Annotated in this window: 50 protein-coding genes and 2 pseudogenes (1 of these 52 running past the window's edge); 17 read left to right on the top strand and 35 right to left on the bottom strand. The window is 72.2% G+C overall.

Annotated elements, in window-relative coordinates; all coding sequences use genetic code 11:
* The 17 genes and pseudogenes from ACZ3KJ_RS30100 to ACZ3KJ_RS30020 form a co-directional block, all read right to left on the bottom strand.
* A protein-coding gene (locus tag ACZ3KJ_RS30100) for a pectinesterase family protein (protein WP_467531579.1) crosses the window boundary here: on the bottom strand, positions 1 to 205 show its start. The gene continues 926 nt to the left of window position 1, outside the view; 205 of the gene's 1,131 nt are visible here — the first part of the coding sequence; the start codon lies at positions 203 to 205; its stop codon lies off the left edge, out of view.
* A 99-nt stretch (positions 206 to 304) separates the two neighbouring features.
* Positions 305 to 1,618, bottom strand: coding sequence for a pectate lyase family protein (locus tag ACZ3KJ_RS30095; RefSeq protein ID WP_467531577.1), 1,314 nt, complete (start codon positions 1,616 to 1,618; stop codon positions 305 to 307).
* Between the two features lie 33 nt (positions 1,619 to 1,651).
* On the bottom strand, positions 1,652 to 2,449 hold the full coding sequence (locus tag ACZ3KJ_RS30090) for a rhamnogalacturonan acetylesterase (protein ID WP_467531576.1): 798 nt from the start codon (positions 2,447 to 2,449) through the stop codon (positions 1,652 to 1,654).
* A 152-nt stretch (positions 2,450 to 2,601) separates the two neighbouring features.
* A complete protein-coding gene (locus ACZ3KJ_RS30085) occupies positions 2,602 to 3,945 on the bottom strand; it encodes an ABC transporter substrate-binding protein (RefSeq protein WP_467531574.1) in 1,344 nt (447 codons plus the stop codon).
* Positions 3,946 to 3,996: 51 nt separating this feature from the next.
* A complete protein-coding gene (locus ACZ3KJ_RS30080; RefSeq protein WP_467531572.1) occupies positions 3,997 to 5,982 on the bottom strand; it encodes a pectinesterase family protein in 1,986 nt (661 codons plus the stop codon).
* 34 nt (positions 5,983 to 6,016) lie between these two features.
* Positions 6,017 to 7,543 (bottom strand): glycoside hydrolase family 43 protein, encoded by a 1,527-nt coding sequence (locus tag ACZ3KJ_RS30075; RefSeq protein WP_467531571.1) that lies wholly within the window; start codon positions 7,541 to 7,543, stop codon positions 6,017 to 6,019.
* Positions 7,540 to 8,424: a DUF6807 domain-containing protein gene (locus ACZ3KJ_RS30070; protein WP_467531570.1), complete on the bottom strand. Its 885-nt coding sequence runs from the start codon at positions 8,422 to 8,424 to the stop codon at positions 7,540 to 7,542. The genes ACZ3KJ_RS30075 and ACZ3KJ_RS30070 overlap by 4 nt, the downstream gene beginning before the upstream one ends.
* Positions 8,424 to 9,602, bottom strand: a complete 1,179-nt coding sequence (locus ACZ3KJ_RS30065) for a Gfo/Idh/MocA family protein (protein ID WP_467531569.1) — start codon at positions 9,600 to 9,602, stop codon at positions 8,424 to 8,426. Before ACZ3KJ_RS30065 ends, ACZ3KJ_RS30070 begins: the two co-directional genes overlap by 1 nt.
* Positions 9,599 to 10,882: a pectate lyase family protein gene (locus ACZ3KJ_RS30060; protein ID WP_467531567.1), complete on the bottom strand. Its 1,284-nt coding sequence runs from the start codon at positions 10,880 to 10,882 to the stop codon at positions 9,599 to 9,601. The genes ACZ3KJ_RS30065 and ACZ3KJ_RS30060 overlap by 4 nt, the downstream gene beginning before the upstream one ends.
* Positions 10,879 to 11,778 (bottom strand): carbohydrate ABC transporter permease, encoded by a 900-nt coding sequence (locus tag ACZ3KJ_RS30055; RefSeq protein ID WP_467531566.1) that lies wholly within the window; start codon positions 11,776 to 11,778, stop codon positions 10,879 to 10,881. The genes ACZ3KJ_RS30060 and ACZ3KJ_RS30055 overlap by 4 nt, the downstream gene beginning before the upstream one ends.
* Positions 11,775 to 12,710 (bottom strand): carbohydrate ABC transporter permease, encoded by a 936-nt coding sequence (locus tag ACZ3KJ_RS30050; protein ID WP_467531564.1) that lies wholly within the window; start codon positions 12,708 to 12,710, stop codon positions 11,775 to 11,777. Before ACZ3KJ_RS30050 ends, ACZ3KJ_RS30055 begins: the two co-directional genes overlap by 4 nt.
* 207 nt (positions 12,711 to 12,917) lie before the next feature.
* Positions 12,918 to 14,654: an L-arabinonate dehydratase gene (gene araD, locus ACZ3KJ_RS30045; RefSeq protein WP_467531563.1), complete on the bottom strand. Its 1,737-nt coding sequence runs from the start codon at positions 14,652 to 14,654 to the stop codon at positions 12,918 to 12,920.
* The gene (locus tag ACZ3KJ_RS30040) at positions 14,651 to 15,562 is read right to left on the bottom strand and encodes a dihydrodipicolinate synthase family protein (protein WP_467531561.1); all 912 of its coding nucleotides are present in this window, start codon (positions 15,560 to 15,562) and stop codon (positions 14,651 to 14,653) included. Before ACZ3KJ_RS30040 ends, araD begins: the two co-directional genes overlap by 4 nt.
* Entirely contained in the window at positions 15,559 to 16,227 is a 669-nt protein-coding gene (locus ACZ3KJ_RS30035) for a GntR family transcriptional regulator (RefSeq protein WP_389524503.1), read from the bottom strand. The genes ACZ3KJ_RS30040 and ACZ3KJ_RS30035 overlap by 4 nt, the downstream gene beginning before the upstream one ends.
* A 181-nt stretch (positions 16,228 to 16,408) precedes the next feature.
* Positions 16,409 to 17,187 (bottom strand): annotated as a pseudogene (locus ACZ3KJ_RS30030) (MBL fold metallo-hydrolase); the annotation flags it as partial.
* Between the two features lie 225 nt (positions 17,188 to 17,412).
* Positions 17,413 to 18,606 carry a hypothetical protein gene (locus ACZ3KJ_RS30025; protein ID WP_467531559.1) on the bottom strand — a complete coding sequence of 398 codons (1,194 nt, stop codon included), beginning with the start codon at positions 18,604 to 18,606 and terminating at the stop codon, positions 17,413 to 17,415.
* Positions 18,607 to 19,557 (bottom strand): 5-dehydro-4-deoxyglucarate dehydratase, encoded by a 951-nt coding sequence (locus ACZ3KJ_RS30020; protein ID WP_467531558.1) that lies wholly within the window; start codon positions 19,555 to 19,557, stop codon positions 18,607 to 18,609.
* A 251-nt stretch (positions 19,558 to 19,808) separates the two neighbouring features.
* Between ACZ3KJ_RS30020 and ACZ3KJ_RS30015 the strand changes: the two genes are divergently transcribed.
* The 7 genes from ACZ3KJ_RS30015 to ACZ3KJ_RS29985 all read left to right on the top strand — a co-directional run bounded on the left by ACZ3KJ_RS30015 (position 19,809) and on the right by ACZ3KJ_RS29985 (position 27,380).
* Entirely contained in the window at positions 19,809 to 20,618 is an 810-nt protein-coding gene (locus ACZ3KJ_RS30015; protein WP_467531556.1) for an NAD-dependent epimerase/dehydratase family protein, read from the top strand.
* A 314-nt stretch (positions 20,619 to 20,932) separates the two neighbouring features.
* Positions 20,933 to 21,703, top strand: a complete 771-nt coding sequence (locus tag ACZ3KJ_RS30010) for a DeoR/GlpR family DNA-binding transcription regulator (protein ID WP_467531554.1) — start codon at positions 20,933 to 20,935, stop codon at positions 21,701 to 21,703.
* A gap of 141 nt (positions 21,704 to 21,844) precedes the next feature.
* Positions 21,845 to 23,218 carry an ABC transporter substrate-binding protein gene (locus ACZ3KJ_RS30005; protein WP_467531553.1) on the top strand — a complete coding sequence of 458 codons (1,374 nt, stop codon included), beginning with the start codon at positions 21,845 to 21,847 and terminating at the stop codon, positions 23,216 to 23,218.
* Positions 23,215 to 24,153, top strand: a complete 939-nt coding sequence (locus ACZ3KJ_RS30000; RefSeq protein ID WP_467531552.1) for a carbohydrate ABC transporter permease — start codon at positions 23,215 to 23,217, stop codon at positions 24,151 to 24,153. Before ACZ3KJ_RS30005 ends, ACZ3KJ_RS30000 begins: the two co-directional genes overlap by 4 nt.
* On the top strand, positions 24,150 to 24,992 hold the full coding sequence (locus tag ACZ3KJ_RS29995) for a carbohydrate ABC transporter permease (protein ID WP_389524483.1): 843 nt from the start codon (positions 24,150 to 24,152) through the stop codon (positions 24,990 to 24,992). The genes ACZ3KJ_RS30000 and ACZ3KJ_RS29995 overlap by 4 nt, the downstream gene beginning before the upstream one ends.
* Positions 24,989 to 25,978 (top strand): zinc-dependent alcohol dehydrogenase family protein, encoded by a 990-nt coding sequence (locus ACZ3KJ_RS29990; protein WP_467531550.1) that lies wholly within the window; start codon positions 24,989 to 24,991, stop codon positions 25,976 to 25,978. Before ACZ3KJ_RS29995 ends, ACZ3KJ_RS29990 begins: the two co-directional genes overlap by 4 nt.
* A 202-nt stretch (positions 25,979 to 26,180) precedes the next feature.
* The gene (locus tag ACZ3KJ_RS29985) at positions 26,181 to 27,380 is read left to right on the top strand and encodes a TerD family protein (RefSeq protein WP_467531715.1); all 1,200 of its coding nucleotides are present in this window, start codon (positions 26,181 to 26,183) and stop codon (positions 27,378 to 27,380) included.
* A gap of 72 nt (positions 27,381 to 27,452) precedes the next feature.
* On the opposite strand, the gene ACZ3KJ_RS29980 is transcribed toward ACZ3KJ_RS29985, so the two are convergent.
* Both ACZ3KJ_RS29980 and ACZ3KJ_RS29975 read right to left on the bottom strand, forming a co-directional pair.
* Positions 27,453 to 28,904, bottom strand: a complete 1,452-nt coding sequence (locus ACZ3KJ_RS29980) for an alkaline phosphatase PhoX (RefSeq protein WP_467531549.1) — start codon at positions 28,902 to 28,904, stop codon at positions 27,453 to 27,455.
* Between the two features lie 183 nt (positions 28,905 to 29,087).
* Entirely contained in the window at positions 29,088 to 30,515 is a 1,428-nt protein-coding gene (locus ACZ3KJ_RS29975; RefSeq protein ID WP_467531547.1) for a hypothetical protein, read from the bottom strand.
* A 252-nt stretch (positions 30,516 to 30,767) separates the two neighbouring features.
* Between ACZ3KJ_RS29975 and ACZ3KJ_RS29970 the strand changes: the two genes are divergently transcribed.
* The gene (locus ACZ3KJ_RS29970) at positions 30,768 to 32,591 is read left to right on the top strand and encodes an endonuclease/exonuclease/phosphatase family protein (protein WP_467531545.1); all 1,824 of its coding nucleotides are present in this window, start codon (positions 30,768 to 30,770) and stop codon (positions 32,589 to 32,591) included.
* Between the two features lie 153 nt (positions 32,592 to 32,744).
* On the opposite strand, the gene ACZ3KJ_RS29965 is transcribed toward ACZ3KJ_RS29970, so the two are convergent.
* Together ACZ3KJ_RS29965 and ACZ3KJ_RS29960 are read right to left on the bottom strand one after the other, a co-directional pair.
* On the bottom strand, positions 32,745 to 33,374 hold the full coding sequence (locus ACZ3KJ_RS29965) for a DUF3618 domain-containing protein (RefSeq protein ID WP_467531543.1): 630 nt from the start codon (positions 33,372 to 33,374) through the stop codon (positions 32,745 to 32,747).
* Entirely contained in the window at positions 33,371 to 33,790 is a 420-nt protein-coding gene (locus tag ACZ3KJ_RS29960) for a phage holin family protein (RefSeq protein WP_389524467.1), read from the bottom strand. The genes ACZ3KJ_RS29965 and ACZ3KJ_RS29960 overlap by 4 nt, the downstream gene beginning before the upstream one ends.
* Before the next feature lie 262 nt (positions 33,791 to 34,052).
* On the opposite strand from ACZ3KJ_RS29960, the gene ACZ3KJ_RS29955 reads away from it, so the two are divergent.
* On the top strand, positions 34,053 to 34,559 hold the full coding sequence (locus tag ACZ3KJ_RS29955) for an HAD domain-containing protein (protein WP_467531541.1): 507 nt from the start codon (positions 34,053 to 34,055) through the stop codon (positions 34,557 to 34,559).
* 58 nt (positions 34,560 to 34,617) lie between these two features.
* Here the strand turns inward: ACZ3KJ_RS29955 and dapD are convergent, their stop codons facing one another.
* The 10 genes from dapD to ACZ3KJ_RS29905 form a co-directional block, all read right to left on the bottom strand.
* On the bottom strand, positions 34,618 to 35,607 hold the full coding sequence (gene dapD / locus ACZ3KJ_RS29950) for a 2,3,4,5-tetrahydropyridine-2,6-dicarboxylate N-succinyltransferase (RefSeq protein ID WP_467531540.1): 990 nt from the start codon (positions 35,605 to 35,607) through the stop codon (positions 34,618 to 34,620).
* A gap of 89 nt (positions 35,608 to 35,696) precedes the next feature.
* Positions 35,697 to 36,017, bottom strand: a complete 321-nt coding sequence (locus tag ACZ3KJ_RS29945; RefSeq protein WP_467531539.1) for a DMT family transporter — start codon at positions 36,015 to 36,017, stop codon at positions 35,697 to 35,699.
* Positions 36,018 to 36,115: 98 nt separating this feature from the next.
* Complete coding sequence (locus tag ACZ3KJ_RS29940) at positions 36,116 to 36,448, bottom strand: metal-sulfur cluster assembly factor (protein ID WP_004989638.1); 333 nt, start codon at positions 36,446 to 36,448, stop codon at positions 36,116 to 36,118.
* On the bottom strand, positions 36,445 to 36,909 hold the full coding sequence (gene sufU, locus ACZ3KJ_RS29935; RefSeq protein ID WP_389524451.1) for a Fe-S cluster assembly sulfur transfer protein SufU: 465 nt from the start codon (positions 36,907 to 36,909) through the stop codon (positions 36,445 to 36,447). The genes ACZ3KJ_RS29940 and sufU overlap by 4 nt, the downstream gene beginning before the upstream one ends.
* A 16-nt stretch (positions 36,910 to 36,925) precedes the next feature.
* Complete coding sequence (locus ACZ3KJ_RS29930) at positions 36,926 to 38,182, bottom strand: cysteine desulfurase (protein ID WP_389524448.1); 1,257 nt, start codon at positions 38,180 to 38,182, stop codon at positions 36,926 to 36,928.
* The gene (gene sufC / locus ACZ3KJ_RS29925) at positions 38,179 to 38,943 is read right to left on the bottom strand and encodes a Fe-S cluster assembly ATPase SufC (protein WP_467531537.1); all 765 of its coding nucleotides are present in this window, start codon (positions 38,941 to 38,943) and stop codon (positions 38,179 to 38,181) included. Before sufC ends, ACZ3KJ_RS29930 begins: the two co-directional genes overlap by 4 nt.
* Before the next feature lie 7 nt (positions 38,944 to 38,950).
* Positions 38,951 to 39,271, bottom strand: a complete 321-nt coding sequence (locus ACZ3KJ_RS29920; RefSeq protein ID WP_250403840.1) for a non-heme iron oxygenase ferredoxin subunit — start codon at positions 39,269 to 39,271, stop codon at positions 38,951 to 38,953.
* Complete coding sequence (gene sufD / locus ACZ3KJ_RS29915; protein ID WP_467531535.1) at positions 39,268 to 40,488, bottom strand: Fe-S cluster assembly protein SufD; 1,221 nt, start codon at positions 40,486 to 40,488, stop codon at positions 39,268 to 39,270. Before sufD ends, ACZ3KJ_RS29920 begins: the two co-directional genes overlap by 4 nt.
* Positions 40,489 to 40,581: 93 nt before the next feature.
* Positions 40,582 to 42,003, bottom strand: coding sequence for a Fe-S cluster assembly protein SufB (gene sufB, locus ACZ3KJ_RS29910; RefSeq protein ID WP_467531534.1), 1,422 nt, complete (start codon positions 42,001 to 42,003; stop codon positions 40,582 to 40,584).
* Complete coding sequence (locus ACZ3KJ_RS29905; RefSeq protein ID WP_467531532.1) at positions 42,000 to 42,743, bottom strand: helix-turn-helix transcriptional regulator; 744 nt, start codon at positions 42,741 to 42,743, stop codon at positions 42,000 to 42,002. Before ACZ3KJ_RS29905 ends, sufB begins: the two co-directional genes overlap by 4 nt.
* A 363-nt stretch (positions 42,744 to 43,106) precedes the next feature.
* Between ACZ3KJ_RS29905 and ACZ3KJ_RS29900 the strand changes: the two genes are divergently transcribed.
* From ACZ3KJ_RS29900 to ACZ3KJ_RS29890, 3 genes are all read left to right on the top strand, one after another.
* Entirely contained in the window at positions 43,107 to 44,030 is a 924-nt protein-coding gene (locus ACZ3KJ_RS29900; RefSeq protein ID WP_467531530.1) for an ABC transporter ATP-binding protein, read from the top strand.
* A gap of 50 nt (positions 44,031 to 44,080) precedes the next feature.
* Positions 44,081 to 44,797 (top strand): ABC transporter permease, encoded by a 717-nt coding sequence (locus ACZ3KJ_RS29895; RefSeq protein ID WP_467531713.1) that lies wholly within the window; start codon positions 44,081 to 44,083, stop codon positions 44,795 to 44,797.
* A gap of 94 nt (positions 44,798 to 44,891) precedes the next feature.
* Positions 44,892 to 45,887, top strand: coding sequence for a COX15/CtaA family protein (locus ACZ3KJ_RS29890; RefSeq protein WP_467531528.1), 996 nt, complete (start codon positions 44,892 to 44,894; stop codon positions 45,885 to 45,887).
* A 117-nt stretch (positions 45,888 to 46,004) separates the two neighbouring features.
* On the opposite strand, the gene ACZ3KJ_RS29885 is transcribed toward ACZ3KJ_RS29890, so the two are convergent.
* The 3 genes from ACZ3KJ_RS29885 to ACZ3KJ_RS29875 form a co-directional block, all read right to left on the bottom strand.
* A complete protein-coding gene (locus ACZ3KJ_RS29885; RefSeq protein ID WP_467531526.1) occupies positions 46,005 to 47,114 on the bottom strand; it encodes an amidohydrolase family protein in 1,110 nt (369 codons plus the stop codon).
* A gap of 92 nt (positions 47,115 to 47,206) precedes the next feature.
* On the bottom strand, positions 47,207 to 47,539 hold the full coding sequence (locus ACZ3KJ_RS29880; RefSeq protein ID WP_385079145.1) for a hypothetical protein: 333 nt from the start codon (positions 47,537 to 47,539) through the stop codon (positions 47,207 to 47,209).
* A 99-nt stretch (positions 47,540 to 47,638) separates the two neighbouring features.
* Positions 47,639 to 48,592: a heme o synthase gene (locus ACZ3KJ_RS29875; RefSeq protein ID WP_467531712.1), complete on the bottom strand. Its 954-nt coding sequence runs from the start codon at positions 48,590 to 48,592 to the stop codon at positions 47,639 to 47,641.
* Between the two features lie 592 nt (positions 48,593 to 49,184).
* On the opposite strand from ACZ3KJ_RS29875, the gene tkt reads away from it, so the two are divergent.
* Genes tkt through pgl form a run of 5 tightly spaced genes read left to right on the top strand, consistent with a single transcriptional unit; the run spans position 49,185 to position 55,909 of the window.
* Complete coding sequence (gene tkt, locus ACZ3KJ_RS29870) at positions 49,185 to 51,272, top strand: transketolase (protein WP_467531524.1); 2,088 nt, start codon at positions 49,185 to 49,187, stop codon at positions 51,270 to 51,272.
* A 33-nt stretch (positions 51,273 to 51,305) separates the two neighbouring features.
* Entirely contained in the window at positions 51,306 to 52,424 is a 1,119-nt protein-coding gene (tal, locus tag ACZ3KJ_RS29865; protein WP_467531522.1) for a transaldolase, read from the top strand.
* Positions 52,425 to 52,428: 4 nt separating this feature from the next.
* Complete coding sequence (gene zwf, locus ACZ3KJ_RS29860) at positions 52,429 to 53,967, top strand: glucose-6-phosphate dehydrogenase (RefSeq protein ID WP_467531520.1); 1,539 nt, start codon at positions 52,429 to 52,431, stop codon at positions 53,965 to 53,967.
* Complete coding sequence (gene opcA, locus ACZ3KJ_RS29855) at positions 53,964 to 55,130, top strand: glucose-6-phosphate dehydrogenase assembly protein OpcA (RefSeq protein WP_467531518.1); 1,167 nt, start codon at positions 53,964 to 53,966, stop codon at positions 55,128 to 55,130. The genes zwf and opcA overlap by 4 nt, the downstream gene beginning before the upstream one ends.
* Entirely contained in the window at positions 55,127 to 55,909 is a 783-nt protein-coding gene (pgl, locus tag ACZ3KJ_RS29850) for a 6-phosphogluconolactonase (RefSeq protein WP_467531517.1), read from the top strand. The genes opcA and pgl overlap by 4 nt, the downstream gene beginning before the upstream one ends.
* 218 nt (positions 55,910 to 56,127) lie before the next feature.
* Here the strand turns inward: pgl and ACZ3KJ_RS29845 are convergent.
* Positions 56,128 to 56,372, bottom strand: a pseudogene (locus tag ACZ3KJ_RS29845) (glucose-6-phosphate isomerase); the annotation flags it as partial.

Below are 56,372 nucleotides of genomic sequence, written 5' to 3'. Positions count from 1 at the left end.
CGGTGGTGTGGTCGCCGCGTCCCCGCGGGTCGACGTAGAGCGTCTGCGGGGTGAGGCGGGCGGCCGGGGAGCCGAAGCGGCCGAAGGGCCGGCGGGCGGCCGCGCGGGCGGGGTCCGCCGGGAGTGCGAGGGCGGCTCCCGCGCCCGCGCTCGCCAGGAGGAAGCCCCTGCGGTGCAGAGGGAGTCGGTTGTGGGGCGAGGACATGTCGGTGCTCCTTGCGATGCGGCTCGTGAGATGGGGGTCCTCGGGGTGGGGGTCGACGGGCCGGGGCGGCGGGCCCCGGCCCGTCGTGCACCGGGGGTGTCAGCAGATGTCGCCGGCGCCGGCGTGGGCGCGGACGAGGCCGGGGACGGCCTTGGCCGGGTCGACGTCGGCGCGCAGGGTGGGCGTCCAGCCCGCGCCGGACTGGAGGGTCTCGGCGGGGATCTCCGCGTTGTGCACGGCGATCAGGTCGACGGCCGTGCCGTTGACGAGGTTGCCGTCGGCGGTGACCGGCGCCTCGCTCCACTTCTTGAGCACCTTGGCCGCGCTGATGCCCGTCGGCAGCGTGAACGCGTTGTCCTCGGCGACGAGCTGGGACTCCTTGCCGACGCCGAGGCTGTAGGAGTAGGAGTCGTCGGCGACGAAGTGGTTGTTGTAGACGTCGACCTGGCCGAAGCGGACCCGGGGCGCGCGCTCGACCAGGTTCGAGAACAGGTTGTGGTGGAAGGTCACCTTGAGCTTGCCGCGGTCGCCGACGGCGGTGGACTCGCTGTCGCTGTTGCCGATCAGGATCGTCTTGTCGTGCTCGGTGAAGACGTTCCAGGAGGCGGTGACGTAGTTCGCGCCGCGGACGATGTCCAGCTCGCCGTCGTGCTGCTGGTACAGCATGCCGAAGTAGGTGGGCGCCGCGCTGTCGGGGTGGCTGCCGTCGGTGAAGGTGTTGTGGTCCAGCCAGACGTGGGTGGAGCCGTAGACGACGGCGGTGTCGTACTCGGAGTTCCAGTTGCCCGTGTCCCCGTCGGTGGGGTCCCACTGCGGGAAGCAGTCGACGGGGCTCTCGAAGGCCAGGTTGCGGATGATCACGTTGTCGACGGCCTTGATCTGGAGGCTGGCGCCCTTGAAGCCGGCGTTCTTCCCCACCCCGACGACGGTGGTGTTGGCGGGGATGTTCGCCTTGATGGCCTGGTCCTGGTTGGCGGCGGAGAGGCGGCGCAGCCCTTCGGGGCTGTCGTCGGGCTCGGCACTGAGGTCGGTGTCGAGCCCCCAGGTCTCCGGCGCGTACGCCGCGAGGTAGGCGTCGAAGTCGTAGCCGGGCGCGGCGAGGGCGTCGCACCCGTCGGCGACGGCGTCGATGACCCCCTTCACCTTGATGATCTTCGGTGCGTCGCCCCCGGCGGCGAGGGCGGCCTTGAACTCGGCCCAGGTGGTGACGGTGTACACGTGCTCGGCGTCGGCGGCGGCCCCGCCGGTGGTGCCGGTCCCGTAGGAGGCCCAGCCGTCGTTCGCCGGGAGGGTCTGCCGGGCGGCGTCCCGCGGCTGGGCCTGGGCCGTGGTGCCGGTGACCGTCAGCGCGAGGGCGGTGCAGCCCACCACCACGGCACTTGTGACGTGCCCATGCCATTTCTGTGCGTGCATTGTGCGGCTCTCTTCCGGTTGCCGAAGGGGTGGTTACGCGGTGGCCGGCGGCCAGGTGATCCAGGAGTCGGGGATCTCCTCGTCGAGCCGGCGCACGTCCCGGGGCCGCAGCACCCGGCGGTGCAGCAGCCCGGAGGCGACGAGCCGGGCCACGGCGATCGCGCCCGGCGGGTTGAAGTGCGTGTTGTCCTGCTCGGTCTCGGTCCAGTTGAAGTACGTCTTCGTCCCCTCGACCCCGAGCTCCTGCCACAGCGCGAGCGACAGCGCCTGGACGTCGATCAGCGCGACGCCCTCCTCCTCGGCCAGCGCGCGCATCGCCGCCGGGTACTCGCCGTGGCTCGGCACGGCGTTCCCCTCCGCGTCGAACCGCCGCCGCTCGACCGGCGTCAGCAGCACGGGCCGCGCCCCGCGGGCACGGGCCCCGTCCACGTACAGCCGCAGGTACTCCTGGTACGTCGTCCAGGGCTCGGTGTACCGCGTGGGGTCGGTGGTCTTCTCGTCGTTGTGCGCGAACTGCACGAGCAGGAAGTCACCCGGCCGGATCGACCCGAGGACGACATCGAGCCGTCCCTCGTCCACGAAACTCTTCGAACTGCGCCCGTTGACCGCGTGGTTGGCGACGGGCAGGTCCTCGTGGAGGAAGAAGGGCAGCGCCATGCCCCACCCGGTCTCGGGCGCGGCATCGGCGAACTTCTGCGCGGCGGTGGAGTCACCGGCGATGTAGAGCGTGCGCGGCCGCCGCCCGGAGGCGTGCGCGGGGGCAGCCACGGCAGCACCGAGAGGGAGGGCGGCAAGAGCGGCGGAGGCTACCTGCCTACGGGTAAGGGACACGGACGTGCACCTCTCAACGGGGGGGTGAGTGTCTCGACCTGAGGGGCGCGGGGCCATATCGATATGCGGCTTCCGCCGCGTGGGCGCGCCCAGCCGGGGACGGCCCGCAGCCCGCGGCGAAACGGACCGCCCCACGGCGAAACCCGGCACTGTCAGCCGGCCTGCTTGCTCCACTCGGCCTGAGCCGCGTTCAACTGCTCGGCCAACGTGTCCAGGAACTCCTTGGCACTGAGCTTGCCCAGCAGCACCTTCTGGAAGTTCGGCTCGTTGTCGGCCTTGGAGATCGTGTTCCAGTCCGGCAGGTAGTACGGCAGCTGCACGATCGTCGTCGACCCGTCCGACAGCGCCTGCGCCGCCAGCTTCGTCGGCTCCGACTCGGTCACCCAGGTGTCCGACGCGGCCTCGGTGTTGGCCGGCACCTGCCCGGCGGACTCGTTGAACTTGGAGTTCTCCGCCTTCGAGACGGCGAACTCGATGAACTTCCAGGCGGCTTCCTTGTTCTTGGAGCTCTTGAACAGCCCGAGCCCGTCGACCGGGTTGGACACCTGGACGCGCTTGCCGTCGGCGCCCGTCGGCTGCGGGATGCCGCGGAACTTGTCGGCGCCGAGCGCCTTCACGTGGTCCTGGTAGGAGCCCAGGTTGTGGTTGAGCATGCCGATGGTGCCCGAGTCCCACTGGGCGACCATCTTGGTGAAGTCGTTGTTGAGGTCGGCCGCCGGGGTGACCTTCTTGTAGAGGGCGGCGTACTTCTCCAGCGCCGCGACGTTCTTCGGGTCGTTGACCGTGGTCGTGTCGCCGTTCCAGAACGAGGTGATCCCGCTCTGCCCGTACATCGCGTCCAGCGCCTGCGCGATGGAGCCGGCGCCGCCGCGGATGGTGTAGCCGAACTCGTTCTTCTTGGAGTCCGTGAGCTTCTCCGCCGCCGCGTAGAACGCGTCCCAGGTGGCCGGCTCCGCCAGGCCCGCGGCCTCGAACAGGTCGGTGCGGTAGTACAGGACGCCGTTGTTGGCGGAGGTCGGGACCGAGTAGAGGGTGCCGTCGCCGCCGCCGGCCGCCTTCAGCGACTCCACCATGTCCTCGTTCAGCTTGCCCTTGAGGGAGGACGAGCCGAGCCGGTCGTCGAGCGGGTCGAGCGCGCCCTGCGCGGCGAACCCGGCGAGCATCGCCGCGCCGACACCGCCGACGTCGGGCAGGCCGCCGCCCTGGATGGCGGTGTCGACCTTGGACTGGTACTCGGTGGAGGCGATGCCGACGTACTCGACGTCGATGTCGGGGTTGGCCTTCTCGAAGTCGGCGATGATCTCCTTCCAGATGTCGGTGCGCACACCGCCGTTGTTGTCCCAGAAGACGATCTTGCCCTTGCCGCTGCCCTCGGAGCCCTTGTCGCCGCCGGCGCCGCTGCCGTCGTCACCGCAGGCGGTGGCGGTCAGGGCGAGCACGGCACCCAGGGCGACGGCCGTGGCGGCGCGCCTGCTTCTGCGGATGCTGATCTTCATTGGTCGGCTCTCTTCTTCTGGATCCAACGAACTTCTGTGAGGTTGTGGGGGTCAGTGGTGGCGGGCGTACGGAGCCCAGTCGTCCGTGCCCGCGAGGTAGCGCGCGACGGTGCGGGTCCGCGCCTCCTCGTCGCTCAGCTGCGGCCGGTCCGCGGTCACGGCCGCCCCCGGTCCGGTGTTGCGGTACTCGGCGAACCGGGCGTCCCGCCAGGAGAAGCCGCTCATGTCGGTCCAGGGGGCGGACTTGACCGCGGCGGGCAGTTCGGTGTCCCGGATCAGCACCTGGGCGACCGCCGCCGGCTCCCCGCCCGGGTGCCAGGGCCGGCCGAGGTGGAAGGTGCCGTCCGGCGCGTCGCTCACGATCCTCGACCGGGTGATCAGGAACCCGTACGGGTTGCCCGCCCAGGTGGAGGCGGCCGTGATGTAGCCGTTGTTGTCGGCGGAGCCCCGGCTCAGCGCCCGGATCACGGAGCGCTCGATGACGGTGGTCGCCCGCCCGTAGACGAAGTCGACATCGCCCTCGACGTAGGAGTCGCGGATGTAGACCCGGCTGATCACGTCCAGCTTGGGGCTGTCGGTCATCAGGGTGTCCTGGTTGCCCAGGAAGGCGGTGTCCTCGAAGACGATCCGGTCGCCGGTCGTCTTCACCGCCAGCGCCTGCTCGCCGTTCAGCTCGTGCGCGGCCTCGTCGAAGTCGTTGCTGAAGGTGAGATGGCGGGCGGTGACGTCGTGGGCCGCGATCCGTACCGTGGCGCTGCCCGTCGAACCGCCGTACGCCGCGGGCGTGTCGTAGACGATGACGGTGTCGGAGCGGTCCTGTCCAGTCCCCTGCAACGTGATGTCCGGCTTGGTCGCCGGGACGAACACCTTCTCGCGGTAGGTGCCGGGCGCGATCGCGATGGTCACGGGCAGGGTGTTGCCCTCGGGCACGGCGTCCACGGCGGCCTGGACCGTCGGGTGGTCCGCCGGGACGTGCAGCGTCACCGAGGCGCCGATCCGCCGCTGCGGCCCGGACCAGCGCGTCACCAGCGCGGGCACGGCCGCCGCCGGGTCCAGCCGGTAGGCGTAGAAGTCCCGCGGGTCGAACGCTTCACCCCACTCGTCGTGCCGGCCGGTGGTGTTCTTCAGGATCGACCCGCGCTCCACCAGCTCCGCGGTGGCGTCGGCCTGGTAGGGGTGCTGGACGTCTTGGTAGTAGCTGTTCTCGATGACCATCTTCGTCCGGCCGCGCGACCAGTTCCCGTAGGTCCACACGGGGTCGTCCGGATCGGCCTGGGCGGTCAGGTAGTTGTTGTAGAGGTGCGCGTAGGCGGCGTTGTCGACGGACGGGTTGCGCTGCTTGGTGTGCGCGAACAGGTTGTGGTCGACGGTGATCTGCGTCCGGACGTCACTGGTCCAGCCCAGGCCGAAGGTCTTGTTGTTGTCCTCGAAGCGGTTGTAGGAGACGGTGACGTACTCGCTGTCCTTGCGGATGTCGAGCTGGCCGTCGCAGATCCGCGAGAAGCGGTTGTGGTCGACCCACACGTGGTGGGCGGTGTCCATCTGGATGCCGTCGAAGTCGGTGTCCTTGCAGTCCCAGTTCCCCTCGATCGCCGAGTCGCGGATCGTCAGGTTGCGGATGACCACGTTGTGCGTGCCCGGGCTCAGGTGCAGCTCCCCGTGCACGATCTCGCCGGTGTCGCCGACGCCGAGGACGGTCTTGTCCGAGGCGACGGCGATCTCCGCGCCGAACGGCTCCACGGCGATGGAGCCGGCCACCCGGATGACGTACGGCTCCTCGGCGGCCGCGTACCGCTCCAGCGAGGCCTGGTCGGTCACCGTGACGACCTTGCCGCCGGCGCCGCCGGTGGTGCCGCCGGCCAGGGAGGCGAAGCCGTGGGCCCGGTCGGACCACCGCGGGGCGGCGGCGGCCGGCTCCGGCTCCGGCGCCGCGTGCGCCTCGCCGACCACGCCGAGGCCCAGCGCGGCGATCAGGCCCGCCACGGCGGCCATCACCGCACCCGGTCTCGGCAAGCGCTTGTTACGGAAGTGCGTCATTGCGGCTCCCCACAGGCGTACGGACGAAAAGGGGTCAGAGGGGTCTGATCCGGAACTCGGTGAACGTGGCCGCCCCGGCGTGCCCCGCTCCGTCGGGGGCGACGGCGAACAGGCCGAGCAGGGCGCCCACCCAGCGCCACGGCGCGGCGGCGAAGACGGGACCGGAGGAACGGAAGCCCTCGCCCAGGTCGTAGGCGAAGCGGCAGCGGGCACCGGCGCCGATCTCCACGCGCAGCCGGGCCCGTCCGGCGGGGGCGAGCCGCGGACGGCCGGCGTCCCGCTCGTGCTCGGCCACCGCCTCGGCGAACCGGTGCACGAGGTGGACCGTGCCGTCGGCGCCGCGTTGCAGTCCGATCCAGCCGAAGGAGTCCCCGAGGACCGCGAGTCCGGCCCGCGCGCCCGGTTCCCCGGCGTGCAGTTCCAGCGCGACCTCGGCGACGGACGGGATGCCGGGCAGCCGCTGGGTGAGCACGTTCGGCAGCTGGCGCAGGTCGTGCGCGTCGGCCGTGCGGACGCAGCTCAGCCGCAGCCCGTCCCCCGAGTGGTGGGTGGCCCGGCCGTCCTGGGGGTTGGCCGTCCACTGCCACTGCCGGCCGAACCGGCCGCCGGGGAAGTCGTCGTCGGTGGCGGGGGCGGCGGGCGGCTGCGGCGGCAGCGCGGGGCGCCGGTGCGCGGCGACGGGGGCGCCGTCGTCCCCGATCACCGGCCAGCCGTCCGCGCCCCACCGCATCGGCTGGAGGTGGACGACCCTGCCGTACGCGCCGCGCTGCTGGAAGTGCAGGAACCAGTCCTCGCCGGACGGGGTGCGCACCCAGCCGCCCTGGTGGGGGCCGTTGACGGGGGTGTCCTTCTGCTCCAGGACGATCCGCTCCTCGTAGGGGCCGAAGAAGTCCCGGGCGCGGAAGGCGCCCTGCCAGCCGGTCTCCACTCCCCCGGCGGGCGCCAGGATCCAGAACCGGCCGTCGTGCCGGTAGAGCTTCGGGCCTTCGAGGGTGAACCAGCCGGGGATGCGGTCGCCGTCGACGATCACCTTGCCCTCGTCGAGCAGCGAGGTGCCGTCGGGGTGCATACGGTGCCCGGTGAGGCGGTTCTTGATCCCGGAGCGGGACCTGGCCCAGGCGTGCACCAGGTAGGCCTCGCCGGTCTCCTCGTCCCACAGGGGGCAGGGGTCGATCAGGCCCTTGCCCTCCTTGAGCAGGTGCGGCTCGGTCCACGGTCCCCTGATCGCGGGCGCGTTGACCTGGAAAATGCCCTGGTCGGGGTCGCCCCAGAAGATCCAGAAACGGTCGTCGTGGTGGCGGAGCGAGGGGGCCCAGACCCCGCAGTCGTGCCGGGGCCGCGCGAACTCGGCCGCCGGCCTCAGGCGTTCGAGGGCGTGGCCGACCAGGGTCCAGTTGACCAGGTCGCGCGAGTGCAGCAGCGGCAGTCCGGGGGCGCGGCCGAAGCTGGACGCGGTGAGGTAGAAGTCGTCGCCGACGCGTACGACGTCCGGGTCGGACCAGTCGGCGTTCAGGACGGGGTTGGTGTAGGTCTCCTGGGTGGGAGGCGTTCCGCGGGTCACTGGCTGACCGCCTTCCGGGCGAGGGCCGCCGCGTCGTCGTGGCCGAGGCGGCCGTCGGCGACGACGGTGACGATCCGGCGGACGGCGGTGTCGCCGGGCGCGATCGCGAGCCGTTCGGCGGAGGCGAGGGAGGAGCCGACGCCCGGGTACTCGGCGGTCCGCACGAACCAGGGGTCGCGGCGGGTGGCGTCGGTGGCGCCCGCGAAGACCAGCGTCCAGCCTCCCCCGCTCTCGGCTTCGCTCGAGCGGGGGGACCCCCATCCCGCGAGGGCGAGCCAGTCGGCGCGGTGGCCGTGCACCCCGGCCTCGCCCTCGGCGGCGGCGGTGAAGACGTCCGGCGCCGAGGCCTCCTTGCGGGCCCGCCAGAAGAAGCCGCCGTAGGCCGCTCCGGGCCGTCCGTTGGTGGCGGGGCTTCCGATGGTCACCGGCTCGGGGGTGACGTTGGTGAGCGAGAAGGTGAAGTCCAGCGCCCAGGCGGTGTCGGTGAGTCCGGTGGCCGCGACGGTACGGCGCTCGCGCAGCAGCTCGGCCCCGCCGGCGACCCAGCGCAGCTCCTCCACGAAGCCGTCGGGGTCGCGCAGCTGGAAGCCGGTGTGCCGCTGGGCGCCGTGGTTGTCGAGCTCGGTCGGGCCCCGGTCGCGGACGTAGGTGCGCCCGCCCCAGAAGTTGTGCCCCTCGACGTCGGGAACGGCGACACCGACGCCGAGGTGGTGGGTGTGGTCGGCGGGGCTCAGCTCGGTGACCGCCGTGCCGGCCAGGGTGGTGACGGGGTGCAGGTAGGGGCGCGGGGAGAGCCGGGCGGGCAGCTCGGGCCGGGTGACGTAGCGGGCGACCGGGCGGCCCGCGACCAGCAGGACGACCGGTGCGTCGGGTGCCGTCATCAGGTCCTCACCTCGTTCGCGAGCGCGGTCGGGGACGCCCAGGCGGCGCCCAGTTCGGAGAAGAGGGCGAGGGAGTCGGCGGCGGCCGCGACCAGGCCGTCGACGCCGGGGACCACCCGGCGGTCCTCGCCGGGCAGCCGGTGCCAGGCGTCCTCGGGGAGCTGGAGCGGGTCGGGGGCGAGCCGGATCGCCTCGACGACCCGCATGAACGACTCGGTCGCGGCCGGCGGGACCAGCAGCGGAACACCGTCGGTGAGGTGGTCGACGAGGTTCTCCAGCAGGTCGGTGCGGCCGTGCTCGAACTCCTCGGGGCCGTGGCCGGCGCGCTGGAGCAGGACGCGGTCCTGCTTGTACCAGAAGGTGATCCGGCCGCGGCTGCCGTGGACGAGGACGTACGGGTCGTCCGGGTCCTCGGCGCACAGCGTGGCCGCCACGACGACCGGGCGGCCGTCGGCGGTGGTGACCCGGACGCAGGAGGTGTCGTCGGCCTCGATGGCGTTGGCGTGCGCCAGCTCGGTCTCGATGCCGGTGACGTCGTCGGCGCGGGTGGCGCCGGCCAGCGCGAGGGCGGTGGCGACGGCGTGCGCGAGCGGGTTGGTGAGGGCGCCGTCGATCACGTCGACGCCGTTCAGGCGCCGCCTGCCCGCCCAGGGCGCCCGCCGGTAGTACGACTCGGCGCGGGCCCAGGCGCCGGCCCCGCCGACCCCGGTCACCTCGCCGATCACCCCGTCGGCGATCAGCTCGCGGATCGCGGGCAGGGCGTGCGAGCCCAGCGACTGGAAGCCGATCTGGCAGGCCACGCCCGCCTCGGCGACCCCGTCGGCCATCCGGCGGAAGGCGGCGTACGACGGCGCGGGCGGCTTCTCCAGCAGCAGGTGCACGCCCCTGCGGGCCGCGGTCAGGGCCAGGTCGGTGTGGGTGGGGATCGGGGTGCAGATCACGGCGATCCGCGCGCCGGTGGAGTCGAGCAGCGCGCCGAAGTCGGCGGACTGCTCGGGCGCGCCCAGCCCCTCCGGGATCTCGTCCGGGGTGAGCGGGGTCAGCTCGCAGACGCCCGCGAGGCGGACGATGCCCTTGTCCTGGAGCCGGCGGAGGTTGTCCAGGTGCCAGCGTCCGTGGCCGCGGGCGCCCGCGAGGACGACGGGGACGGCCGGGCTTTGCTGTTCGGCGGTGCTCATGACAGCCTCCCCGCGCCCGCGCCGCGGGCCACCGCGCGGTCGGCCACCGCGGCGCTGTCGACGGTGGTGTGCAGGGTGGGCGTCCAGCCGACGTCCGCGGTGAGGTCGCGCTCGCTGCCGGAGTTGTAGGCGTTGTGGATGGCGAGCAGGTCGACGGGATAGCCGTCGAAGAGGGTGCCGCTCTGGTGCAGGGCGGTGCCGTTCCAGCTCTTGACCAGGTCGGCGACCTCGATGTGGCCGGGGGCGTGGAAGGCGTTGTTCTCGGCGTACACCGCGGACTCGGTGCCGGCGCCGAGGGAGTAGCGGTGGCCGTCGGTGACCTCGTACCGGTTGTTGTAGAGGTGCACCTGGCCGAAGCGGACGCGTGGCGCGCGCTGGACCACGGACGTGAAGGCGTTGTGGTGCAGGGTCACCCGCAGCTTGCCCCGGTCGCCGGTGGCGGTGTCGCCGTTGCCGATGAGGATCGCCTTGTCGTGGTCGGCGAACCGGCTCCAGGAGACGGTGACCAGGTCGGAGCCGTTCGTGATGTCCAGCAGGCCGTCGTGGCGGAGGTAGTTGCGGCCGAACCAGGTGGGCTCGGCGGCGTCCGGGTGGCCCTGGTCGGAGGCGGTGACGTGGTCGATCCACACATGGGTGGCGCCGGTGAGCCAGATGGTGTCGTAGGCCGTCTTCCAGTCGCCGAGGCCGCCGGTGTTGGGCTGCCAGACGGGGAAGCAGTCGTAGGCGTCGCGCAGGTCGAGGTTGCGCACGATGACGTTGTCCGCGTTCTTGACCTGGAGGCTGGCGCCCTTCAGGACGGCCTGGGAGCCGAGGCCGACGATGGTGGTGTTCGACCCGACGGGCAGCACGATCCGCTCGGCCTGCCGGGCCGCCGACGCCTGCCGGGCCTCCTCCTGCGGGCCGGACGGCTTGGCGGAGCCCCAGGTGCGGGGGTCGTAGGCGGCCAGGTACTTCTTCGTGGTGTAGCCGTCGGTGGCGTGGTCGGCGCAGTCGAGGGGGGTGCCGTCGTCGGCGGTGTCGGCGTCGATCGTCCCCGCGATCTTGATGATCTTCGGGGTGTCGCTGCCGTGGTCGAGGGCGCGGACCAGGCCGGCCCGGTCGGTGACGGTGTACACGTGGGCGTCGTCGGCGGCGGCGCCGCCCGTGGTGCCGGTGCCGTACGAGGCCCAGCCGTCGTTCGCGGCGAGGGTGTCCCGGGAGATGTCGCGGGCCTCGGCGTGGGCGGGGACGCACAGCAGCCCGAGCAGTCCGGCGGCGACGGCGATGTGACGGGTTCTCATCCCTTGACCGCCCCCGCGCTGAAGCCGGTGATCAGCCACTTCTGGATGAAGGCGAAGACGATCACGACGGGGACGGCGGCGATGATGCCGCCCGCGGCGAGCGCGCCGAGGTCGACGCTGTCCGAGCTCATCAGGGTGTTGAGGCCGACCGGGATGGTCTGCTTGGCCTGGTTGTTCAGGAACATCAGGGCGAACAGGAAGTGGTTCCAGGAGTGGACGAAGGCGAAGGAGCCGACGGCGATCAGACCGGGCCGCAGCAGCGGCAGGACCACGATCCGGAAGGCCGTCAGACGGTTGCAGCCGTCGACCCAGGCCGCCTCCTCCAGCGAGTACGGCACGTTCTTGATGAAGTTGCTGATCAGGATCATCGACAGCGGCAGCTGGAAGACGGTCTCCGCGATGATGACGCTGCCCAGCGAGTTGATCATCCGGAGCTCGGCGAAGATCTCGAACAGCGGGACCAGGAGCAGCGCGCCCGGGACGAACTGCGAGCAGAGCAGCGCCAGCATGAACGCCTGCTTGACCTTGAAGTCGAAACGGGCGAGCGCGTAGCCGCCGGCGAGCGCGATCACCGTCGTCATCACCAGCGTGGCCAGGCCGACGAGCAGGCTGTTCTGGAAGTAGGTGCCGAAGCTCCGCTCGGTCCACACCTTGTCGAAGTGGTCGAAGGTCATCGGCCAGGGCACGAGCGAGGTCGAGCCGGCCGGGCGCAGGGCGAAGAGCAGGATCCAGTAGAAGGGGATCAGGGTGAAGACGAGGTAGACCGACAGGGGCAGGTAGATCTGCCAGCGCGGGACCTCGTCCCAGGAGCGGTTCCGCCCGCGCGGCCGCCGCTCGGGCGCGGCGGGGGCGCTCACGGGCGGGGGCGCCACCTCGGTGGCCTCCTTGGTGATCACTTGGCCTCCCTTCCGAACTTGCTCAGCCGCAGGTAGACCATCGAGCAGAAGAGCAGGATCACGAACGCGACCGTCGTCAGGGCGGACGCGTAACCGAAGTTGTGGGCGTCGACCGAGGTGTTGGCGATGTAGAGCGGGAGGGTCGTGGTCTCGCCCGCCGGACCGCCGCCGGTCAGGGTGTAGAGCAGGTCGACGTTGTTGAACTCCCACACCGCGCGCAGCAGCGTGGACAGGATGATGGCGTCCTTCAGGTGGGGCAGGGTGATGTGCCAGAACTGCTTGAGCTGGCTGGCCCCGTCGACCTCGGCGGCCTCGTACAGGTCCTTGGAGACGGACTGGAGGTCGGCGAGGATGAGGATCGCGAAGAAGGGCACGCCGCGCCACAGGTCGGCGACGACCGCCGCCGGGAACACGGTGGAGGTGTCCGACAGCCAGCTGGTGCCGTAGGAGCCGATGCCCATGTCCGCGAGGTAACGGGTGATGCCGGTCTGGGAGTTGTAGAGCAGGACCCAGATCGCGGAGGTCAGCACGCCGGAGACGGCCCACGGGGAGAAGACCAGGGCGCGTCCCAGCGCCCGGCCCACGAAGGTCTGGTTGACGATGAGCGCCAGCGCCAGACCGAACAGCAGTTGCAGCCCGACCTCGACGACGACCCACTGGGCGCTGAAGGTCAGCGTGTCCCAGAAGACCGGGTCGTCGGTGAAGGCGTGGACGAAGTTGTCGAAGCCCGCGTAGCCGTTCCGCCACGGCTTGGTGGGGTTGTAGTTCTGAAGGCTGTAGTAGAAGACGCTGATGACCGGGTAGGCGATGAACCCGAGCATCAGCAGGGCCGCCGGGGCGATCAGCAGGTACGGCAGCCTGCGCGGCGTGGCGGAGGCACGGCGCCGCCGGGGTGGCGCGGGCGGTTTCGCCACGACTGCGGCTTGGGCCATGACTGTTCTCCGTTCTGGTGCGTCGTGCGTGCGTCCAGCGTGCGTGCTTTCGTGGTGCGTGCTGCGGTGGTGCTTGCTTTGGTGGTGCTTGCTTTCGTGGAGCGTGCTTTCGTGGAGCGCGCTGAGCTGCGTGCTGTCGTGCCCCGCGCCCAGCGCAGGAAGCGCTTTCTCCATATACAGGGGTGTGTGCGGTGGTGCTGCTCCGGCTCAGCCGGCGTACGGGTCCTGCACGGTGCCCGGGCGGGCCAGGAAGGCGAAGTCGCAGCCGGTGTCGGCCTGGGTGATCTGTTCGTTGTAGAGCGCGCCGTAGCCGCGCTCGTAGCGGGTGGGCGGCGGCGTCCACCGCGCCCGGCGCCGTTCGAGTTCCTCGTCGTCCACGTTGAGCTGGAGCAGACGGGCCTCGACGTCGAGGGTGACCGAGTCCCCGGTGCGCACGAGGGCGAGGGGTCCGCCGACGTACGACTCGGGCGCCACGTGCAGCACGCACGCGCCGTAGCTGGTGCCGCTCATCCGGGCGTCGGAGATGCGGACCATGTCCCGCACGCCCTGCTTGAGCAGGTGGTCGGGGATCGGGAGCATGCCGTACTCGGGCATGCCCGGGCCGCCCTTGGGGCCGGCGTTGCGCAGCACCAGGACGCTGTCCGCGGTGATGCCGAGCGACGGGTCGTTGATGGTGCGCTGCATGGTCCTGTAGTCGTCGAAGACGACCGCGGGACCGGTGTGCTTGAGCAGGTGCGGCTCGGCGGCGATGTGCTTGATGACCGCGCCGTCCGGGCAGAGGTTGCCGCGCAGCACGGCCACCCCGCCCTCGTCCGCGACCGGGTTGTCCCGGGGCCGGATGACGTCGTCGTGGTGCACCCGCGCGCCGGCGAGCTGCTCGCGCAGGGTGTCGTGGGCGACCGTCGGCCGGTCGAGGTGGAGCAGATCCGGGATCCGGGAGAGGAAGCCGGGCAGACCGCCGGCGAAGTGGAAGTCCTCCATGAGGTACGTCCGGCCGCCGGGGCGGACGTTGGCGAGGACGGGGACGGTGCGGGCGATGCGGTCGAAGTCGTCGAGGGTGAGCTCGACGCCGGCCCGGCCCGCCATGGCGATCAGGTGGATCACCGCGTTGGTGGAGCCGCCGAGGCCGAGCACGGTGGTGACGGCGTCCTCGAAGGCGTCGCGGGTGAGGATCTCGCTCAGCTTCCGGTCCCGGTGGACCAGTTCGACGACGGCCAGACCGGCCCGGGCGGCCATCCGGTCGTGCCCGGAGTCGACGGCCGGGATGCTGGACGCCCCCGGGACGGTCACGCCGAGGGCTTCCGCGGCGGCCGTGAGCGTGGACGCCGTCCCCATCGTCATGCAGTGGCCGGGCGAGCGGGCGAGGCCGTTCTCCAGCTCGGCCATCTCGCAGTCGCCGATGAGCCCGGCCCGCTTGTCGTCCCAGTACTTCCACATGTCGGTGCCGGAACCGAGGACCTCGTTGCGCCAGTGGCCCGGCAGCATGGGCCCGGCCGGCACGAAGACGGCCGGCAGGTCGGCGCTCGCCGCCCCCATGAGCAGGGCGGGGGTCGTCTTGTCGCAGCCGCCCATCAGGACCGCCCCGTCGACCGGGTACGAGCGCAGGAGTTCCTCGGTCTCCATGGCGAGCAGGTTGCGGTAGAGCATCGGGGTCGGCTTCTGGAAGGTCTCGCTCAGGGTGGCGACCGGGAACTCCAGCGGGAAGCCGCCCGCCTGCCACACCCCCCGCTTCACGGCCTGGGCGCGGTCGCGCAGGTGGACGTGGCAGGGGTTGATGTCGGACCAGGTGTTGAGGATCGCGATGACGGGCTTGCCGAGGTGCTCCTCGGGCAGGTAGCCGAGCTGGCGGGTGCGGGCCCGGTGGCTGAAGGACCGCAGCCCCTCGGTGCCGTACCACTGGTGGCTGCGGAGCTCTTCGGGGCGCTTGCGCTGCGGCTCGGTCATATGGACCACCCGGCGGCGATGGCGGCGACCTCGGCGCGCTCGTCCTCCGGCAGCGGCCGGCTGGGCGGGCGGACGTCGCGGCGGCACAGCCCGAGGGAGGCGAGGGCCTCCTTGACGACGGTGACGTTGTTGGCGGAGCCGTTGGCGGCGCGCAGTTCCTCGAAGCGGCGGATCTGCTCCCAGACCTTCATCGCGGCCGGGTAGTCGCCGGATCGAAGCGCTTCGATCATGTTCAGCGAAACGGCCGGGGCGACGTTCACCAGGCCGGAGGTGAAGCCGGTGGCGCCCGCGGAGAAGTAGGAGGGGGCGTACGGCTCGGCGAGGCCCGCGACCCAGACGAACCGTTCCAGCCCGGCGTCGCGGGCGAAGGCGGCGAAGCGGGCGGCGTCCGGCACCGCGTACTTCACGCCGATCACGTTCGGGCAGGCGTCGGCGAGTTCGGCGAGGCGGGCGCCGGCGAGCTGCGCGTTGCGGATGTAGGGGACCACGCCCAGTTCGGGCACGGCCTCGGCGACGGCGCGGTGGTAGTCGACCCAGCCGCTCTGCGAGACGTAGGGGTGGACGGGCTGGTGGACCATCACCATCTGGGCGCCCAGCTCGCGGGCGTGCCGGGCGGAGGCGACGGCGGTGGGCACGTCGTGGCCGACCCCCACCAGGATCACGGCCCGGTCGCCGGCCTCGTCCACGGTCAGCTCGGTGACCGTGCGGCGCTCGTCGGGGGTGAGGGCGTAGAACTCGCCGGTGTTGCCGTTGGGCGTGAGGGTGGTGACCCCGCCGTCGAGCAGCCTGCGCAGCAGGGCCCGGTGGACGTCCCGGTCGACGGAGCCGTCCTCGGCGAACGGGGTCACCGGGATGGCCACCACATCGGCCAGGGCCGCACGTTGGGTCTCGAACGCCACGCTGCTCATTCCTGACCTTCCTCTGCCTGGGCCGCTGCCTGGGCCTCGGGGAACGCTCGCTGTACGAACGACGCGATGTGGGCGTGCAGGGCGCGGGCCGCGCCGTCGGCGTCGCCGTCCAGGGCGAGCCGCAGGATCTCGCGGTGCTCGCCGGCCTCCCGCTCCCAGGAGGGCGAGGCCGCCCAGGCGACGGCGGAGACCAGGGCCGCCTGGTCGCGGACCTCGTCGAGCAGCCGGCCGAGCAGCGGGTTGCCGCACGGCAGGTAGAGGGCGCGGTGGAACTCCCGGTTGGCCAGCGACCGTTCGGCGGTGTCGGTGGCCTGGTCGGCCCTGGTCAGCGCCTCGCGTGCGGCGTCCAGGGAGGCACCGCGCCGCACCGCGCGCCCCAGCGCCTCGGGTTCCAGGAGCAGCCGCACGTCGTAGACCTCGCGCGCCATGTCCGCGTCCACCATGCGCACCGTGACGCCCTTGTACTGGCTCATCACGACCAGTCCGGTGCCGGCGAGCGTCTTGAGCGCCTCGCGCACGGGGGTCTTGGACACCCCGAACTGTGCGGCGAGCTCGGTCTCGACCAGCGCCTGGCCGGGCGTCAGCTGCCCGGTGAGGATGCGGCGTTTGATCTCCTCCAGCACGTACTGCGTGCGGGACGGGATCGGCGTGGGCACAGAGGTCATGCGCGCCTCTCGGATGTCGCGTATCTGATGTCGCGTATCGGATCTCGCGTATCGCGTCTCATATATGACGTACGAAGTACGACGCGTTGAAACTAGGAGGGGCCCTGTGTTTCGTCAATGCTTCTGACAGAGGAAGTTGCTGTTGCGCCGGAACCGGGCCGGGCGGGCGTGAGAGGGAGAGGGTGGCACCCTCGACCGCCGCCCGGGTCGGGCCGCCGAACGCGGCACCGGCCCGCGCGGTCGCGGACTCCCTGGTCAGCGTGGGTCCGACAGGGATGACGGCCGGCTCCCGCACCCCGGCCGCACGGGCGGCGTCCCCGGCGTCCTCGGGCGTCGGATGGACCCGTTCGCCCTCGCGATGCCGGTCGATGTCCGCCCCGCACAGGAACAGGTCGGCGCCCGAGGCGAGTTCGGTGAGCGCGGCGCACGGCCCGCTGTCCCCCGAGTAGGCGAGGACGCCGCCCTGGCACTCGGCGCGCAGCCCGTACGCCTCGGTGTCGTGGGCCACCGCGCGCGAGGTGAGCCGGAGGTTCCAGTGCCGGACGGCATGGCCGTCGTGCAGCGGCCGGAAGTCGAGCACGCCGCTCAGGAACCGCAGGTCCGGGTGCCCGAGGAACACGGCGACCCGCCGGGCGCAGTCCCGCGGGGCGTACACCGGGACGGGCGCCGGCGGGGTGAGGCCGCCGAAGGCGAGGGCGTAGGCGGCGGCCAGGAGGTCGGCGGTGGGGGCACCACCCGGTCGAGCGCAGCCGAGACTCGGGGAGGTCGGCGTGCAGATGGGAGATTCAGATCGCGGTGAGCCGCCGCGGATCCGTGTGCCGCTGCGACTCGGCGAACGCCCCCGCCCCCGCGTCCACCCACACCTCGGCGCCCCCCGCCCCGCAGCAGGTAACCGGAGCAGGGGCGGCCGGGCCCGGGATGCGGGGAGGCGGTGCCGAGGACGGTGAGGCCGAGGGGCATGGTGAGGAGGGTACGTTTCGGCATGGCCCGACCGCGCCCGTTCCACCGCGTCTACGGCTCGCCGGGAGGACCGTCCATCCCGGCCGGCCGCCGTCGTAGCCGGCTCTACGACGGCCGGCGTACTGCCGGCGACCGGCGTACTGCACAGCCCGCACAGCCCGCACCGCCCGCTCGGAGCACGCCGCCCGCTCAGAGCGCCCCGCCCGCTCAGACCGCCCCGCCCGCTCAGAGCGCGCCGAGCCCCCGGCGGACGGCTTCCAGGTCGGCGTCCGACGCCAGCCCTGCGTGATAGAGCCGGAGCTCCGTGGCGCCCAGTTCCCGCGCGCGGGCCGCGTCCGCCGCGAGGGTGCCGGGGCTGCCGCCCATGCCGGCGACGACGGTGAGGTTGGCGGCGATCACGGCGCCCGCGCGGTTCTGCTCGGCGAAGGGCGCGAGCAGGCCGGGGCCGCCCGCGCAGGGCACGACCACGCCGTCCGCGACGGACAGGATGTGCGCCGGGTCGACGCCCGCGTTGGCGCCGACGTGGTAGGCCACGGGGTCGGCGTGCAGGAGGACCTGGAAGCCCTCCGGGGCCGCCGTACGGACGGCGGCGACCGCGGCCTCCTGGAGGGTGCGGGCGGTGTCGTCGCGCCACGCGCGCGTGGCGGCGGCCGTCCCCTCCCCGAGGAGCTTCTCGACGCCCGCCCACCCTCCCCCGGGCTCGGCCTCGCCCGAGGGGGCGCCGTCGGGCGCCCCCCGCCACAGCGGCTCCAGCGCGGCCCGTACGGCCGCCGCCAGTTCGTCCGCGTCCAGGCCCCGCGCGCCGTAGCCCTCCCGGCAGGCCGGGCAGAAGCAGAGCGCCATCAGGTAGTGCCCGGCGTCCCCGAGTCCGACCCCGCCGGTCTTGTCGTGGGCGTGCAGGTGCTGGAAGCCGTACCAGCCGAGGGACTCCAGCTCGGTTCCGGCCGCGCCGGGCCGTACCGCGGCCTCGGCGGCCAGGTCGACGAGGTACGCGCGCGTGGCGGGCTGCGCGATGCAGGGGGCCCACGGGTAGCGGTCGCCGTAGGCGTTGACGACCGAGGTGTCCGGATGCTCGGCGCCCAGGCGGGAGTTGTGCGCGAGGACGACCCAGCTGTGCACCTCCAGACCGGCGCGCGCGAGGGCGTCGGCGGCCTCCCCGTAGGCGTCGCCGGGGGCCCAGTCGCCGGCCGGGTACGGGCGCAGCGCGCGGCCGGTCCAGCGGCCGGGGTCGCCGGGGTACAGCACGGCCGCGTGCTCGGCGGTGACGACGCGGTGGCGGGGGTGGCGGGGGGTGAGGGCGCGGGTGGAGTGGTAGGCGGCGGCGAGCGTCACCTGGTCCACGCCGAGCGCGGCGATGCGGTCCGGTGCCGCCGGGTCCCCGTTGACGTCCCAGGGGTAGACGAATGTCGACGCCTTCACTCAGTCCTCCGTCGTGTCCCGCGCCAGCAGCGCGTATCCGCGCTCGATCAGCTGAGCGAGCTGCTTGAGATGATCCTCGCCCGGCTCGTGCAGCGGGGGGCGTACTTCGCCGACGTCGAGGCCGCGCAGCCGTACGCCGGCCTTGACGAGGGAGACGGCGTAGCCGCGGCCGCGGGCGCGCAGTTCGACGAACGGCCGGTAGAAGCCGTCCAGCAGGCGGTGCGCGGTGGCCCGGTCGCCGGTGGTGAGCGCCCGGTGGAAGGCGAGGGCGATCTCGGGGGCGAAGCAGAAGACGGCGGACGAGTAGAGGGTGACGCCGATGGCGTCGTAGGCGAGCTGGGTCTGTTCGGCGGTCGGCAGCCCGTTGAAGTAGAGGAAGTCGCCGGGGACCTCGGTGCGGACGGCGCTGACGATGCGCTGCATGAGGTCCAGGTCGCCGAGCCCGTCCTTCAGCCCGACGACGCCCTCGGTGCGGGCCAGTCCGACGACGGTCTCCGGGGTGAAGACCGCGTTGTCCCGCTGGTAGACGATCACCGGCAGGGGGGTGGCGGCCGCGATCTCCCGGTAGTGGCGCAGCAGTCCCTCCTGGCCGGCGACGACGAGGTAGGGCGGCATCGCGAGCAGCCCGTCGGCGCCGGCGTCGTGCGCGAGCCGCGCGTACCGCACCGCGAGGGCGGTCCCGTAGCCGGCGCCCGCGACGACCGGCACCCGGCCGCCGGTCTCCGCCACGGCCGCCCGCACGCACCGCTCGAACTCCTCCGGCGAGAGGGCGTGGAACTCCCCCGTGCCGCAGCACGCGAAGACGGCCGCCGCACCGGCCTCCACGCCGGCGCGGACGTGCGCCCGGTAGGTGTCGAGGTCGACGGAGCCGTCGGGACCGAAGGCGGTGACGGGGAAGAACAGCGGTCCGCTGGGGACGCGCAGGCGTGCGGCGAGCGGGGCTGGCGTCACGGGTTCTCCCTAGGACGACGCGTGCATTCTTATGACTGGTGTCCACATTTCTGAACACGGCCACCCTAAGGAGCCGTTTCCGGCCCGGTCAAGCGCACGGACGGCAGGTGAGGGGTGAAGTACGCGCTTTCGCACCCCACTTGACGGAGCGCGCGCGAGATCCTTAGCGTGTCCATGAATGTGAATCAGGTCCACGCATACGGCCGCCGGGTCGCTCGTCCGCCGCCCCGCCGATCCAAGGAGACCCGAGGATGCCCGCTCCGCGCACCGTCCTGCTCACCGGCGCCGCAGGCGGCCTCGGCACCCTGATGCGGGGCCTGCTGCCCGACTACGGCTACGAGCTGCGCCTGCTCGACCTGCGCCCCGTCGAGGGCGAACCGGACGCCGTCGTCGCCGACCTCGCCGACAAGGACGCCGTACGGGAGGCCGTACGGGGCGTCGACGCGATCATGCACCTCGCGGGCATCTCCCTGGAAGCCCCCTTCGAGAAGATCCTCAAGGCGAACATCGAGGGGACGTACAACGTCTACGAGGCCGCCCGCGAGGAGGGCGTCGGCCGGATCGTCTTCGCCTCCTCCAACCACGCGGTCGGCTTCACCCCCCGCCCGCGGGGCGACGACCCGCTGATCCCCATCGGCACCCCGCGCCGCCCGGACACCTTCTACGGCCTGTCCAAGTCCTTCGGCGAGGACCTCGCCCAGTTCTACTGGGACAAGCACGGCCTGGAGACCGTGTCGGTGCGCATCGGCTCCTGCTTCCCCGAGCCGACCAGCGTGCGCATGCTGTCGGTGTGGATGAGCCCCGCCGACGGCGCCCGCCTGTTCCACGCGGCGCTCACCGCCGAGAACGTCGGCCACACCGTCGTCCACGGCTCGTCCGCCAACACCCGCCTGTGGTGGGACCTCACCAGCGCGCGGGCCCTCGGCTACGAGCCGCGGGACGACTCCGAGCCCTACGCCGAGAAGCTCATCGCCGAGCAGGGCGAACTGGACCCGGACAACGTCGCGCACGCCTACCTGGGCGGACACTTCGTCAACGACCCGCCGATCTGGCCGTACTGACACCACGGGAACAACGCCGGCACGCCAACTGAACGGCGCCGGCACGGCACCGGCACGGCGGAAAACCATCGTTCGCGGGAGCGGGCGGGCACCGAACGGGCCCGCCCGCCGCCGCGTTCGGGCATCCGCGCCGCCCGGTCCCACGCCCCGCGCCGCGGCCGCGCAGGTCCGCGGCGGGCACGGCCCCCGCGGAACGGGCACGAACGGGCGGCATCGGGCCCGGAACAGACCTGGTCAGTGCCGCGACCCCGCTGTACAACTTCCCCCATGGGCCGCACCGGGCCCGAACGGGCAGGGGAGAGCGAGGTGCGGGGATGACCGCGAGGACGGCGGAGGAGCGCCAGCGGGAGATCGTACGGGTCGCGCGCGCCACCGGATCGGTCGACGTCACCGCGCTCGCCGCCCGGCTGGGCGTGGCCAAGGAGACCGTACGGCGGGATCTGCGCGCCCTGGAGGACCACGGTCTGGTGCGCCGCACGCACGGCGGCGCCTACCCCGTGGAGAGCGCCGGTTTCGAGACGACCCTCGCCTTCCGCGCCACCAGCCACGTGCCCGAGAAGCGCCGGATCGCCGCCGCCGCGGCGGGGCTCCTCGGGGACGCCGAGACGGTCTTCGTCGACGAGGGCTTCACCCCGCAGCTCATCGCCGAGGCGCTGCCCCGGGACCGGCCGCTCACCGTGGTCACCGCGTCCCTGCCGGTCGCCGGAGCCCTCGCCGAGGCCGGCACCGTCTCCGTCCTGCTGCTCGGCGGCCGGGTCCGGGCCGGCACCCTGGCGACCGTCGACCACTGGACGACGAAGATGCTGGCCGGCTTCGTCATCGACCTCGCGTACATCGGCGCCAACGGCATCACCCGCGACCACGGGCTGACCACGCCCGACCCGGCCGTCGGCGAGGTCAAGGCACAGGCCGTGCGGGCGGCGCGCCGCACGGTGTTCGCGGGCGTGCACACCAAGTTCGGCGCGGTCGGCTTCTGCCGGTTCGCCGAGGTCGGCACCTTGGAGGCGATCGTGACGAGCACCCTGCTGCCGGCCTCGGAGGCCCACCGCTACTCGCTGCTGGGGCCCCAGGTCATCAGGGTCTGAGGAACCCGCCCGCCAGCCCCCCCCCGACCGTCAGCCCCCGACCGCCGGCCCCACCCCGTCCGTCCCGGGCATCCCTCTCCCCGGCCGCACCCCATATCTCCCGTTTCATCACCCCACGTCCCCTACCAGATGGAGCGATCCATGCGAACCCAGAGCCGACGACGGCCACCGCGAGCCCCGCTCGCCCTGGCCGTCGCAGGGACGCTGCTCGCCCCGCTGCTCTCCGGCTGCTGGGCCGGTGCGGGCGGAGCCGGATCGGGCGGCGACTCGATCAACGTCCTGATGGTCAACAACCCCCAGATGACGGAGCTCCAGAAACTCACCGCCGACCACTTCACCCGGCAGACCGGCATCAAGGTCAACTTCACGGTGCTGCCCGAGAACGACGTCCGCGACAAGATCAGCCAGGACTTCGCCAACCAGGCGGGCCAGTACGACGTGGCCACCCTCTCCAACTACGAGATCCCCATCTACGCCCGCAACGGCTGGCTGCACGAGATGGACTCCTACGCCGGCGAGGACCCGGACTACGACGAGCAGGACGTCCTCGAACCGATGCGCGAGTCCCTCACCGGCGACGACGGCAAGCTCTACGGCCAGCCCTTCTACGGCGAGTCGTCCTTCCTGATGTACCGCAAGGACGTGTTCGCCGAGCAGGGGCTGACCATGCCCGCCCACCCCACCTGGACCCAGGTCGCCGACCTCGCGGCGAAGGTGGACGGCGCCGAACCCGGTATGAAGGGCATCTGCCTGCGCGGCCTGCCCGGCTGGGGCGAGGTCATGGCCCCGCTCACGACCGTGGTGAACACCTTCGGCGGCACCTGGTTCGACAAGGACTGGAAGGCCCGGCTGGACTCCCCCGAGTTCGAGGAGGCGACGGAGTTCTACGTCGGCCTCGTCCGCGAGCACGGCGAGTCCGGCGCCGCCCAGTCCGGCTTCGCCGAGTGCCTGAACAACATGACCCAGGGCAAGGTCGCCATGTGGTACGACGCCACCTCCGCCGCCGGCTCCCTGGAAGCGGCCAAGTCTCCGGTCAAGGACAAGGTGGGCTACGTGCCCGCCCCCGTGGAGAAGACCGACTCCTCCGGCTGGCTCTACACCTGGGCCTGGGGCATCCAGAAGGCCTCCCGCAACACCGACAAGGCCTGGCAGTTCGTCTCCTGGGCGTCGAGCAAGGAGTACGAGGAACTCGTCGGCGAGGAGATCGGCTGGGCGAACGTCCCGGCGGGCAAACGGGCGTCGACGTACGAGAACGCCGCCTACGCCGCGGAGGCCGCCGCCTTCCAGGAGATGACCAGGGCGGCCATCGAGGCGGCCCGGCCGAACGACCCCGGCGTCCAGCCGCGGCCCGCGCCGGGCATCCAGTTCGTCGGCATCCCCGAGTTCACCGACCTCGGCACCAAGGTCTCCCAGGAGATCAGCGCGGCCATCGCCGGACGCCAGTCCGTCGCGTCGGCCCTGAAGAAGTCCCAGCAGCTCGCCGAGCGGATCTCCGAGGAGTACGAGGGACGATGACCGCCACCACGACGGCCCCCGCGGCCACCACCGCGCCGCCCGCCGCACGGCAGCCCTCCGCCCGGCTGCGCGCCTGGGCCACCCGCGCCCCCCTGCTGCCCGCCCTGATCTTCATGATCGCCGTGACCCAGCTGCCGTTCGTGGCCACGCTGGTGATCTCCTTCTTCGACTGGAACGCCCTCTACCCCGACGCCCGCCGCTTCACCGGCCTCGACAACTACCGGCAGGTCCTCACCGACGCCGACCTGCGCCACTCGGTGTGGACGACGCTGCTCCTCACGGTGGCGGTGGTGCTGGCCAGTCTCGTCCTCGGCCTGCTCCTCGCCCTCCTGCTGGACCGCAGGTTCCGGGGCAGGGGCGTGGTCCGCACCCTGCTGATCGCCCCGTTCCTCGTGGTCCCGGTGGCGGCGGCCCTGCTCTGGAAGCACGTGCTGTACAACCCCGAGTACGGCCTGCTCAACGGCCTGCTCCACTACGTCGGCGGCCCGCAGCCCGACTGGATCTCCTCGACCCCGCTGCTCGCGGTGGAGGCCTCGCTGGTGTGGCAGTGGACGCCGTTCATGATGCTCATCCTGCTGGCCGGCCTCCAGAGCCGGGACCAGCAGCAGATCGAGGCCGCCCGGGTGGACGGCGCGAGCGACTGGCAGGTCTTCCGCCACCTGACGCTCCCGCACCTGCGCCGCTACCTGGAACTCGGCGCCCTCCTCGGCTCGATCTACATCGTCCAGAACTTCGACGCCGTCTTCACCCTCACCTCCGGCGGCCTGGGCACGGCGAACCTGCCCTACACCGTCTACCAGAGCTTCTACCAGGCCCACGAGAACGGCCTCGCCTCCGCCGCGGGCGTCCTGGTCGTCATCGGCTCGATCGTCATCGCGACCTTCGCCCTGCGGGTCGTCTCGTCCCTGTTCCGCGAGGAGGGGTCCCGCCCATGAGCGCAACCACCGCACGCGTCCGCCGCAAGGGCGCCGGCCTGGGCCTGGTCGCCTGGCTGGCGGGGATCGTGTTCTTCCTGCCCATCGCGTGGATGGCGCTGACGTCCCTGCACTCGGAGACGGACGCGGCGACCAACCCGCCCTCCTTCGCCGCGGCGCTGACACTGGACGGCTACCGCGAGTTCTTCGGCGCGGGCGGCGGGGCGAGCCCCTGGCCGGCGCTGATCAACTCGACGGTGGCGTCGGTCGCCTCGACGCTGCTGGTCCTGCTGCTGGCGCTGCCCGCCGCGTACGCGCTGTCGATCCGCCGGGTGCGCAAGTGGACGGACGTGCTGTTCTTCTTCCTGTCGACGAAGATGCTGCCGGCCGTCGCGGGCCTGCTGCCGGTCTACCTGTTCGCGAAGAACGCGGGCCTGCTCGACAACATCTGGCTGCTGGTCGTCCTCTACACCTCCATGAACCTGCCGATCGCGGTGTGGATGATGCAGTCCTTCCTCGCCGAGGTCCCGGTGGCGGTCATCGAGGCGGCCCGGGTGGACGGCGCGCGCCTGCCGACCGTCCTCGCGCGCGTGGTCGCCCCGATCGCCCTGCCGGGCATCGCCGCGACAGCCCTGATCTGCTTCATCTTCAGCTGGAACGAGCTGCTGTTCGCCCGGGTGCTGACCGGCGTGGTCGCCGGGACCGCCCCCGTCTTCCTGACCGGTTTCATCACCAGCCAGGGCCTGTTCCTGGCCAAGGTGTGCGCCGCGTCGCTCGTCGTCTCCCTGCCGGTGCTCGCCGCGGGGTTCGCCGCCCAGGACAAGCTGGTCCAGGGCCTGTCGTTGGGAGCCGTGAAATGAAGGCCGCCGTCATCGAGTCCGTGGGCCGGGCCGTCGTCGCCGAGGTGCCCGACCCGACGCCCGGGCCGCGCGAGGTCGTCGTCGAGGTCGCCGCCTGCGGCCTGTGCGGCACGGACCTGCACATCCTCCAGGGCGAGTTCGCGCCGAAGCTGCCGATCGTGCCGGGGCACGAGTTCGCCGGCGCGGTCGTCGGGGTCGGCACCCAGGTCACGGAGGTGTCGGTGGGCGACCGCGTCGCCGTGGACCCGTCGCTGTACTGCCACGAGTGCCGCTACTGCCGCACCGGCCACAACAACCTCTGCGAGCGGTGGGCGGCGATCGGCGTGACGACGGCCGGGGGCGCCGCCCAGTACGCGGTGGCCCCGGTGGCGAACTGCGTGAAACTGCCGGAGCACGTGCGCACCCAGGACGCGGCCCTGGTGGAGCCGCTGTCGTGCGCGGTACGCGGCTACGACGTCCTGCGCTCGCGCCTCGGCGCCCACGTCCTGATCTACGGCTCCGGGACGATGGGCCTGATGATGCTGGAGCTCGCCAAGCGGACCGGCGCGGCGAGCGTCGACGTGGTGGACGTGAACCCGGCGCGGCTGGAGACGGCGCGCCGGCTGGGCGTGTCGGGGTCGGCGGCGGACGCGGACGAGCTGGAGCGGCCGCAGGGCTGGGACGTGGTGGTCGACGCGACGGGCAACGCGGCGGCGATCCAGGACGGCCTGGGCAGGGTGGCCAAGGCGGGGACGTTCCTCCAGTTCGGGGTGGCGGACTACGCGACGCGCGTCACCATCGACCCGTACCGCATCTACAACCAGGAGATCACCATCACCGGCTCGATGGCCGTCCTGCACAGCTTCGAACGCGCGGCGGAGCTCTTCGCGGGCGGCGTGCTGGACCCGGACGTCTTCATCAGCGACCGTCTGCCGCTGGAGCGCTACCCGGCGGCGCTGGAGCAGTTCGCGGCGGGGGTGGGGCGCAAGATCGTCGTGGTGCCGTGAGGAACCCGGCCGGGGCTGCGGACCGCGCGGCCCCGGCCCGGCCCGCCGAACGGGGAGAGCCCGGTCCCGCCGAACGGGCAGAGCGCAGTCCCGCCGAACGGGCAGAGCGCGGTCCCGCCGAACGGGCAGAGCGCGGTCCCGCCGAACGGGGAAAGTAAGGGAACGGCAAAACGGCCTCGCTCGTTCATCCGGCATGACAGCTATGACCCCCGGCTCGAACATCCCGCTCCCCGCCGTCCGTGTGACGGTGGACGTCGCGGCCCCCGTGCGGCTCGACGTTTCGGGCCTGCTGCTCACCGCCGACGGCAAGGTGCGCTCCGACGACGACTTCATCTTCTACAACCAGCCGAGCGGGCCGGGCGTGGCGTACCGCTCGGGCGGCGGCGCCGCCCCCGACGCGATCACCGTCGACACCTCCGCCCTCCCCCCGGGCATCGAGAAGATCGTCGTCACCGCGAGCCCGGACGCCGCGGGCCAGACCTTCCAGGGCATCGAACCGACGGCCACGATCCGCAACGCGGACGACAACGGCGTCCTGGCCACGTTCACGCCCCCGCGGCTCGGCACCGAGACGGCGCTGGTCGTCGTGGAGATCTACCGGCGCAACGGCGCCTGGAAGGCCCGCGCGGTCGGCCAGGGCTACGCCGACGGCCTGGCCGGCATCGCCACCGACTTCGGCGTCACGGTGGAGGAACCCGCCCCGGCTCCGGTCCCGCCGGCCGCCCCGCCCCTGCCCGCCGCACCGCCGCCGGCGCCCGCGGCGTCCGCCCCGGCCGCACCGCCCGCGCCGCCCGCTCCCCCGGCCCCGCCCGCCCCCGGCGCCGGGAAGATCAACCTCGACAAGGGCCGCGTCAGCCTCCAGAAGAACCAGACGGTCTCCCTCGTGAAGGGCGGCCGCCCGCTGCTCGCCCAGGTCAGGATGGGCCTCGGCTGGGAGCCCGCCTTCCGCGGCCGGGACATCGACCTGGACGCCTCGGTCATCGCCTACGGCCCCCAGCGCAACCACATCGACAGCTGCTACTTCGGCAAGCTGACCATCGTCAACGGCGCGATCAAGCACTCCGGTGACAACCTCACCGGCGAGGGCGGCGGCGACGACGAGGTGATCACCGTCGACCTCGGCCGTCTCCCGCAGGAGGTCACGGGCCTGGTCTTCACCGTCAACTCGTTCACCGGCCAGAAGTTCACCGAGGTCGCCAAGGCCTACTGCCGCCTCGTGGACGCCACCACCGATGAGGAACTCGTCCGCTTCGACCTCACCGGCGCCGAGCCGCAGACGGGCGTGATGATGGCGAAGCTGATCCGCCAGTTCTCCGGCGAGTGGGAGATGACGGCCCTGGGCGAGTTCGTGAAGGCCCGGACGGTCCGCAACATGGTGAAGCCGGCCGCCCAGGCCCTCTGACACGGCGGTGACGACGGGCGGTGGGCGCCCTGGACGACAGGGTCCAGGCGGCGCCCACCGCCCGGAGCACGGTCAGCCGCGCTTCTGCCGCTTCCACGGCCCCGTGATCGCCAGCATGATGCCGGGCTCCTGGATGTTGGCGTACAGGGTCCGGCCGTCGGGCGAGAAGGTCACGCCGGTGAACTCGCTGTACTCCGGCTCGTCCTCGGTGCCGATGTTCAGCTCGTTGCGGGCGATGGGGTAGGTGCGGCCGCTGTCGGTGGCGCCGAAGAGGTGCTGGACGCCCTCGCCGTCCTCGGCGATGACGAGGCCGCCGTAGGGGGAGACGGTGATGTTGTCGGGGCCGTCGAAGGCGCCGTCGGCCGACGGGTCGGGGTTGACGCCGAGGAGCACCTTCAGGGTGAGGGTGCGGCGCCGGGGGTCGTAGAACCAGACCTGGCCGTCATGCGGGGTGCCGGGGCTCTCCGAGCGGGCGTAGGAGGAGACGACGTAGGCGCCGCCGTCGGCCCACCACATGCCCTCCAGCTTGCGGGCGCGGGTGATCTCCCCGTCGGCGAACTGCTTGCGCACGGCGACGGTCGTGGCGTCGCGGTCGGGGACGTCGACCCAGTCGACGCCGTACACCGTGCCGATCCTGGTGGCCCGGGACAGGTCGTCGACGAACGTGCCGCCGGAGTCGAAGCACCGGGGGGCCTGGAGGACGCCGGCGTCGTCGGCGAGGGTGCGGAACCTGCCGCGGCCGTGCTCGAAGCCCTGCGGCGGGGTCCAGCGGAAGAGCAGGCCGTTGGGGCCGGAGGCGTCCTCGGTGAGATAGGCGTGGCCGCGCTTGGGGTCGATGACGACCGCCTCGTGGTCGTAGCGGCCGAAGAACTTCAGCGGCTTGGGGTCCTGGTTGGCGCGGCGGTCGCGCGGGTCGACCTCGAAGACGTAGCCGTGGTCCTTGGTCATGCCGTTGGTGCCGGCCCGGTCGGAGTTCTCCTCGCAGGTCAGCCAGGTGCCCCAGGAGGTGCGGCCGCCCGCGCAGTTGGTGGAGGTGCCGGCGATGCCGACCCACTCGGCGACCTGTCCGTCGGGGCGCACCTCGACGACCGTGCAGCCGCCGGCCGCAGCCGGGTCGTAGACCAGGCCCTCGGTGAGCGGCACGGGGTGGGCCCAGCCGGCACGCGGGCCCTTCAGCTCGTGGTTGTTGACGAGGAGGGTGGTGCCGCGCGGGCCGTCGAAGGTGGCCGTCCCGTCGTGGTTGGAGGGCGTGAACTCGCCCGACTCCAGCCTGGTCCTCCCGCTGTGGGTGAGGACGCGGTAGGTGAAGCCGGCGGGCAGCGCGAGGATGCCGTCCGGGTCGGGCAGCAGCGGCCCGTAGCCGACCCCGCCGTGCCCGGCCGCCGACGCCCCCTCCGCGCTGTCCGTGTCCGTCGACGCGAGCGCGTTGGGCGCGCTGGCCAGGGCCCCGACGCTGCCCGCCAGCGCGACCCCCGCACCGGTGGCCGCTGATGTCCTGGCGAAGTCCCTGCGAGTGAGCGACATGGTGTCTCCTGAGACGGTGGGAGTGCCGTGGAGGCCGGCGGTCCTCGGGTCGGCGACACCGTCCCGCCCAGGCCTGAACGGGAGTTGAACGGCGGACGGCCGTCGCGGGCCCGCTCGCGTGAACCCGCGCCACCACCGGCTCCCTCACCGGCTCCCCACCGGCTCCTCACCGGGAGGGGTCGCTCATCCGCCCTGCTGCGACCGCGCCTTGAACGCGGCCTTGCGCGCCTCCTTGGCGATCCGCTTGTCCGGGTGCAGCCGGCCCATCGCCTCCAGGACGTCGGCGGTGGCCGGGTGGTCCACCCGCCAGGCCGCCGCGAAGAAGCCGCCGTGCTGCTGGGCGAGCCCCTCGACGAGGCCCTGGAGTTCCTCCGAGTTGCCCTCGGCGGCCAGTTGGGCGGCCACGGTGTCGATGGTGAGCCAGAAGACCATCGCCTCGGACGGGGCCGGTACGTCGCCGGCGCCCAGCTCGCTCAGCCAGACCCGGGCGAGGCCGCCCAGTTCGGGGTCGTCGAGCACCTCGCGCACCGCGGGTTCGGCCTGGCCTCCGACGAGGGAGAGGGCCTGCTGGCAGCGCAGCCGGCGCAGCGGCGCGCCCTCGTCCGAGCCGCGGGCGGCGGCCAGCAGCTCCCGCGCGGCGTCGACGGGTTCCCGCAGGTGCAGCCACTGCTCGGTCTCGGCGCGCGCGGCGCGCGGCCCGTAGCCGGCGCTGCCGTCGAGCAGGACGTCGGCCCCCTTGTCGGCGAGGTCGCCGACGGCGGGCGCCTGGAAGCCGGCCTCCTGGAGCCGGGCCCGCAGGCCGTAGAGGCCGAGCGGGGTGAGGCGGACCATGCCGTAGCGGGAGACGTCGGTCTCGTCGACCGGGGTGGCGGGCTCCTCGTCGGGGTCGCCCATCAGGGCCTCGTCGACCGGCTGGTAGGCGACCAGGCCGATCGGCTCCAGCAGCCGGAACTGGTCGTCGAGGCGCATCATCGCGTCGGAGACCTGTTCCAGCACGTCGTTGGTGGGTTCGGCCATGTCGCCGGGGACGAGCACGGAGGCGGCGAGCGCGGGCAGCGGCACGGGGCCGTCGCCGGGACCGTCCTCCCCCACCGTGAGCAGGTAGAGGTTGCCGAGGACACCGTCGAGGAAGGCGGCCTCGGCCTCGGGGTCCCAGTCGAGCCGGGAGAAGTCGACCTCACCGCCCTCGTCCATGACCTCCATCAGCTCGTCGAGGTCGGGCACGGTCGCGTCGGCGAGCACCGTCTCCAGGGCGCCGAGCCAGACGGCGAGCACGTCGTGCGGGGAACCGCCGGTCAGCAGGGCCAGGTCCGCGCCGGCGGTGACGGTGCCGGCCTCCTCGTCGGTGACCTCCACGAGCCCGGCGTCCACGGCGATCCGCCAGGCCTCGCTCGCGTACGCGGCGGCCTCGTCGCCGGTCAGCCCGAGCACCTCGGCGGCGGCCGGCAACTGCTCGTCGACGAGTCCGCCCCCGGCGTCGACGCGGGTGTCGGGGCCGGCCCAGCGGGCGAGACGGGCGGCCCGGGAGAGCAACGGGGTCGACAGCGCGTCGCGCGCCAGCTCCGCTTCGGGGTGCAGCCGCACGGGCGGCAGGGGGGAGCTGTCTGACATCGGCTGGGTTCTCCTCGGACGGGTGGTACCACTCGACCGCTCAGCCTAGACGGATATGAACCCATGCCGCCCGGTTCATCTCCCGGTCAGCCCCCGTACATGGCCGAAACCTTGACAACCGGCGTTGCCAGGCGCGAGATTGACGCGCGTAGAAGTTGGGGCGACAGGTGTTCACCGTCTGTGTCCGCGCGTCGCCGCGCCCCATGCAGCACCCTCGTCCCGGCGCTCTCGTACGTCCCCGGAGGGAACCCGTTGCCCAGCAGGTCTTCCGCGCGGCTCGCCGCGCTCACCGTCGCCGCCGTGTGCTCCGCGGCGTCCACCGTCGTCGTCGCCGCGCCCGCGCAGGCCGACTCCGTGCGCATCCACGACATCCAGGGCACCACACGCGTCTCGCCGTACGCCGGCCAACAGGTCACGGACGTGACCGGAATCGTCACCGGCGTGCGCACCTACGGCTCCTCCAGAGGCTTCTGGATCCAGGACCCGGACCCGGACGCCGACCCGGCCACCAGTGAGGGCGTCTTCGTCTTCACCAGCTCCACCCCGAAGGTCGCCGTCGGTGACGCGGTCACCGTCACCGGCACGGTCTCGGAGTACGTGCCGGGCGGCACCTCGTCCGGCAACCAGGCGCTGACGGAGATCGTCCGCCCGACCGTGACCGTCGTCTCCAGCGGCAACACGGTCCCCGCCGCGACCGTCGTGAGCGCGCGGTCGGTCCCGGCGGCGTACGCCCCGGCGGGCGACCCGGCCGCGAACAACTCCGTCAACGGCCTCACCCTGCGGCCCGACACGTACGCCCTGGACTACTACGAGTCCCTGGAGGGCATGAACGTCCAGGTGGCCGACGTCCGCGTGGTCGGCGCCACCGACCCGTACACCGAGCTGTGGGTCACGGTGAAGCCGGGCGAGAACCGCACCCGCCGCGGCGGCACGCTCTACGGCTCCTACGACTCCCAGAACACCGGCCGGCTCCAGATCCAGTCGCTCGGCGCGGTCGCCGACTTCCCGGTGGCGAACGTCGGCGACACCCTCACCGGCACCACCGCCGGCCCGCTGGACTACAACCAGTACGGCGGTTACACCCTCGTCGCCAACGGGATCGGCACGCTGGTCAGCGCCGGCCTGGAGCGCGAGACGACGGCCAAGCAGAAGAGCGGCGAGCTCGCGGTCGCGACGTACAACGTCGAGAACCTCGACCCGTCCGACGCCACGTTCGAGGAGCACGCCTCCGCGATCGTGAACAACCTGCGGTCGCCCGACATCGTGTCCCTGGAGGAGATCCAGGACAACAACGGCGCCACGGACGACGGCACGGTCGCCGCCGACCTGACGGTGGGCAAGCTGATCGACGCGATCGTCGCCGCGGGCGGCCCGCGGTACGACTGGCGCTCGGTCGACCCGACGGACGGCACCGACGGCGGCGAGCCCGGCGGCAACATCCGCCAGGTGTTCCTGTTCGACCCGGAGCGGGTGTCCTTCACCGACCGCGCGGGCGGGGACGCCACGACCGCCGTCGGCGTCACGGAGGAGCGGGGCAAGGCCGCGCTGACGGTCTCCCCCGGCCGCATCGCCCCGGCGGACACCGCCTGGGACTCCAGCCGCAAGCCGCTGGTCGGCGAGTTCGTCTTCCGCGGCCGGACGGTCTTCGTGATCGCCAACCACTTCAACTCCAAGGGCGGCGACCAGGGTCTGACCGCGCAGTACCAGCCGGTGGTGCGCAGCTCCGAGACCCAGCGCCAGCAGCAGGCGGCGCTCGTCAACTCCTTCGTCAAGGACGTCCTCGCCGTCCAGAAGAACGCGGACGTCGTCGCCCTCGGCGACATCAACGACTTCGAGTTCTCCGGCACGGCCCGGATCCTTGAGGACGACGGCGCGCTGTGGTCGGCCGTCAAGTCCCTGCCGAAGAGCGAGCGGTACTCGTACGTCTACCAGGGCAACAGCCAGGTCCTCGACCAGATCCTGGTCAGCCCGTCGATCCGGCGCGGCTCCTTCGAGTACGACAGCGTGCACCTCAACGCCGAGTTCAACGACCAGATCAGCGACCACGACCCGCAGGTGCTGCGCTTCAGGCCGTGACCGGGGAACGGTGAACGCGCGGGGCCGGACCGGACCGGCGTCCGGCCCGGCCCCGCCGCGGACGGGGGCCCGGCATCCGCCCCACGGATGCCGGGCCCGCCCGTCGCCCCTCCGGCGCCCGACGGCGTCCGGGAGCGGGCCGGTGACGGTCCGTCAGTGACGGGCGCCGCGCCACGCCAGCACGCCCGCCGCGACGAGCGTCGCGCCCGCCGCCACGAGCACGACCGACCCCGGGTGCCGCGCCACGAACCGCACCGGCGGGCGCAGCCGCTCGGGGACGCGCTGTTCCACGGTCTGCCCGGCGTGCACGCTCCGGTCCTGGAGCGCGTGACCGGTTTCCTTCGCCCGGTCCTGGAGGGCATGTCCGGTCTCCCGCGCCCGGTCCTGGAGCGCGTGACCGGACTCCCGCGCCCGGTCCTGGACGGTGTGCCCCGCGCCCTTCGCCCGGTCCTGGAGCACGTGACCGGTTTCCTTCGCCCGGTCCTGGAGCGCGTGGCCGGTCCCCTTCGCCTTCCCCTGGAGGGCGTGGCCGGTTCCCTTCGCCCTGTCCTGGACGGCGTGGCCCGCCTGGGCCGCCGTGCTGCGGAGCTGGACCGTCATGGCGCCGGCGCGGTCGCGCAGATCGGCCGCCCGGGCCCGGGCCCGGCCGCGGATGTCCGTCTTCGCCGCCAGTTCCTCCACGGTGTGCCCCAGCTGGCTCCTGGTCTGCGCTATCTGCCGGCGCAGCTCCGCGGCGCCGTCCGCGCCGGCCGCCGTGCCGTCCGCCCCTGTCCTGTCCGTCATCGGTGCGCCCTTTCCCTGATCTCCTCGACATCGGCCCTGACGCTGCCGAGAGCCTCCTCGGGGGTGGGGGGCGTCGCCCGGCGCAGCTGGCCGCGGCCGGTCGCGGCCAGGACGGCGGCGATCACGAACAGCACCGCCGTGACGATGAGCGCCGCGGCCCACACGGGCAGCGCCAGCGAGAGGGCGGCGACGCCCGTGCCGGCGAGGGCGAGCAGGCCGGCGTAGGCGAACGCGCCCGCCGCCCCCAGCAGGCCCCCGCCGCGGCCGGCGCGACGGCCCTTCTCGGTCAGTTCCTCCTTGGCGAGGGCGATCTCCTGCCGTACGAGCCGGGAGAGCTGCTCGCTGGCCTGGCCGACGAGTTCGCCGACCGTGCGGTGCCCGTCGTGGACGGGCCGGGTGTCCATGGTCCCGGTCACGGTGTTCCGCCTCCTCTCGGTTCGGAGACACCCGGGTACCCCGACAGCCCGCCACTACCCCTGCGGCGCCCCGCCGCACCGCGCCCTCGCCCTCGCCCTCGCCCGCCATCACGCCGAAGCGCCGGCCGGCCCGGTCCGGGCCCCCTCGCGCGAGGCGGTCCCGGAGGCGCTCGGCACCCTGCGGGAGGCCTGCGAACGGTTCACGACCGAGTCCATGCCGTAAGTCCGGGCGCGGCTGCGCCGTCCGGCCTACGGTGGCCTCATGCGCCGGCCGTTGCTCTACCTCGACGTCGACGGACCGCTCAACCCGTACGCGGCCCAGCCGGAGCGCCGGCCGCAGGGCTACACGACGATCAGGGCCACCGTGCGGCCCGGCCGCCCCCTGCGGGTATGGCTCCACCCCGGGCACGGGGCCGCCCTGCTGGCGCTGCCCTACGAGCTGTGCTGGGCGACCACGTGGATGGGCGAGGCCAACCGCTGGATCGCCCCGGTCGTCGGCCTGCCCGAGCTGCCGTACATCGACTTCGGGCGCGGGCTGTTCGCCGAGCGGCCCGACGGGGTGCACTGGAAGACGGAGGCGCTCGTCGCCCACGCCGCGGGGCGCCCCTTCGCCTGGGTGGACGACGAGCAGTCGGCCGCCGACGCGGCGTACGTCGCACGCCACCACCCCGCACCGGCCCTGCTGCACCACGTGGATCCCCGGGTCGGGCTGCGCGCGGAGGACTTCGAGGCGCTGGGCCGGTTCGCCGCGGGCCTGGCCGCGCCCTGACCTCACGACGAAGCGCCCTCCCGGCGGGCGGGAGGGCGCTTCGGGCGGGCGGGTCAGGTCAGTTGTGGCTGTGCAGGACCTCGTTCAGTCCGCCCCACACCGCGTTGTTCGGGCGGGCCTCGACCGTGCCGGTGACCGAGTTGCGGCGGAAGAGGATGTTTGAGGCGCCGGAGAGCTCGCGGGCCTTGACGATCTCGCCGTCGGGCATCGTCACCCGGGTGCCCGCGGTGACGTACAGGCCGGCCTCGACCACGCACTCGTCGCCGAGGGCGATGCCGACGCCCGCCTCGGCGCCGACCAGGCAGCGCTCGCCGATGGTGATCCGGACGTTGCCGCCGCCCGACAGGGTGCCCATGGTGGACGCGCCGCCGCCGATGTCCGAGCCGTCGCCGACCACGACACCGGCGGAGATACGGCCCTCCACCATCGACGTGCCGAGGGTGCCGGCGTTGAAGTTGACGAAGCCCTCGTGCATGACGGTCGTGCCCGCGGCGAGGTGCGCGCCGAGGCGGACCCGGTCGGCGTCGGCGATGCGGACGCCCTTGGGCGCCACGTAGTCCGTCATGCGCGGGAACTTGTCGACCGACGTCACCTGGAGGTGCAGGCCCTCGGCGCGCGCGTTCAGGCGGACCTTCTCGAGGTCCTCGACCGCGACCGGGCCGAGGGAGGTCCAGGCGACGTTGGCGAGCAGGCCGAAGATGCCGTCCAGGCTCTGGCCGTGCGGCTCGACCAGGCGGTGGGAGAGCAGGTGCAGACGCAGGTAGGTGTCGTGCGTGTCGATCGGCTTGTCGTCGAGCGAGGCGATGACCGTGCGGACCGCGACCACCTCGACGCCCCGGCGGGCGTCCGGGCCGATCGCCTTGGCGGCGCCCTCACCGAGCAGCTCCACGGCCTTCTCGGCGGACAGGCGCTCGGTGCCGGACGGGCCGGGCTCGGTGACGAGCTCGGGCGCGGGGAACCAGGTGTCGAGAACCGTGCCGTCGGCGGCGATGGTGGCGAGGCCGGCGGCCGCGGCGCCGGTGGTGCGAGGAGCAGTCGTGTCGGTCATGAGGGCAACCTAACCGGCGGGAGGCCGTGGAGGCCAACCAGCCGGGCGGCGTCTCAGGTGGCGGGCGGGGGGGCCGGCGGCCCGCGGCCTCAGTGGGCGCCGCCGACGTTCAGCACCACCACTCCCGCGACGATCAGCAGGATCCCGGCGGCCTTGGTGAGGGTGAGGGCCTCGCCGAAGAGCAGCAGCCCGAGGACGGCCATCGCCGCGGTGCCGACGCCGGACCATATGGCGTACGCCGTGCCGATGCCGACGCTCTTCAGGGTCTGGGAGAGCAGGGAGAAGGAGACGACGTACCCGAGGGCCGTCACCAGGGAGGGCCACAGGCGGGTGAAACCGTGGCTGTACTTCATGGCGGTCGTCGCGGCCACCTCGGCGGCGATGGCTCCGGCGAGCGTCACGTATCCCATGCGCGGGAGCGTACTCAACGCGCCGCGCGCCCCGGACAGCCGGGAGCGGCGGCACCCGGGCCGGGTGCCGCCGCTCCCGCGCGGCCGGTCGGGCGGCCTCAGACGTTGAAGCCGAGCGCCCGGAGCTGCTCGCGCCCGTCGTCCGTGATCTTGTCGGGGCCCCACGGCGGCATCCAGACCCAGTTGATCCGCAGTTCGCTGACCAGACCGTCCGTGGCGGACTTGGCCTGGTCCTCGATGACGTCCGTCAGCGGGCACGCCGCGGAGGTCAGGGTCATGTCGACGGTCGCCACATTGGAGTCGTCGACGTGGATGCCGTAGATCAGGCCGAGGTTGACGACGTCGATGCCCAGTTCGGGGTCGACGACGTCCATCAGGGCCTCGCGGAGTTCCTCCTCCGAGGCCGGCTTCATCTCCACGGTCTCGCTCATGCCGTCTTCCTTTCGGCGTCGGCGCCCAGCGCCTGGGCCGTCGCGTCCTTCCACGCCATCCAGCTCAGGAGGGCGCACTTGACCCGGGCGGGGTACTTGGAGACACCGGCGAACGCGACGGCGTCCTCCAGCACCTCCTCCATCGCGTCGTCCGGCTCGATCCTGCCCTTGGACTGCATCAGCTCCAGGAACGTCTCCTGGATGCGCTGCGCCTCGGACAGGTCCTTGCCGACGAGCAGGTCGTTCAGTACGGAGGCCGAGGCCTGGCTGATGGAACAGCCCTGGCCCTCGTACGAGACGTCCTCGACCGTGGTCCCGTCGTACTTGACACGGAGGGTGATCTCGTCGCCGCACGTCGGGTTGACGTGGTGCACCTCGGCGTCGCCATCCCGCAAGCCCCGCCCGTGCGGGTGCTTGTAGTGGTCCAGGATGACTTCCTGGTACATGGAGTCCAGCTTCATGCGATCGCTCGTCCCGTCAGCCGAAGAAGTTCCGTACGTGCTCCAGCCCCTCGACCAGCGCGTCGATCTCGGCGGGCGTGGAGTACAGATAGAACGACGCTCGCGTGGTCGCCGGAATTCCGTAGCGCAGGCACACGGGGCGGGCGCAGTGGTGGCCCACCCGGACCGCGATGCCCTGCTCGTCCAGCACCTGGCCCACGTCGTGCGGGTGGATGTCACCCAGCGTGAAGGAGATCGCGGCGCCGCGGTCCTCGGCCGTGGTGGGGCCGATGATGCGCAGGTCCGGGACCTCCGCCAGCCGCCGCACCGCGTACTCGGTGATCGCGTGCTCGTGCGCGAGGATCTTGTCCATGCCGATGGAGGACAGGTAGTCGATCGCCGCGCCCAGGCCGACCGCCTGCGCGATCGGCGGCGTGCCCGCCTCGAACTTGTGCGGCGCGGGGGCGTAGGTCGAGGAGTGCATCGACACCGTCTCGATCATCTCGCCGCCGCCGAGGAACGGGGGCAGGTCCTCCAGGAGTTCCTGGCGGCCCCAGAGGACGCCGATGCCCGTCGGGCCGCACATCTTGTGACCGGTGAAGGCCACGAAGTCGGCCTGGAGGGCCTGCACGTCGAGGGGCATGTGCGGCGCCGCCTGCGACGCGTCGATCAGGACCAGGGCCCCGACCTCCTGCGCGCGGCGGACTATCGCCTCGACCGGGTTGACGGTGCCGAGGATGTTCGACACCAGCACGAAGGAGACGATCTTCGTCTTCTCGGTGATGACCTCGTCGATGTTCGACAGGTCGAGCCGGCCGTCGTCGGTCAGGCCGAACCACTTCAGCTTCGCGCCCGTGCGCTGCGACAGCAGCTGCCACGGCACGATGTTGGAGTGGTGCTCCATCTCCGTGATGACGATCTCGGTCTCGGAGTCCACGCGGTAGGGCTCGTCGGCCCAGCCCAGCATGTTCGCCACGAGGTTCAGCGACTCCGAGGCGTTCTTGGTGAAGATCACCTCGTCGCGGCTGGGCGCGTTGACGAACGCGGCGACCTTGTCGCGCGCGCCCTCGTACAGCGCCGTGGCCTCCTCGGCGAGCACATGCACACCGCGGTGGACGTTGGCGTTGTACCGCTCGTAGTACTCGCTCAGGGCGTCCAGCACCTGGCGCGGCTTCTGCGAGGTCGCCGCGTTGTCCAGGTACACGAGCTTCCGGTCGCCGTGGACCAGACGGTCCAGGATCGGGAAGTCCTTGCGGATCGCCTCGGTGTCGAGGAGGCCCGGCAACTGTGTCACGCGGATGCGCCACCCTTCGAGTAGGCCTCGTAGCCCTCGTTCTCCAGCTTGTCGGCGAGCTCGGCACCGCCGGACTCGACGATCCGGCCGCCGGAGAAGACGTGCACGTGGTCGGGCTTGATGTAGCGCAGGATGCGCGTGTAGTGCGTGATCAGCAGGGTGCCGACCTCGCCGGTCTCGCGGACGCGGTTGACGCCCTCGGAGACGATGCGCAGGGCGTCGACGTCGAGACCGGAGTCGGTCTCGTCGAGGATCGCGACCTTCGGCTTGAGCAGCTCCAGCTGGAGGATCTCGTGGCGCTTCTTCTCACCGCCGGAGAAGCCCTCGTTGACGTTGCGCTCGGCGAAGGAGGGGTCCATGTTGAGGCGCTCCATGGCCTCCTTGACCTCCTTGACCCAGGTGCGCAGCTTGGGGGCCTCGCCGCGGATGGCGGTGGCGGAGGTGCGCAGGAAGTTGGAGACCGAGACGCCGGGGACCTCGACGGGGTACTGCATCGCCAGGAACAGGCCGGCGCGGGCGCGCTCGTCGACGGACATCTCCAGGACGTCCTCGCCGTCGAGGGTGACGGTGCCGCCGGTGATCGTGTACTTCGGGTGACCCGCGAGCGAGTAGGCGAGGGTCGACTTGCCGGAGCCGTTGGGGCCCATGATGGCGTGCGTCTCGCCCTGCTTCACGGTGAGGTCGACGCCCTTGAGGATCTCCTTCGTGGCGTTGTCTGCCTCGACGGTGACGTGCAGGTCTCGGATTTCAAGCGTTGCCATGGGTGCCTCAGGACTCCTGGGTGAGGGAGACGAGCACGTCGTCCCCTTCGATCTTTACGGGGTATACGGGGACGGGGCGCGTCGCGGGGAGGCCGGACGGCTTGCCGGTGCGGAGGTCGAACGCGGAGCCGTGCAGCCAGCACTCGATCTGGCAGTCCTCCACCTCGCCCTCGGAGAGCGAGACGTTCGCGTGGGAGCAGATGTCGTGGATGGCGAACACCTCCCCCTCGGTACGGACGACCGAGACCGGCGTGCCGTCGAGTTCCACCCGTTTGGGGGTGTCCTCCTCCAGCTCGCTCAGCCCACAGGCGCGTACGAACGACGTCATGCGACCGACGCCTCCAGCTCCTCTTCGATCTTGGCGATGAGGCGCTCCTCGATGTCCTGGACACCGATCTGCTGGACCAGCTCGGCGAAGAAGCCGCGGACCACGAGGCGGCGGGCGTCGTGCTCCGGGATGCCGCGGGCCATCAGGTAGAAGAGCTGCTCGTCGTCGAAGCGGCCGGTGGCGGAGGCGTGGCCCGCGCCGACGATCTCGCCCGTCTCGATCTCCAGGTTGGGGACCGAGTCGACGCGCGCGCCGTCCGTGAGGACCAGGTTGCGGTTCATCTCGTACGTGTCGGTGCCCTCGGCCTTGGCCTCGATCAGCACGTCGCCGATCCACACCGCGTGCGCGTCCTCGCCCTGGAGCGCGCCCTTGTAGACGACGTTCGAGGTGCAGTGCGGGGTGTTGTGGGTGACCAGGAGGCGGTGCTCCTGGTGCTGGCCGGCGTCGGTGAAGTACAGGCCGAAGAGCTCGGCCGAGCCGCCGGTGCCGGCGTACTCGACGCGCGGGTGCAGGCGGACGACGTCGCCGCCGAAGGTGACGACGACGGACTTGAAGGAGGCGTCGCGGCCGATGAGGGCGTTGTGCTGGGCGACGTGGACGGCCTTGTCGTCCCAGTCCTGGACCGAGACGACGGTCAGCTTGGCGCCGTCGCCCAGGATGTAGTCGACGTTGGCGGCGAGCACGGCGTCACCGGTGTGGTCGATGACGACGACGGCCTCGGCGAAGGCGCCCAGCTCGATGATCTGGTGGCCGAAGGCGGTGCCGCCCTCGCCGTGCACGGCGATGCGGACCGGCTCGGTGAGCACCGTCTCCTTGGGGACGGTGACCACGCCGGCCTGCTCGAAGGCGGAGTAGGCCTGCGCCGCGATCCGGTCGACGGGCGTGCCGGCCCGGCCGAGGCGGGCGTCGTCGCGGCCGACGGTCTCGACGGTGACGCCCTCGGGGGCCTCGACCGTGACCTTCACGCCTTCGCCGGAGGCGACGGCGGTGCCGTCGTGCAGACCGCGCAGGCGCTCCAGCGGGGTGAACCGCCACTCCTCCTCACGGCCGTGCGGGACGGGGAAGTCCGCCACGTCGAAGGACGGGGGGGCGCTCATGCGCGAGACGACGGTCGACTCCGCGGCGACCGCGATCGCGCCGGCGGTGGTGGACCCCACGGGTGGGGTTCCCCCCGCCGGAGCGGAGCCGGAGGTGGGGGAGTTCTGGGCCTCAGCCATGGCTGTCGTTGTGCTCTCTTTCCTACGTCAGTGGGTGATCCTCGGCCCGCCCGGAGGGGGCGGGCCGGTGCTGCCGGAAGGGCTGTGCGGTCGTCAGCCGACCGCGCCCTCCATCTGCAGCTCGATCAGCCGGTTGAGCTCCAGCGCGTACTCCATCGGCAGCTCCTTGGCGATGGGCTCGACGAAGCCGCGCACGATCATCGCCATCGCCTCGAACTCGCTCAGACCACGGCTCATCAGGTAGAAGAGCTGGTCCTCGGAGACCTTGGAGACGGTCGCCTCGTGCCCCATGGACACGTCGTCCTCGCGGACGTCCACGTAGGGGTAGGTGTCGGAGCGGGAGATGGTGTCGACGAGCAGCGCGTCGCACAGCACGTTCGACTTGGATCCGGCCGCGCCCTCGCCGATCTCGACGAGACCCCGGTAGGAGGTACGGCCGCCGCCGCGCGCCACCGACTTGGAGACGATGTTGGAGGAGGTGTTCGGCGCCATGTGGACCATCTTGGAGCCGGCGTCCTGGTGCTGCCCCTCGCCCGCGAAGGCGATGGAGAGGGTCTCGCCCTTGGCGTGCTCGCCCATCAGGTAGACGGCCGGGTACTTCATCGTCACCTTGGAGCCGATGTTGCCGTCGATCCACTCCATGGTCGCGCCCTCGTAGGCGACGGCGCGCTTGGTGACCAGGTTGTAGACGTTGTTCGACCAGTTCTGGATGGTCGTGTAGCGGCAGCGGGCGTTCTTCTTGACGATGATCTCGACCACGGCGCTGTGCAGCGAGTCCGACTTGTAGATCGGGGCCGTGCAACCCTCGACGTAGTGCACGTAGGCACCCTCGTCGACGATGATCAGGGTCCGCTCGAACTGGCCCATGTTCTCCGTGTTGATACGGAAGTAGGCCTGGAGCGGGATCTCGACGTGCACGCCCGGCGGCACGTAGATGAAGGAGCCGCCCGACCACACGGCGGTGTTCAGCGAGGCGAACTTGTTGTCACCGACCGGGATGACGGTCCCGAAGTACTCCTTGAAGAGCTCCGGGTGCTCCTTGAGGGCGGTGTCGGTGTCGAGGAAGATGACGCCCTGCTCCTCCAGGTCCTCGCGGATCTGGTGGTAGACGACCTCGGACTCGTACTGGGCGGCGACACCGGCGACGAGGCGCTGCTTCTCCGCCTCCGGGATGCCGAGCTTGTCGTACGTGTTCTTGATGTCCTCGGGCAGGTCCTCCCAGGACTCCGCCTGCTTCTCGGTGGAGCGCACGAAGTACTTGATGTTGTCGAAGTCGATGCCCGACAGGTCCGAGCCCCAGGTGGGCATGGGCTTCTTCTCGAAGAGCCGCAGACCCTTGAGGCGGAGCTTCGTCATCCACTCCGGCTCGGACTTCTTCGCCGAGATGTCCTTGACGACGTCCTCGTTCAGACCGCGCTTCGCAGAGGCGCCGGCCACGTCGGAGTCGGCCCAGCCGTATTCGTACTTGCCCAGGCCCTCGAGTTCGGGGTGGGCAGTCTCCGTGGGGAGAGTCATGCGGGGTTCCTCCCGGCCGTGCTTGCAGATGCGTTGTGGGAAATCTTGGGGATGAACGTCGTGCAGACGCCGTCGCCGTGCGCGATGGTCGCCAGCCGCTGGACATGTGTTCCGAGCAACTGGGAGAAGATCTCGGTCTCCGCCTCGCACAGCTGCGGGAACTGCTCCGCGACGTGGGCCACCGGGCAGTGGTGCTGGCACAACTGCTCGCCCTTTTGCGGGAGGGGCGCGCTGCGCGCCGTAGCAGCGTACCCGTCCACGCTCAGGGCCTTGGCCAGCGCTTCGGTGCGCTCCTCGGGCGCGGCGGCCTCGACCGCCTCGCGGTAGGCGGCGGCCTGCTCGGCGATCCTCGCGCGCGCGAAGGCGACGACGGCCTCGTCCCCGCCGAACCGCTGCTGGATCCACCGCAGCGCGTCCGCGGCGAGCTTGTCGTACGACTGGTCGAAGGCGTCCCGGCCGCAGTCGGTGAGGGCGAAGACCTTGGCGGGGCGTCCGCGGGTCCGCGCTCCGTACACCCGCTGCTCACGGGCCTCCACGACGTCGTCGGCGGCCAGCGCGTCGAGGTGCCGGCGTACGGCCGCCTGGGTGAGTCCCAGCCGTCCGGCCAGCTCGGCGACGGTCGACGGCCCGTGGTCCAGGATGGACCGCGCGACCCGGTTGCGCGTGGAGCGCTCACCGGTCGCTAGCTCCTCCTGAGGGGCCCCCGTGGGGGTCTCCCGAGCCTCGCCGACGTTTTTCACAACGCCATTGTTGCGTAATTCATCGGAGCCAGGCAAGCCGCGTCCGGACGGGTGGACGGTGCCCTGCGTCACTTAGGTATACCTAATCTGACCTGCGGAAACGATCTTTGATCGATCAAACCCGCACCTGCCCCACCCCTCCCCGAGCACCTCCGCGAAGGCCCTCCCGGACCCCGCCCACACCCCCTCCGACCGGCCCACTTGCCACCCGCGGCACCCTCTCCGCACGGCTCGGCACAGGCAGGATGAAAAAGGGAGAAATCACCTGCGTCCGTGCGGGGCGCCCGGCGCCCCGGCCCCGCGGGAAGGGGAGCGGGCACCCGCCCGTCCGGGCGCCCGCCCGCGAACCTAGACTCTGGGGCCATGCGAACTGAGCCTGTCGTCGAGGTACGGGCCCTGGTGAAGCGGTACGGCACGAAGACCGCGGTGGACGGCCTGGACCTCACGGCCCGGCCCGGTGTCACCGCCGTCCTCGGCCCGAACGGCGCCGGCAAGACGACGACGATCGAGACCTGCGAGGGGTACCGCGCGCCGGACTCCGGCACCGTGCGCGTCCTCGGGCTCGACCCGGTGGGACAGGCCCGCGCGCTGCGGCCCCGGATCGGCGTGATGCTCCAGTCGGGGGGTGTGTACTCGGGCGCGCGGGCCGACGAGATGCTCCGGCACGTGGCCCGGCTGCACGCCCGCCCGCTGGACGTGGACGCCCTCGTCGAGCGGCTCGGCCTCGGCGGCTGCGGCCGGACCGCCTACCGGCGGCTGTCCGGCGGACAGCAGCAGCGGCTCGCGCTGGCGATGGCCGTGGTCGGCCGCCCGGAGCTGGTGTTCCTGGACGAGCCGACCGCCGGCCTCGACCCGCAGGCCCGCCGCGCCACCTGGGACCTGGTCCGCGACCTGCGCGCCGACGGCGTCTCGGTCATCCTGACCACCCACTACATGGACGAGGCCGAGCAGCTCGCCGACGACGTCGCGATCATCGACGCCGGCCGGGTCATCGCCCAGGGCTCCCCCGACGAGCTGTGCCGCGGCGGCGCCGAGAACACGCTCCGCTTCACCGGCCGCCCCGGACTGGACGTCGGCTCGCTGCTCAAGGCCCTGCCCGCGGACTCCACCGCCGCCGAGCCGACGCCGGGCTCGTACCGGGTGACCGGCAAGATCGACCCGCAGCTGCTGGCGACCGTGACCTCGTGGTGTGCGCAGCACGGCGTGCTGCCGGACCGGATCTCGGTGGAGCGGCACACCCTGGAGGACGTGTTCTTGGAGCTCACAGGCAAGGAGCTGCGCTCGTGACCACCGCCGGCACCTACACCCCCGCCCCCGGGGCGGCCCCTCTCCCGCGCATGATCGCCGCCCAGGCGGCGCTGGAGACGAAGATGCTCCTGCGCAACGGCGAGCAGTTGCTGCTCACCGTCGTGATCCCGACCCTGCTGCTGGTGCTGTTCAGCTCGGTGGACATCGTCGACACGGGCGAGGGCGAGGCGGTGGACTTCCTCGCCCCCGGCATCCTCGCGCTCGCCGTGATGTCGACCGCGTTCACCGGCCAGGCGATCGCCACCGGCTTCGAACGCCGGTACGGCGTGCTGAAGCGGCTGGCGTCCTCCCCGCTGCCCCGCTGGGGCCTGATGACCGCGAAGACGCTGTCCGTGCTGGGCACGGAGGTCCTCCAGGTCGCCCTGCTGACGGTGATCGCCTTCGCGCTGGGCTGGTCCCCGCACGGCAACCCGTTCGCCGTGCTGCTCCTGCTGGTGCTGGGCACGGGCGCCTTCTCCGGGCTCGGCCTGCTGATGGCGGGCACGCTGCGGGCGGAGGCGACGCTGGCCGCCGCCAACCTGGTCTTCCTGCTGCTCCTGGTCGGGGGCGGGGTCGTCGTGCCGCTGGACAAGTTCCCGCCGGCCGCGCAGGACGTCCTGGGCCTGCTGCCCATCTCCGCCCTCTCCGGCGGACTGCGCGACGTGCTCCAGCACGGGGCCGGCATGCCGTGGGGCGACCTCGGTGTGCTGGCGGTGTGGGCGGTGGCGGGCCTGGCGGCCGCCGGGCGGTTCTTCCGCTGGGAGTAGCCCGCCCCGCGGCGGAGCGGCCCGCTCCGAACACCACCGGGGCCCCTCGTGAACGCGTGCACAAGCGGCCCCCTACGATGGAGGCGTGCCGAACGTGACCCGTGCAGACGCCGCAGCGGCCGTCCGCAACCCCCTCGCCTTCATCGCCGAACGCTGGACCCCCGCCCCCCGGACGGTCCGGCGAGCGGCCCTCGCCGCGCTCGTGATGTCGGTGATCATCGTGGTCACCGGCGGTGCCGTGCGGCTCACCGGGTCCGGGCTCGGCTGCCCGACCTGGCCCAAGTGCACCGCCGACTCCCTCACCGCGACCAGCGAGATGGGCCTGCACGGCGCCATCGAGTTCGGCAACCGCATGCTCACCTACGTGCTGTGCGCCGCGGTCGGCTGGGCGATCGTCGCCGCCCGCGCGCGGAAGCCGCGCCGGCGCGGTCTGACCCGGCTGGGCTGGGCGCAGTTCTGGGTCGTGATGAGCAACGCGGTCCTGGGCGGGATCGTGGTCCTCGTCGGCCTCAACCCGTACACCGTCGCCGCGCACTTCGTGGCGACGTCGGCCCTGATCGCGATCGCCACCGTGATGTGGCACCGCGCCGGGGAGGGCGACGCGGCACCCCGCCCGCTGGTCGGCGGGGCGGTGCGGCAGCTGGTGTGGTTCCTGGTGGCGGCCTCGGTGCTGCTGATCCTGGTCGGCACGGTCGTCACCGGCGCGGGCCCGCACGCGGGCGACTCCAGCGAGGTCGCGCGGATGCCGGTCGACTGGGAGACGGTCACCAAGATGCACGCCGTGCTGGCCTGGATCGTGGTGTCGCTGACGTTCGCCCTGTGGTTCGTCCTCAAGGCGGTCGACGCTCCGAAGGCCACGCTGCATCGCACCCGCGAGCTGTTCGTCATCCTGCTGTGCCAGGGTGCGGTGGGCTACATCCAGTACTTCACGGACCTTCCCGAAGCCCTGGTGGGCCTCCACATGCTGGGCTCCGCCATGATGTGGATCTGGGTGGTGCGGGTGCTCCTGTCGTTGCGCGAACGCTCGCACACCGGCCCTGACATTCCGGCTGACGCCCCCGGAGACCGGCTGGAGCCCGCTTCGGGCTGACGGGAGCGTGCGCCGCGCGAGGCGGGACGAACGCGCCCGAGGCGTGATCGGGTCCGTCCGGTACGGACCGTCCCCGCAGGCGGCACACGCCTGCCGTCTCGGCGATCGGACTGTTCTTCAGTCGCCCAGCGCATACACCCGCCGCGCGTTCCCCGCCGCCACCAGCCCCGCGACCCGGTGCGCGTCCGCCGGCGACCAGGAGCCCTCCGCGACCCAGGTGCCCAGCACCCGGCCGAGGGCCTCGCGGAAGAGCCGGGCGCCGACCACGTGCAGTTCGGGCAGGCCCTGGGCGCCCGTGGAGAAGAGGATCTTCCCGAAGGGCGCCAGTTCCAGGGTCTCGGCCAGGATCGCCGCCGCGCGGGCACCGGTGCGCACGAGCGCCGCGCCGGAGTCGGCGTAGACGTGCGGGAAGACGCCGGCGAGGTGGGCGGCGTGGCGGTGGTAGGGGTAGCCGTGCAGCAGCACCAGGTCCGTGCCCAGTCCGGCCGTCGCACGGACGAAGTCCGTCAGGAGGACGGGGTCGGTGCGGTCGACGCGCAGGCCCGGCGCGCCGAGCCCCGCGTGCAGTTGCAGCGGCAGCCCCGAGGCGACGGCGATCCACAGCAGGTGCCGCAGCAGCACCGGGTCGCTCAGCTCCCCGCCGACCCGGCGTGCGGCCAGCCAGCGTCCCGCCGCGCCCCGCACCTCCCCCGCCCCGGGCGGCTCCGGCGCGAGCGCCAGGCCGTGCCGGACGCCGGCCACGGAGGTGAAGGCGACGGCGTGCGCGGCGGCGGCGTGCACGGCCTCGGCGAGGTTGGCGAGGAAGGACTCGACGCTGCCGGAGGTGTCGGCCACCTGCTCGGCGAGGAGTTCCAGGCGCACGATCTCGCGGGCCTGCGCGGCGCCCGCGGAGGCGATCTCGTCGGGGCCCGTGAGGTCGCCGGGCAGCCCGGTGTCGACCAGGTAGGTCGTGATGCCGCTGCCGCGCAGCAGCCGGCGGCCCGCCTCCAGTACGCCGATCTCACGACGCCGGGCGAGGTAGCGGGCGGGCGGGCAGTGCGGCTCCAGGCCGAGGAGCGGGGGACACCAGCGGCGTACCGCGAAGCCCGTCTGGGTGTCGAAGAGGGTGGTGCCCGGGGCGGGCGGGCCCGCGGTGCGCGCCAGCTGGGCCTCGAAGGTGCCGAGGCCCAGCTCCGTTCTCAGGACGCCGTGGCAGTACTGGTCCACCAGGGACGGCGTTTCGATCATCCGGGACTCCCCGACGGCTGGACCGTGTGTTCGGCGTGCTCCTCACACGGCCTAACGGGTGAACCCGGCGTCAGGTGTTGGCCGGAGGGTGCTCAGGTGTTGGACGGGCCGCCGATCTGGATCCCGGCCATGCGCGTCCACTCGTACGGCCCGGTGCGCACCTTGGCCGCGAACTCGCCGTCGAACGTCTCGTGCACGGTGATCCCGGCCTTCTCGACGGCCTTGCGGGCGGTCTCGACCGAGGTCGCCACCAGGTCGCCCCAGCCGCCGTCCTCGCCGACCAGCACGATCCGGGCGCCGCGCTCCCCGAGGTAGGCGATCTGGCCCTCGGCCCCGCCGTGCGCCGTGGAGAAGGCGCCGATCCGCTTGGCGAGCCGGGCGACCTCGCGGCCGTCCTTCGCCTCAACCTGCTTGGTGTCTGCCATGGCCAGGATGCTACCGACGGGTAGACCGAACGGCGACGGCCGGGGTGGGTGGCCTTGGCCACGCGCCCCGGCCGTCCGGCCGTACATGCTTTCGAGGGGTCAGTGCAGGAACGGGTCGACCGCCACCGCCACGAACAGCAGCGAGACGTAGGTGATGGACCAGTGGAAGAGACGCATCTCCTTCAGCTTCGCGCCCGTGGCCTGCGCCCGGGCGCGGTTCTGCAGGGCGTGCGCCTCCCACAGCCACCAGCCGCCGGCCGCGAGCGCGACCGCCGTGTAGAACCAGCCGGTGTAGCCGAGCGGGGTGAGCAGCAGCGACACGCCGACCATGACCCAGCTGTAGATCACGATCTGCCGGGCGACCACCTTGTTGGAGGCGATGACCGGCAGCATCGGCACGCCCACGCGCGCGTAGTCCTCCTTCACCTTCATGGACAGCGGCCAGTAGTGCGGCGGGGTCCAGAAGAAGATGACCGCGAAGAGGACGACCGGGGCCCACGACAGCGAGTTCGTCACGGACGACCAGCCGATCAGCACCGGCATGCAGCCCGCGATGCCGCCCCACACGATGTTCTGCGAGGTACGGCGCTTGAGGAGCATCGTGTAGACGACGACGTAGAAGAGGAGCGCCCCGAGGGCGAGCCAGGCGGACAGCCAGTTGACGGTGAGGCCGAACAGGAGCGTCGAGACGACCGCGAGGGTGATGCCGAAGGCGAGGCACTCGCGCGGGCTGACCATGCCGGTCACCAGCGGACGCTGGGAGGTGCGGTCCATGAGCGCGTCGATGTCACGGTCGATGTACATGTTGAGCGCGTTGGCGCCGCCCGCGGACAGGTAGCCGCCGATGGAGGTGAGCAGGACCAGCTTCAGGTCCGGCACACCCCGCTGCGCCAGGAACATCACCGGAACGGTGGTGATCAGCAGCAGCTCGATGATCCGTGGCTTGGTCAGCGCCACGAACGCCTTGACCCGGGCCCCGACCGGCCGCCGACTCGGGCTCTGGCTCGTCCCGATAACCCCCGCTGGACGGGATTCAACGGCCGTCACGCACACCCCTGACAGAGACATCCCAGCAAGCCCCCCGTGTGAAGTCCCGGTAAAGCTCGCGCGTACCACGCCACTGTAGACGTTGCCCATACCCCGCTCTTCGCGGGGGTGGGGTCGTGTTGGGAGAGGCCACCCGGGGGTGTGGTCACAGGGGTCCCCGGGGCCGCCCGGAGCGGGGTCGCGGGGATCCCCGGGGCCGCCCGGGGGTACGGCGGGGCCGGCCGGGGGTGCGCCGGGACCGCGTACGCGGGGGCCGCGGGCCGTCCGTCCGGAGGTCCGCCGGCACCTCGGACGGGGGTGTCACCGAGCGTGTGCGCCGGGTGTCCGCGGGGGCGCGCGACCGGCCCGCTCATCGGTCGCCCGGAAGCTCGATTGAGCAGTCAGATGAGCGGCTCCGTATTCATGTGCCGAATGCGGTTCCGGCCGGTCGGGAGGCGGATCGCGATGCGGCCCGGCAGTCTTGAATGACTCGAAAAAACGCACGTCCTCACGGGGGTAGGCTCGACAGCGGCCGGTGGGCACCCAGTGCACCGGCAGCCGGTGGGCGCGCGCCCGAAGCAGCCGGTATTCGACATGTGGAGAGGAGCCCTGACCCAGGGTGAGCACCAAGCCGACCACCACAGACCTCGAGTGGACCGAGTTGGACCAGCGGGCCGTCGACACCGCGCGTGTCCTGGCCGCCGATGCCGTACAGAAGGTCGGCAACGGCCATCCCGGTACGGCGATGAGCCTGGCGCCGGCCGCGTACACGCTCTTCCAGAAGGTGATGCGGCACGACCCGGCGGACGCCGACTGGGTCGGCCGCGACCGTTTCGTGCTGTCCGCGGGCCACTCGTCCCTGACCCTCTACACCCAGCTGTACCTGGCCGGTTTCGGCCTGGAGCTGGACGACCTGAAGTCGTTCCGCACCTGGGGCTCCAAGACCCCGGGCCACCCGGAGTACGGGCACACCACGGGTGTGGAGACGACGACCGGCCCGCTGGGCCAGGGTGTCGCCAACGCCGTCGGCATGGCGATGGCCGCCCGCTACGAGCGCGGTCTGTTCGACCCGGAGGCCGCCGAGGGCGAGTCCCCGTTCGACCACTTCATCTACTGCATCGCCGGTGACGGCTGCCTCCAGGAGGGCATCTCCGCCGAGGCGTCGTCCCTCGCCGGCCACCAGAAGCTCGGCAACCTGGTCCTGCTGTGGGACGACAACCACATCTCGATCGAGGGCGACACCGAGACGGCCGTCTCCGAGGACACCGTCAAGCGCTACGAGGCCTACGGCTGGCACGTCCAGCGCGTCGCGCCGAAGCCGGACGGCGACCTCGACCCGCACGCCCTCTACGACGCGATCGAGGCCGCCAAGGCGGTCACCGACCGGCCGTCGTTCATCGCGATGCGCTCCATCATCGCCTGGCCTGCCCCGAACGCGCAGAACACCGAGGCCGCCCACGGCTCCGCCCTGGGCGACGACGAGGTCGCCGCCACCAAGCGCGTCCTGGGCTTCGACCCGGAGCGGACCTTCGAGGTCACCGACGAGGTCATCACCCACACCCGCAAGGCCCTGGAGCGCGGCCAGGCGGCCCGCGCGGTCTGGGAGAAGTCCTTCCAGCAGTGGCGCGACAACAACCCCGAGCGCGCCGCCGACTTCGAGCGGATCGCCGCGGGCGAGCTGCCGGCCGGCTGGGAGGAGAAGCTCCCGGTCTTCGAGCCCGGCAAGGCCGTCGCCACCCGCGCCGCCTCCGGCAAGGTCCTCCAGGCGCTCGGCGCGGTCATCCCCGAGCTGTGGGGCGGCTCCGCCGACCTCGCGGGCTCCAACAACACCACGATCGACAAGACGTCGTCGTTCCTCCCGGCCGGCAACCCGCTGCCCGAGGCGAACCCGTACGGCCGCACGGTCCACTACGGCATCCGCGAGCACTCCATGGCCGCGGAGATGAACGGCATCGCCCTGCACGGCAACACCCGCATCTACGGCGGCACCTTCCTGGTGTTCTCCGACTACATGCGCAACGCCGTGCGCCTGTCGGCGCTGATGCACCTGCCGGTGACGTACGTGTGGACGCACGACTCCATCGGCCTCGGCGAGGACGGCCCGACCCACCAGCCGGTGGAGCACCTGGCCTCCCTGCGCGCCATCCCGGGCCTGAACGTGGTCCGCCCGGCCGACGCCAACGAGACCGCCATCGCCTGGCGCGAGATCCTGCGCCGCTGGACCAAGGAGTTCGGCAAGGGCGCCCCGCACGGCCTCGCGCTGACCCGCCAGGGCGTGCCGGTCTACGAGCCGAACGAGGACGCCGCGCGCGGCGGGTACGTGCTGTTCGAGGCGTCCACCGGGACCCCCGAGGTGGTCCTGATCGCGACCGGCTCCGAGGTGCACGTCGCCGTCGAGGCGCGCGAGCGGCTGGAGGCCGACGGGGTGCCGACGCGGGTCGTGTCGATGCCGTCCGTGGAGTGGTTCGAGGAGCAGGACCAGGGGTACCGGGACAGCGTGCTGCCGCCGTCCGTGAAGGCCCGTGTCGCCGTCGAGGCGGGCATCGGACTGACCTGGCACAAGTACACCGGGGACGCCGGCCGCATCGTCTCCCTGGAGCACTTCGGTGCCTCGGCCGACGGCAAGGTCCTCTTCCGCGAGTACGGCTTCACCGCCGAGAACGTGGCCGCCCAGGCCCGGGAATCGCTCGCGGCCGCCCAGCGCTGACGCTCACACACGACCTGTAGGAGATGTAATTCCATGACAGACGCACTCAAGCGCCTCTCCGAGGAAGGCGTCGCGATCTGGCTGGACGACCTGTCGCGCAAGCGGATCACGTCCGGCAACCTCGCCGAGCTGATCGACCAGCAGCACGTCGTGGGCGTCACCACCAACCCGTCGATCTTCCAGAAGGCGATCTCCCAGGGCGACGGCTACGACCAGCAGCTGTCGGACCTCGCCGCCCGCAAGGTCACCGTCGAAGAGGCCATCCGCATGATCACGACGGCGGACGTCCGCGACGCCGCCGACATCCTGCGCCCGGTCTTCGACGCCACCGGCGGCCAGGACGGCCGGGTGTCGATCGAGGTCGACCCGCGCCTGGCCCACCACACCCAGCCGACCGTCGCCGAGGCCAAGCAGCTGGCCTGGCTGGTCGACCGGCCCAACACGCTGATCAAGATCCCGGCGACCCTGGGCGGCCTGCCGGCCATCACCGAGGTCATCGGCCTCGGCATCAGCGTCAACGTCACGCTGATCTTCTCCCTGGAGCGCTACCGCCAGGTCATGGACGCCTACCTGGCCGGCCTGGAGAAGGCCAAGGAGCGCGGCCTGGACCTGTCGAAGATCCACTCCGTGGCGTCCTTCTTCGTGTCCCGCGTGGACACCGAGATCGACAAGCGCCTCGACGCGCTCGGCACCGACGAGGCCAAGGCCGCCCGCGGCAAGGCCGGCGTCGCCAACGCCCGGCTCGCCTACCAGGCCTACGAGGAGGTCTTCGCCTCCGACCGCTGGAGCGCGCTGGAGCAGGCGGGCGCCAACAAGCAGCGCCCGCTGTGGGCCTCCACCGGCGTGAAGGACCCGGCGTACAAGGACACGCTGTACGTGGACGAGCTGGTGGCGCCGAACACGGTGAACACCATGCCGGAGGCGACGCTGGCCGCCACCGAGGACCACGGCGAGATCACCGGCAACACCATCGCCGGCACCTACGAGCAGGCCCGCGCCGACCTCGACGCGGTGGAGAAGCTCGGCATCTCCTACGACGAGGTCGTGCAGCTGCTCGAGGACGAGGGCGTCGACAAGTTCGAGGCGTCCTGGAACGACCTGCTCAAGTCGACCGAGGCGGAGCTGGAGCGCCTCGCCCCTTCGGAGGGCTGAGGATTTGTCCCCTCATTCCGGTTCCGGGGCGAACCCGCTCCGTGACCCCGCGGACCGACGGCTCCCGCGCATCGCGGGGCCGTCGGGCCTGGTCATCTTCGGCGTCACGGGGGACCTCTCCCGCAAGAAGCTGATGCCGGCCGTGTACGACCTCGCCAACCGGGGTCTGCTGCCGCCGGGCTTCTCCCTGGTGGGCTTCGCCCGCCGCGAGTGGGAGCACGAGGACTTCGCGGCCGAGGTGCACGACGCCGTCAAGGCGCACGCCCGCACGCCGTTCCGCGAGGAGGTCTGGCAGCAGCTCATCCAGGGCATGCGCTTCGTGCAGGGCACCTTCGACGACGACGACGCCTTCGAGCGGCTGCGCGCCACCATCGAGGAGCTCGACAAGGCGCAGGGCACGGGAGGCAACTTCGCCTTCTACCTGTCCGTGCCGCCGCGGTCCTTCCCGGTGGTCATCCAGCAGCTGAAGAAGCACGGCCTCGCCGACCAGAAGGACGGTTCCTGGCGGCGCGCGGTCATCGAGAAGCCGTTCGGCCACGACCTGGAGTCGGCCGAGGAGCTCAACGCGATCGTGCACGAGGTCTTCGCCCCGGACCAGGTCTTCCGCATCGACCACTACCTGGGCAAGGAGACCGTCCAGAACATCCTGGCGCTGCGCTTCGCCAACACGATGTTCGAACCGATCTGGAACCGGTCCTTCGTGGACCACGTGCAGATCACCATGGCCGAGGACATCGGCATCGGCGGCCGGGCAGGGTACTACGACGGCATCGGCGCCGCCCGTGACGTCATCCAGAACCACCTGCTCCAGCTGATGGCGCTCACCGCGATGGAGGAGCCCGCCTCCTTCGACGCGGACGCGCTCGCCGCGGAGAAGACCAAGGTGCTCGGCGCGGTCAAGCTGCCCAGGGACCTCGGTGCGGACACCGTGCGCGGCCAGTACGCGGCCGGCTGGCAGGGCGGCGAGAAGGTCATCGGCTACCTCCAGGAGGAGGGCATCGACGCCAAGTCGAAGACCGACACCTACGCCGCGATCAAGCTGAACGTCGACAACCGCCGCTGGGCGGGCGTCCCGTTCTACCTGCGCACCGGCAAGCGCCTGGGCCGCCGGGTCACCGAGATCGCGGTCGTCTTCCAGCGGGCGCCGCACTCCCCGTTCGACACGACGGCCACCGAGGAACTCGGGTCGAACGCGATCGTCATCCGCGTCCAGCCCGACGAGGGCGTCACCGTCCGCTTCGGCTCCAAGGTGCCGGGCACCTCGATGGAGATCCGGGACGTGTCGATGGACTTCGCCTACGGCGAGTCGTTCACCGAGTCCTCGCCCGAGGCGTACGAGCGGCTGATCCTCGACGTGCTCCTCGGCGACTCCAACCTCTTCCCGCGCACGGAGGAGGTCGAGCTGTCCTGGAAGATCCTCGACCCGATCGAGGAGTACTGGGACGCCAACGGCACGCCGGCCCAGTACCAGGCCGGCACCTGGGGACCCGTCGAGGCGGACGAGATGCTCGAACGAGACGGACGGAGCTGGCGCCGGCCATGAAGATAGACCTCACGGACACCACGGCCAGCAAGATCAACAAGGCGCTGGTGAAGGGCCGCCGGGCGATCGGCACACCGGCCGTGGGCATGGTGCTCACGCTGGTCATCGTCACGGACGAGGAGAACGCCTACGACGCGCTCAAGGCCGCCAACGACGCCTCGCGCGAACACCCCTCGCGCACACTGGTGGTCATCAAGCGGGTCTCCCGCTCGCCCCGCGACCGCACGAAGTCCCGGCTCGACGCCGAGGTGCGGGTGGGTGCCGACGCGGGCACCGGCGAGACGGTCGTGCTGCGGCTGTACGGCGAGGTGGCCGACCACGCGCAGTCGGTGGTGCTGCCCCTGCTGCTGCCCGACGCGCCCGTCGTCGTCTGGTGGCCGGTGAACGCGCCCCTCGACCCGGCCCAGGACCCCCTCGGCGCACTGGCCCAGCGCCGTGTCACCGACACCTACGCCGCCGAGCAGCCGGTACGGGACCTGGTGGCCCGCGCCGAGCGCTACACCCCGGGCGACACCGACCTGTCGTGGACCCGCATCACGCCCTGGCGCTCGATGCTGGCCGCGGCCCTGGACCAGGTCACCTGCACGGTGGAGGCGGTCGAGGTGGAGGGCGAGGAGTTCAACCCGAGCTGCGAGCTGCTCGCGATGTGGCTCGGTGACCGGCTGGGCGTCCCCGTCCAGCGCTCGCTGTCCGGCGGGCCGGGCCTCACGGCGGTGCGCATGGCCACCGACTGCGGCCCGATCGCGCTGGACCGGGCCGACGGCTCGCTGGCCACGCTGTCCATCGAGGGCCAGCCGGACCGTGCGGTGGCGCTCAAGCGCCGGGACACGGCCGAGCTGATCGCGGAGGAACTGCGCCGGCTCGACCCGGACGACACCTACGCCGCCACGCTGCGGTTCGGGGTGGAACGGCTGAACGCGGGAGCGTCCGCGCCGGACGCCGTGGCCGAGGAGCCGGCGGCGCCGGCCGCCGAGCCCGCCTCCGCCGGCGAGGAGCCTGCCGCCTCGGATGGGGAGCCTGCCGCCTCGGGCGGAGAACCGGTGGCGTCGGACGAGCCGGTCGCCGTCGGGACTCCCGTCGAGGAGGCCGCGAAGGCGCCCGCCAAGCAGGCGGCGAAGAAGACCGCCCGCAAGGCGCCGACGAAGAGGGCGGCGGCGAAGTGAGCGTTCCTCAGCTCGTCGTGCACCACGACAAGGAACTGATGGCACAGGCCGCCGCGGCCCGCCTGATCACGAAGATCGTGGACGCGCAGGCCTCCCAGGGCCACGCGTCCGTGGTCCTCACCGGTGGCCGCAACGGCAACGGCCTGCTGGCCGCGCTGGCGTCCGCTCCGGCCCGGGACGCCGTCGACTGGGCCCGGCTCGACCTGTGGTGGGGTGACGAGCGCTTCCTGCCCGAGGGCGACCCGGAGCGCAACGTCACACAGGCCCGCAAGGCGCTGCTGGACTCCGTGCCGGTGGACCCCGAGCGCGTGCACGCCATGCCCGCGTCCGACGGTCCCCACGGCGCCGACGTGGAGGCGGCCGCGGCCGCCTACGCCGACGAACTGGCCCGGGCGGCCGGTCCCGAGAACCACGGCGCCGTCCCCACCTTCGACGTCCTGATGCTGGGCGTCGGCCCGGACACCCATGTGGCCTCGCTCTTCCCGGAGCTGCCCGCCGTACGGGAGACCGAGCGCACGGTGGTCGGCGTGCGCGGCGCGCCGAAGCCCCCGCCGAACCGCGTCACCCTCACCCTCCCGGCGATCCGGGCGGCCCGTGAGGTGTGGCTGCTCGCGGCCGGCGAGGACAAGGCGCAGGCGGTCGCCATCGCCCTGTCCGGCGCGGGCGAGATCCAGGCCCCGGCGGCGGGAGCCCGCGGCCGGTCCCGCACCCTGTGGCTCCTGGACTCGGCGGCGGCCTCCCAGCTCCCGAAGGCGCTGTATCCCCCGGCGTCCCCCTGACGGAAACCCGCCCCTCTCCCGGAACCCGTACGGTCGACCGCCGTACGGGTTCCGCCCGTTGTGGGGACCGGAGGCGCGGCCCTCGACGAAGGAGTGGACGCCGAGGAGGAAGGAGCCGGCGGTCAGGCCGCCGGCGGTCCGGCTCCCCCGCGCACGCGCCACGTCGCACTCCCCGGCGATCGTCTCCAGGACCTCCGGGGAGTCTGCCGGAGTCCCGCTCAGCTACGCCCGCGCAGCTCGCGGTACGTGGCGACCAGGGCCTGGGTCGAGGGGTCCAGGCCGGGCACGTCCGCGCCCTCGGTCAGCGCGGGCTCGACGCGCTTGGCGAGGACCTTCCCCAGCTCCACTCCCCACTGGTCGAAGGAGTCGATGTTCCAGACGGCGCCCTGCACGAACACCTTGTGCTCGTAGAGGGCGACGAGCTGGCCGAGGACCGAGGGGGTCAGCTCGGTGGCGAGGACGG

The organism is Streptomyces sp. NPDC003248 (assembly GCF_055563235.1).
Note: the sequence above shows the minus strand (reverse complement) of the source record. Positions and strands in the feature narration are given on the sequence as shown.

Coding starts and splice junctions, on each gene's coding strand:
- ACZ3KJ_RS30095 (WP_467531577.1), bottom strand. CDS start 1,618: ATGCACGCACAGAAATGGCATGGGCACGTCACAAGTGCCGTGGTGGTG.
- ACZ3KJ_RS30050 (WP_467531564.1), bottom strand. CDS start 12,710: ATGGCCCAAGCCGCAGTCGTGGCGAAACCGCCCGCGCCACCCCGGCGG.
- opcA (WP_467531518.1), top strand. CDS start 53,964: ATGAAGATAGACCTCACGGACACCACGGCCAGCAAGATCAACAAGGCG.
- sufU (WP_389524451.1), bottom strand. CDS start 36,909: ATGAAGCTGGACTCCATGTACCAGGAAGTCATCCTGGACCACTACAAG.
- ACZ3KJ_RS30040 (WP_467531561.1), bottom strand. CDS start 15,562: ATGAGCAGCGTGGCGTTCGAGACCCAACGTGCGGCCCTGGCCGATGTG.
- ACZ3KJ_RS30060 (WP_467531567.1), bottom strand. CDS start 10,882: ATGAGAACCCGTCACATCGCCGTCGCCGCCGGACTGCTCGGGCTGCTG.
- ACZ3KJ_RS29975 (WP_467531547.1), bottom strand. CDS start 30,515: ATGTCAGACAGCTCCCCCCTGCCGCCCGTGCGGCTGCACCCCGAAGCG.
- ACZ3KJ_RS30065 (WP_467531569.1), bottom strand. CDS start 9,602: ATGAGCACCGCCGAACAGCAAAGCCCGGCCGTCCCCGTCGTCCTCGCG.
- ACZ3KJ_RS30085 (WP_467531574.1), bottom strand. CDS start 3,945: ATGAAGATCAGCATCCGCAGAAGCAGGCGCGCCGCCACGGCCGTCGCC.
- ACZ3KJ_RS30080 (WP_467531572.1), bottom strand. CDS start 5,982: ATGACGCACTTCCGTAACAAGCGCTTGCCGAGACCGGGTGCGGTGATG.
- ACZ3KJ_RS29880 (WP_385079145.1), bottom strand. CDS start 47,539: ATGGCAGACACCAAGCAGGTTGAGGCGAAGGACGGCCGCGAGGTCGCC.
- dapD (WP_467531540.1), bottom strand. CDS start 35,607: ATGACCGACACGACTGCTCCTCGCACCACCGGCGCCGCGGCCGCCGGC.
- ACZ3KJ_RS30070 (WP_467531570.1), bottom strand. CDS start 8,424: ATGACGGCACCCGACGCACCGGTCGTCCTGCTGGTCGCGGGCCGCCCG.
- ACZ3KJ_RS29980 (WP_467531549.1), bottom strand. CDS start 28,904: ATGTCGCTCACTCGCAGGGACTTCGCCAGGACATCAGCGGCCACCGGT.
- sufD (WP_467531535.1), bottom strand. CDS start 40,488: ATGGCTGAGGCCCAGAACTCCCCCACCTCCGGCTCCGCTCCGGCGGGG.
- ACZ3KJ_RS29955 (WP_467531541.1), top strand. CDS start 34,053: ATGCGCCGGCCGTTGCTCTACCTCGACGTCGACGGACCGCTCAACCCG.
- araD (WP_467531563.1), bottom strand. CDS start 14,654: ATGACCGAGCCGCAGCGCAAGCGCCCCGAAGAGCTCCGCAGCCACCAG.
- ACZ3KJ_RS29965 (WP_467531543.1), bottom strand. CDS start 33,374: ATGACGGACAGGACAGGGGCGGACGGCACGGCGGCCGGCGCGGACGGC.
- sufC (WP_467531537.1), bottom strand. CDS start 38,943: ATGGCAACGCTTGAAATCCGAGACCTGCACGTCACCGTCGAGGCAGAC.
- ACZ3KJ_RS29920 (WP_250403840.1), bottom strand. CDS start 39,271: ATGACGTCGTTCGTACGCGCCTGTGGGCTGAGCGAGCTGGAGGAGGAC.
- ACZ3KJ_RS30035 (WP_389524503.1), bottom strand. CDS start 16,227: ATGACCTCTGTGCCCACGCCGATCCCGTCCCGCACGCAGTACGTGCTG.
- ACZ3KJ_RS29885 (WP_467531526.1), bottom strand. CDS start 47,114: ATGATCGAAACGCCGTCCCTGGTGGACCAGTACTGCCACGGCGTCCTG.
- ACZ3KJ_RS30000 (WP_467531552.1), top strand. CDS start 23,215: ATGACCGCCACCACGACGGCCCCCGCGGCCACCACCGCGCCGCCCGCC.
- ACZ3KJ_RS29900 (WP_467531530.1), top strand. CDS start 43,107: ATGCGAACTGAGCCTGTCGTCGAGGTACGGGCCCTGGTGAAGCGGTAC.
- ACZ3KJ_RS29940 (WP_004989638.1), bottom strand. CDS start 36,448: ATGAGCGAGACCGTGGAGATGAAGCCGGCCTCGGAGGAGGAACTCCGC.
- ACZ3KJ_RS29995 (WP_389524483.1), top strand. CDS start 24,150: ATGAGCGCAACCACCGCACGCGTCCGCCGCAAGGGCGCCGGCCTGGGC.
- ACZ3KJ_RS29985 (WP_467531715.1), top strand. CDS start 26,181: ATGACCCCCGGCTCGAACATCCCGCTCCCCGCCGTCCGTGTGACGGTG.
- ACZ3KJ_RS29945 (WP_467531539.1), bottom strand. CDS start 36,017: ATGGGATACGTGACGCTCGCCGGAGCCATCGCCGCCGAGGTGGCCGCG.
- ACZ3KJ_RS30015 (WP_467531556.1), top strand. CDS start 19,809: ATGCCCGCTCCGCGCACCGTCCTGCTCACCGGCGCCGCAGGCGGCCTC.
- ACZ3KJ_RS29990 (WP_467531550.1), top strand. CDS start 24,989: ATGAAGGCCGCCGTCATCGAGTCCGTGGGCCGGGCCGTCGTCGCCGAG.
- ACZ3KJ_RS30010 (WP_467531554.1), top strand. CDS start 20,933: ATGACCGCGAGGACGGCGGAGGAGCGCCAGCGGGAGATCGTACGGGTC.
- ACZ3KJ_RS30005 (WP_467531553.1), top strand. CDS start 21,845: ATGCGAACCCAGAGCCGACGACGGCCACCGCGAGCCCCGCTCGCCCTG.
- tal (WP_467531522.1), top strand. CDS start 51,306: ATGACAGACGCACTCAAGCGCCTCTCCGAGGAAGGCGTCGCGATCTGG.
- ACZ3KJ_RS29895 (WP_467531713.1), top strand. CDS start 44,081: ATGATCGCCGCCCAGGCGGCGCTGGAGACGAAGATGCTCCTGCGCAAC.
- sufB (WP_467531534.1), bottom strand. CDS start 42,003: ATGACTCTCCCCACGGAGACTGCCCACCCCGAACTCGAGGGCCTGGGC.